50 protein-coding genes and 1 pseudogene (1 of these 51 only partly in view) are annotated in these 56,859 nt (G+C 72.1%); 20 read left to right on the forward strand and 31 right to left on the reverse strand.

Annotation, left to right across the window (positions count from 1 at the left end):
• Positions 1–181: 181 nt before the first annotated feature.
• From ABD932_RS39860 to ABD932_RS39875, 4 genes are all read right to left on the reverse strand, one after another.
• Entirely contained in the window at positions 182–1,642 is a 1,461-nt protein-coding gene (locus ABD932_RS39860; RefSeq protein WP_345020857.1) for a cytochrome P450, read from the reverse strand.
• 115 nt (positions 1,643–1,757) lie between these two features.
• Positions 1,758–3,155: an FAD-binding oxidoreductase gene (locus ABD932_RS39865; RefSeq protein ID WP_345020859.1), complete on the reverse strand. Its 1,398-nt coding sequence runs from the start codon at positions 3,153–3,155 to the stop codon at positions 1,758–1,760.
• A 260-nt stretch (positions 3,156–3,415) separates the two neighbouring features.
• Positions 3,416–4,141 carry an ankyrin repeat domain-containing protein gene (locus ABD932_RS39870; RefSeq protein WP_345020861.1) on the reverse strand — a complete coding sequence of 242 codons (726 nt, stop codon included), beginning with the start codon at positions 4,139–4,141 and terminating at the stop codon, positions 3,416–3,418.
• A gap of 39 nt (positions 4,142–4,180) precedes the next feature.
• Positions 4,181–4,657: a YfbM family protein gene (locus ABD932_RS39875; RefSeq protein WP_345020863.1), complete on the reverse strand. Its 477-nt coding sequence runs from the start codon at positions 4,655–4,657 to the stop codon at positions 4,181–4,183.
• Positions 4,658–4,954: 297 nt separating this feature from the next.
• Here ABD932_RS39875 and ABD932_RS39880 point away from each other — a divergent pair, with 297 nt between their 5' ends.
• From ABD932_RS39880 to ABD932_RS39890, 3 genes are read left to right on the forward strand one after another with little or no spacing between them, the layout of a single operon-like run.
• Positions 4,955–6,079 carry a FecCD family ABC transporter permease gene (locus ABD932_RS39880; protein ID WP_425587583.1) on the forward strand — a complete coding sequence of 375 codons (1,125 nt, stop codon included), beginning with the start codon at positions 4,955–4,957 and terminating at the stop codon, positions 6,077–6,079.
• A gap of 2 nt (positions 6,080–6,081) precedes the next feature.
• Positions 6,082–6,864: an ABC transporter ATP-binding protein gene (locus tag ABD932_RS39885; protein WP_345020864.1), complete on the forward strand. Its 783-nt coding sequence runs from the start codon at positions 6,082–6,084 to the stop codon at positions 6,862–6,864.
• Positions 6,849–7,853, forward strand: coding sequence for an ABC transporter substrate-binding protein (locus tag ABD932_RS39890; protein WP_345020867.1), 1,005 nt, complete (start codon positions 6,849–6,851; stop codon positions 7,851–7,853). The genes ABD932_RS39885 and ABD932_RS39890 overlap by 16 nt, the downstream gene beginning before the upstream one ends.
• Here ABD932_RS39890 and ABD932_RS39895 read toward each other — a convergent pair.
• From ABD932_RS39895 to ABD932_RS39965, 15 genes are all read right to left on the reverse strand, one after another.
• Positions 7,823–8,800, reverse strand: a complete 978-nt coding sequence (locus tag ABD932_RS39895) for an L-tyrosine/L-tryptophan isonitrile synthase family protein (RefSeq protein ID WP_345020869.1) — start codon at positions 8,798–8,800, stop codon at positions 7,823–7,825. The two genes, ABD932_RS39890 and ABD932_RS39895, sit on opposite strands and share 31 nt — an antisense overlap.
• 136 nt (positions 8,801–8,936) lie before the next feature.
• Complete coding sequence (locus tag ABD932_RS39900; protein ID WP_345020871.1) at positions 8,937–10,196, reverse strand: cytochrome P450 family protein; 1,260 nt, start codon at positions 10,194–10,196, stop codon at positions 8,937–8,939.
• A gap of 12 nt (positions 10,197–10,208) precedes the next feature.
• On the reverse strand, positions 10,209–12,035 hold the full coding sequence (gene asnB / locus ABD932_RS39905; protein WP_345020873.1) for an asparagine synthase (glutamine-hydrolyzing): 1,827 nt from the start codon (positions 12,033–12,035) through the stop codon (positions 10,209–10,211).
• A gap of 13 nt (positions 12,036–12,048) precedes the next feature.
• Positions 12,049–13,401: an MFS transporter gene (locus tag ABD932_RS39910; protein ID WP_345020874.1), complete on the reverse strand. Its 1,353-nt coding sequence runs from the start codon at positions 13,399–13,401 to the stop codon at positions 12,049–12,051.
• 194 nt (positions 13,402–13,595) lie between these two features.
• Positions 13,596–13,847 carry a hypothetical protein gene (locus ABD932_RS39915; RefSeq protein WP_345020875.1) on the reverse strand — a complete coding sequence of 84 codons (252 nt, stop codon included), beginning with the start codon at positions 13,845–13,847 and terminating at the stop codon, positions 13,596–13,598.
• Between the two features lie 28 nt (positions 13,848–13,875).
• Positions 13,876–14,727 carry an ABC transporter ATP-binding protein gene (locus ABD932_RS39920; protein ID WP_345020876.1) on the reverse strand — a complete coding sequence of 284 codons (852 nt, stop codon included), beginning with the start codon at positions 14,725–14,727 and terminating at the stop codon, positions 13,876–13,878.
• A 16-nt stretch (positions 14,728–14,743) separates the two neighbouring features.
• On the reverse strand, positions 14,744–15,844 hold the full coding sequence (locus tag ABD932_RS39925) for a FecCD family ABC transporter permease (protein ID WP_345020878.1): 1,101 nt from the start codon (positions 15,842–15,844) through the stop codon (positions 14,744–14,746).
• A 2-nt stretch (positions 15,845–15,846) separates the two neighbouring features.
• On the reverse strand, positions 15,847–16,908 hold the full coding sequence (locus ABD932_RS39930) for an ABC transporter substrate-binding protein (protein ID WP_345020880.1): 1,062 nt from the start codon (positions 16,906–16,908) through the stop codon (positions 15,847–15,849).
• A 112-nt stretch (positions 16,909–17,020) separates the two neighbouring features.
• A complete protein-coding gene (locus ABD932_RS39935; protein WP_345020881.1) occupies positions 17,021–17,674 on the reverse strand; it encodes a sigma-70 family RNA polymerase sigma factor in 654 nt (217 codons plus the stop codon).
• Between the two features lie 267 nt (positions 17,675–17,941).
• On the reverse strand, positions 17,942–18,676 hold the full coding sequence (locus ABD932_RS39940) for a hypothetical protein (protein ID WP_345020883.1): 735 nt from the start codon (positions 18,674–18,676) through the stop codon (positions 17,942–17,944).
• A 184-nt stretch (positions 18,677–18,860) separates the two neighbouring features.
• On the reverse strand, positions 18,861–19,460 hold the full coding sequence (locus ABD932_RS39945; protein WP_345020884.1) for a copper chaperone PCu(A)C: 600 nt from the start codon (positions 19,458–19,460) through the stop codon (positions 18,861–18,863).
• A complete protein-coding gene (locus tag ABD932_RS39950) occupies positions 19,457–21,796 on the reverse strand; it encodes a heavy metal translocating P-type ATPase (protein WP_345020886.1) in 2,340 nt (779 codons plus the stop codon). The genes ABD932_RS39945 and ABD932_RS39950 overlap by 4 nt, the downstream gene beginning before the upstream one ends.
• Positions 21,796–22,005, reverse strand: a complete 210-nt coding sequence (locus tag ABD932_RS39955; RefSeq protein WP_345020888.1) for a hypothetical protein — start codon at positions 22,003–22,005, stop codon at positions 21,796–21,798. The genes ABD932_RS39950 and ABD932_RS39955 overlap by 1 nt, the downstream gene beginning before the upstream one ends.
• A gap of 97 nt (positions 22,006–22,102) precedes the next feature.
• Positions 22,103–22,840 carry a DUF1775 domain-containing protein gene (locus ABD932_RS39960; protein ID WP_345020890.1) on the reverse strand — a complete coding sequence of 246 codons (738 nt, stop codon included), beginning with the start codon at positions 22,838–22,840 and terminating at the stop codon, positions 22,103–22,105.
• A gap of 87 nt (positions 22,841–22,927) precedes the next feature.
• Positions 22,928–23,530, reverse strand: coding sequence for a DUF998 domain-containing protein (locus ABD932_RS39965; RefSeq protein ID WP_345020892.1), 603 nt, complete (start codon positions 23,528–23,530; stop codon positions 22,928–22,930).
• A 72-nt stretch (positions 23,531–23,602) separates the two neighbouring features.
• Here ABD932_RS39965 and ABD932_RS39970 point away from each other — a divergent pair, with 72 nt between their 5' ends.
• From ABD932_RS39970 to ABD932_RS39980, 3 genes are all read left to right on the forward strand, one after another.
• Positions 23,603–23,758 (forward strand): hypothetical protein, encoded by a 156-nt coding sequence (locus ABD932_RS39970; protein ID WP_345020894.1) that lies wholly within the window; start codon positions 23,603–23,605, stop codon positions 23,756–23,758.
• Position 23,759: 1 nt separating this feature from the next.
• Entirely contained in the window at positions 23,760–24,305 is a 546-nt protein-coding gene (locus ABD932_RS39975; protein WP_345020961.1) for an AAA family ATPase, read from the forward strand.
• Between the two features lie 416 nt (positions 24,306–24,721).
• Positions 24,722–25,189 (forward strand): bifunctional DNA primase/polymerase, encoded by a 468-nt coding sequence (locus tag ABD932_RS39980; protein WP_345020896.1) that lies wholly within the window; start codon positions 24,722–24,724, stop codon positions 25,187–25,189.
• Here the strand turns inward: ABD932_RS39980 and ABD932_RS39985 are convergent.
• Both ABD932_RS39985 and ABD932_RS39990 read right to left on the reverse strand, forming a co-directional pair.
• Positions 25,176–25,580: a hypothetical protein gene (locus tag ABD932_RS39985; RefSeq protein WP_345020897.1), complete on the reverse strand. Its 405-nt coding sequence runs from the start codon at positions 25,578–25,580 to the stop codon at positions 25,176–25,178. The two genes, ABD932_RS39980 and ABD932_RS39985, sit on opposite strands and share 14 nt — an antisense overlap.
• A 344-nt stretch (positions 25,581–25,924) precedes the next feature.
• Positions 25,925–27,145, reverse strand: coding sequence for a PP2C family protein-serine/threonine phosphatase (locus ABD932_RS39990; RefSeq protein WP_345020899.1), 1,221 nt, complete (start codon positions 27,143–27,145; stop codon positions 25,925–25,927).
• A 264-nt stretch (positions 27,146–27,409) separates the two neighbouring features.
• On the opposite strand from ABD932_RS39990, the gene ABD932_RS39995 reads away from it, so the two are divergent.
• Positions 27,410–27,961: a hypothetical protein gene (locus tag ABD932_RS39995; RefSeq protein ID WP_345020901.1), complete on the forward strand. Its 552-nt coding sequence runs from the start codon at positions 27,410–27,412 to the stop codon at positions 27,959–27,961.
• A gap of 460 nt (positions 27,962–28,421) precedes the next feature.
• Positions 28,422–29,519, forward strand: coding sequence for a baeRF2 domain-containing protein (locus tag ABD932_RS40000; RefSeq protein ID WP_345020902.1), 1,098 nt, complete (start codon positions 28,422–28,424; stop codon positions 29,517–29,519).
• Between the two features lie 484 nt (positions 29,520–30,003).
• On the opposite strand, the gene ABD932_RS40005 is transcribed toward ABD932_RS40000, so the two are convergent.
• From ABD932_RS40005 to ABD932_RS40025, 5 genes are all read right to left on the reverse strand, one after another.
• Positions 30,004–30,819, reverse strand: coding sequence for an AfsR/SARP family transcriptional regulator (locus ABD932_RS40005; protein ID WP_345020904.1), 816 nt, complete (start codon positions 30,817–30,819; stop codon positions 30,004–30,006).
• Positions 30,820–31,149: 330 nt separating this feature from the next.
• A complete protein-coding gene (locus tag ABD932_RS40010) occupies positions 31,150–32,364 on the reverse strand; it encodes an alpha/beta hydrolase family protein (protein ID WP_345020906.1) in 1,215 nt (404 codons plus the stop codon).
• Positions 32,361–33,047 (reverse strand): TetR/AcrR family transcriptional regulator, encoded by a 687-nt coding sequence (locus ABD932_RS40015; protein WP_345020908.1) that lies wholly within the window; start codon positions 33,045–33,047, stop codon positions 32,361–32,363. The genes ABD932_RS40010 and ABD932_RS40015 overlap by 4 nt, the downstream gene beginning before the upstream one ends.
• Before the next feature lie 5 nt (positions 33,048–33,052).
• On the reverse strand, positions 33,053–34,660 hold the full coding sequence (locus tag ABD932_RS40020) for a DHA2 family efflux MFS transporter permease subunit (RefSeq protein WP_345020909.1): 1,608 nt from the start codon (positions 34,658–34,660) through the stop codon (positions 33,053–33,055).
• 293 nt (positions 34,661–34,953) lie between these two features.
• Positions 34,954–35,547: a 4'-phosphopantetheinyl transferase family protein gene (locus tag ABD932_RS40025; protein ID WP_345020911.1), complete on the reverse strand. Its 594-nt coding sequence runs from the start codon at positions 35,545–35,547 to the stop codon at positions 34,954–34,956.
• Positions 35,548–36,003: 456 nt separating this feature from the next.
• Here ABD932_RS40025 and ABD932_RS40030 point away from each other — a divergent pair, with 456 nt between their 5' ends.
• The 9 genes from ABD932_RS40030 to ABD932_RS40070 are packed head-to-tail and all read left to right on the forward strand — an operon-like array spanning position 36,004 to position 46,591.
• The gene (locus tag ABD932_RS40030) at positions 36,004–37,824 is read left to right on the forward strand and encodes a fatty acyl-AMP ligase (RefSeq protein WP_345020913.1); all 1,821 of its coding nucleotides are present in this window, start codon (positions 36,004–36,006) and stop codon (positions 37,822–37,824) included.
• Between the two features lie 35 nt (positions 37,825–37,859).
• On the forward strand, positions 37,860–38,192 hold the full coding sequence (locus ABD932_RS40035) for an acyl carrier protein (RefSeq protein ID WP_345020914.1): 333 nt from the start codon (positions 37,860–37,862) through the stop codon (positions 38,190–38,192).
• A complete protein-coding gene (locus ABD932_RS40040; protein WP_345020915.1) occupies positions 38,189–41,245 on the forward strand; it encodes a type I polyketide synthase in 3,057 nt (1,018 codons plus the stop codon). Before ABD932_RS40035 ends, ABD932_RS40040 begins: the two co-directional genes overlap by 4 nt.
• A complete protein-coding gene (locus ABD932_RS40045; protein WP_345020917.1) occupies positions 41,245–42,267 on the forward strand; it encodes a 3-oxoacyl-ACP synthase III family protein in 1,023 nt (340 codons plus the stop codon). Before ABD932_RS40040 ends, ABD932_RS40045 begins: the two co-directional genes overlap by 1 nt.
• Positions 42,264–44,198 (forward strand): HAD-IIIC family phosphatase, encoded by a 1,935-nt coding sequence (locus ABD932_RS40050; protein ID WP_345020919.1) that lies wholly within the window; start codon positions 42,264–42,266, stop codon positions 44,196–44,198. The genes ABD932_RS40045 and ABD932_RS40050 overlap by 4 nt, the downstream gene beginning before the upstream one ends.
• Complete coding sequence (locus ABD932_RS40055; RefSeq protein WP_250081147.1) at positions 44,195–44,434, forward strand: phosphopantetheine-binding protein; 240 nt, start codon at positions 44,195–44,197, stop codon at positions 44,432–44,434. Before ABD932_RS40050 ends, ABD932_RS40055 begins: the two co-directional genes overlap by 4 nt.
• The gene (locus tag ABD932_RS40060) at positions 44,431–44,682 is read left to right on the forward strand and encodes a hypothetical protein (RefSeq protein WP_328883286.1); all 252 of its coding nucleotides are present in this window, start codon (positions 44,431–44,433) and stop codon (positions 44,680–44,682) included. The genes ABD932_RS40055 and ABD932_RS40060 overlap by 4 nt, the downstream gene beginning before the upstream one ends.
• Positions 44,679–45,788 (forward strand): alpha/beta fold hydrolase, encoded by a 1,110-nt coding sequence (locus ABD932_RS40065; RefSeq protein WP_345020929.1) that lies wholly within the window; start codon positions 44,679–44,681, stop codon positions 45,786–45,788. Before ABD932_RS40060 ends, ABD932_RS40065 begins: the two co-directional genes overlap by 4 nt.
• Positions 45,785–46,591, forward strand: a complete 807-nt coding sequence (locus tag ABD932_RS40070; RefSeq protein WP_345020931.1) for a thioesterase II family protein — start codon at positions 45,785–45,787, stop codon at positions 46,589–46,591. Before ABD932_RS40065 ends, ABD932_RS40070 begins: the two co-directional genes overlap by 4 nt.
• Here ABD932_RS40070 and ABD932_RS40075 read toward each other — a convergent pair.
• Genes ABD932_RS40075 through ABD932_RS40095 form a run of 5 tightly spaced genes read right to left on the reverse strand, consistent with a single transcriptional unit; the run spans position 46,530 to position 53,282 of the window.
• Positions 46,530–47,408, reverse strand: coding sequence for an MBL fold metallo-hydrolase (locus tag ABD932_RS40075; RefSeq protein ID WP_345020933.1), 879 nt, complete (start codon positions 47,406–47,408; stop codon positions 46,530–46,532). The genes ABD932_RS40070 and ABD932_RS40075 overlap by 62 nt on opposite strands.
• Before the next feature lie 35 nt (positions 47,409–47,443).
• On the reverse strand, positions 47,444–49,492 hold the full coding sequence (locus ABD932_RS40080; protein WP_345020934.1) for an AMP-binding protein: 2,049 nt from the start codon (positions 49,490–49,492) through the stop codon (positions 47,444–47,446).
• On the reverse strand, positions 49,489–50,664 hold the full coding sequence (locus tag ABD932_RS40085; RefSeq protein WP_345020936.1) for a thiolase family protein: 1,176 nt from the start codon (positions 50,662–50,664) through the stop codon (positions 49,489–49,491). The genes ABD932_RS40080 and ABD932_RS40085 overlap by 4 nt, the downstream gene beginning before the upstream one ends.
• 6 nt (positions 50,665–50,670) lie before the next feature.
• Positions 50,671–52,083 carry an MFS transporter gene (locus ABD932_RS40090; protein WP_345020937.1) on the reverse strand — a complete coding sequence of 471 codons (1,413 nt, stop codon included), beginning with the start codon at positions 52,081–52,083 and terminating at the stop codon, positions 50,671–50,673.
• Positions 52,080–53,282 (reverse strand): alpha/beta fold hydrolase, encoded by a 1,203-nt coding sequence (locus tag ABD932_RS40095; protein ID WP_345020939.1) that lies wholly within the window; start codon positions 53,280–53,282, stop codon positions 52,080–52,082. Before ABD932_RS40095 ends, ABD932_RS40090 begins: the two co-directional genes overlap by 4 nt.
• A gap of 108 nt (positions 53,283–53,390) precedes the next feature.
• Between ABD932_RS40095 and ABD932_RS40100 the strand changes: the two genes are divergently transcribed.
• From ABD932_RS40100 to ABD932_RS40110, 3 genes and pseudogenes are all read left to right on the forward strand, one after another.
• Positions 53,391–54,008: a TetR/AcrR family transcriptional regulator gene (locus ABD932_RS40100; RefSeq protein WP_345020941.1), complete on the forward strand. Its 618-nt coding sequence runs from the start codon at positions 53,391–53,393 to the stop codon at positions 54,006–54,008.
• A 347-nt stretch (positions 54,009–54,355) separates the two neighbouring features.
• Positions 54,356–54,610: pseudogene (locus ABD932_RS40105) on the forward strand (peptidoglycan recognition protein family protein); the annotation flags it as partial.
• A gap of 176 nt (positions 54,611–54,786) precedes the next feature.
• A protein-coding gene (locus ABD932_RS40110; RefSeq protein WP_345020942.1) for a SpoIIE family protein phosphatase crosses the window boundary here: on the forward strand, positions 54,787–56,859 show its 5' portion. Its footprint extends 468 nt past the window's final position; only the first 2,073 of its 2,541 coding nucleotides appear in the window; its start codon is at positions 54,787–54,789; its stop codon lies off the right edge, out of view.

A 56,859-nucleotide genomic window follows, 5' to 3' on the forward strand; every position in this document is an offset into this window, starting at 1 on the left:
CGGCCATCACCTCGCTCCGTCTCCTGCGTGGTGGTCCGTGCTTCAGGGGTCGGCTCCGGATTGCTCATGGCATCGCGCCAGTGCGGCGGGTGGTCGGTGCTGGTTCCCGCACACCATTCGACCGTACGCCGCAACCGGACGGCCCTCCAGTCGATCACCGGGCCGGCTGCGGCGCCCCTGGTCAGCGTCCGGCGCGGATCAGTCCGGTGAGATAGCGCCACAGTGACGAGCGCTGCCGGGTGGCCTGGTCCGGCAGCACCGGCTCGGGCGGCTCCGGTGCCGACAGGGCCGCGGTGTCCGCGGCTGTCAGCTGTGCCGACGCCCGCTGCGGGGCCGGTGACCGCTCGGCCGCCATGGGCCGCCCCGGCATGGGAGCGAGTTCGTAGCGGACGGGCAGTGAGCGCAGGCCGCGCATGAACGGCGAGGAGCGCCAGGGCAGTTGGTCGGCCGGGAGCGCGAGGTCGAGATGGGAGAACCGCTCGAAGAGCCGGCCCACGCCGACCGCCGCGACCGTGGACGCGAGCTCGCGCGCCGGGCACTGGCGGGGGCCCGCGCCCCAGGACAGGTGGGCCCGGGTGCTGATCGTGCTGCTCGGCGCCACGTGATCGGCGAAGAGCGGGTCGGCGTGCGCGGCGGCGGAGGAGACCCACACCGGGTCGCCGGCCCGGATCGTGTAGTTGCCGAGCGGAGTGTCCTCGGCGGCGAATCGCGGGACGAAGTTCACCAGCGGCGGCTTGCGCATGACCACCCGGTTCATGGTCTCCCGGATCATCCCGGCGGACAGGCTGGCGCGTACGCCGCCGTCGCCGGAGATGACCTCGACCACGGTGTTGGACATCAGGATGCCGACGTGGTCGGACGTCATGCCGAGCAGCATGAACAGCTCACGGGCCAGTTCGTCGAGGGAGAGATCGGGATGCGCGGCCAGCAGGTAGGAGGGGAAGTCGTCCCCCGGCTCCTTCAGCTTCACGGCCGCCAGTTCCGCGAGCGTGGCCAGCAGCCGCTCCAGGGCGGGCTCGGCGTCGGGACCGGCGTCCAGGACCCGCCACATGTCCATCAGCGCGTCGTCGCCCTGGGAACCGGGGAAACCGAGCAGGTGGCTGGCCACCATCAGCGGCAGCGGGCGGGAGAACTGCGCGGACAGGTCGGCCACGCCGGTGCCGCCGCCCTGCCCGACGAGGGTGATCAGTTCGTCGGAGTAGGCGGTGACGGCGGTCTTCAGCCGCCTCGCCTGGGGGTGCGCGGGATCCTGGAACGGCTTGAGCGCCGCGTCCCACGCCGTCCGCAGCGGCTTGTATCCGGGACCGCCCTGGATCAGCACGTGGTTGACCTCCAGGGACGGCCCGAGCGGCCAGTCGTCGGGTACTTCGCCGGCCGAGCGGGCCCGCCAGTTCTCCAGCCCCTTCGGCCAGCCGTCTTCGTCCTGGAGTACCTGCAGCGCCTCCCGGTAGCCGAGCACCAGCCAGGCGGGCACGCCCAGCAGGTCGACGGGGGCGACGGGTCCGTGCTGCTGCCTCAGGCGCTCGTACACGAGCGAGGGGCGTGTCTCGTAGTCGCGGGTCAGCAACGGCTGGGGAGTCAACTCCTCCAGCCTGGTGCCGTCGACGCCCACGGATCCGCTCCCGCCCACCTGGGACTCCATCTGTCTGCCGCCCCCTTCGACACTCCCCGCACCGGCTCACTACCAGTCAGTAGCCGACAACGCCCGCGACCCTACCCCAGGGGGTCCTCGGGGTGAACGACAGGTACGGCGAAGGTCAGCCTGCCGTCGGCGGGATGTTCTGGTTGGCGTGGAAGAAGTTGTCCGGGTCGTATGTGTGCTTCGTCGCGGCCAGCCGGTCGTAGTGGCCGCGGTAGGTGGCGCGGACGCGGTCCGGGCTCTCCCCTTCGCCGATGAAGTTGATGTAGGAGCCGCCCATGGAGTACGGATGCAGGTCGCTCCAGTAGTCGACGCACCACTGCCGGATCAGCCCGGCGTTGGCGGGGTCCGGGTCGACGCCGGCGATCACTCCGGAATACACGGCGTCCCGGTACGCCCAGGCGGTGTCCTCGGAGCGGACCTCGTGGGCCTGCGCGTCCACGGGATACAGGTGCATCAGGGAAAGCTGGGTGGGGAGGTTGTCGCCGTACTTGTGGTGCACCTCGATCGCGGCGTCGGAGATCGTGTCGAAGAAGTCGCCGCGCCAGTACCACTGGTAGCCCTTCGGGATCAGCTCGTCGAACATGCCCTGCAGGGCGGGGTAGGGCATGGGCGTGGTGAAGTGGAAGGCGGGCGGGGCCGGTTCGTTCACCAGGGCCAGCGCCTGTTCCAGGCGGTCGCCGTCCAGGTCACCGGTGTAGCACCAGACGACGCCACACATCTTCTGCCCGTGGATCGGCTCGGGGAACGGCGGTCCGGGTGGGATGGTGAAGAGGGTGAAGAAGCCGTTGAGGTCCTGCGGCGCGGCGGGCAGGAACTCCCGGTACCAGCGCAGCACTTCCGGAGTGCGGTCGACCGGCCACACCGTCACCGCGACGCCGACCGTGCCCACCGGGTGCAGCCGGAAGGTGAACGAGGTGACCACGCCGAAGTTCCCGCCGCCGCCCCGCAGCGCCCAGAACAGATCGGGGTGCTCCTCCTCGGACGCGGTGACGAAGGTGCCGTCGGCGAGGACGACATCGGCGGACAGCAGGCTGTCGACGGTCAGGCCGTACTTGCGGGTCAGGTGGCCGTGGCCGCCGCCGAGGGTGAGGCCGCCCACGCCCGTCATCGAGATGATGCCGGTCGGCACGCCCAGGCCGAACGTGTGGGCCGCGTGGTCGAGGTCGCCCAGCTGCGCGCCGCCGGCCACCTGCGCGATCCTCGCGCCCGGGTCCACCCGCACCCCGCGCATCGTCGACAGGTCGAGGACGAGCGCGTCGTCGACCAGGCACAGACCCGGTCCGCTGTGGCCCCCGCCGCGCACCGCGAGCTCCGCTCCGGTGTCCCTGGCGAAGGCGAGCACGGCCCGCACGTCCGCCGCGTCCACGCACTGCGCGATGGCGGCCGGACGCCGGTCGATCATGGCGTTGTAGATGCTGCGGGCCTCGTCGTAGCCCGGGTCCCGCGGAGAGATGACAGGCCCCCGCAGTCCCTCGCGCAAGACCTCCAGTGCCGTTCCGTTGATGCCGCCCATGGCCGGACCCCTCTTATTGAAGACGTCTGTGTGCAGACGGTGAACCGCGGACGGATGACGGCGCCTGACGTCCGGGCGGGCAGCGGGGGCGTGGTGCGCGGATCCGTTCGCACCTCATGTCGATGTCGGCAGGGCGCAGCGGCCCGGCCGTGTCCCAGTCTTCACCTCTCCCTGGACGGCCGCACGTCGGCGGTGGGCGTGGCCCGGGGCCGTGGCCCGGAGCTACGTCGGAGGCACGGCCCCTGGCCGCCCGCCCGCCGTCAGGCCAACTCCTCGGCGGACTTCGCCCCCTGCTCGCGCAGCCATGTGACCAGCGTGTCGTGGCCGGAGCGGTGTGCGGCGTCGAGGGCGGTCAGGCCGTCGTACCCGATCCAGTTGCTGTCACCGCCCCGTCGCAGCAGGTAGTCGGCCGTCTCCCGCTGCCCGCCGTGGCAGGCGCACCAGAGCGCCTCGGTGAGCTCCTGCTCGGTGGGCGGGGCGGACTCGGACGTGCAGCGGGCGGCGACGCGGTCGGCCTCGCCGAGGGCCGCGGCCTGCCACAAGGTGGTGCGCGCGCCGCGCTCCACCAGTCGCCGGGCGCAGTTCCACTGCCCGAAGGCCACCGCGTCCGCGAGCGGCGTGCCGTTGCCGATGACCGCGCCGTCGGCCTCGATGTCGGCGCCCAGGTCGAGCAGCGCGTCCAGGACGGGCACGTCGTCGCAACTGGCCGCCCAGTGCAGCGGGGTCTCGCGGTGCGCGCCGGTGAACCGGGCGGCCACGTCCGCGCCCGCGGCGACCAGCGCGGCCACCGTCCGGGGGCCGTTCGGCAGGTGGCCGGGCCAGTCGGTGGCGACGTGAAGCAGGGTCCGGGCGGTCTTCATGTTGCCCAGCCGTGCCGTGGCCAGCCCTCGATGTGCGGTCAGCAGGTCCTGCAACGCGTTCACGTCACCGGTCCGGATCGCCTCGACGGCGGCGCGGCCCAGTGGAGCAGTCGTGTCGATCAGCATGGGACGACCTCCCGGGTTCCCTGAAAGCTGCCGGATTCCTCAGAAGCTGAAGGTCATGAACGCCCCGAGGCCGCGATCGGCCGCCTCGCCGAAGAACTCGACCAGTTCGTCGTAGGCGTCTTCGAGCCAGTCCCCGCCGTCGTCGTCCCAGATCCGGGGGTACACATCCTCCTTGGTCATCTCTTCCGCGTCGTAATGTGCCGCCACCTGCTCCCACGGGGTGGCCCTCAGTTGCCGTGCCACGGTCTTGACCTCTTCCGCGGAGTACCCGAACAGCGTGCCGTCCTCCAATATCGGGAACCCGTCCATCATGAACTCGAGTTCCACGTCGGTCTCGTCGAGCAGGAACTGGAGGCCGGCCCACTTCTTGTCCAGGCCGACGTCGGGACGGCCCGGCAGCGGGTCGTCCTCGTTGTCGTAGAGCTCGTAGACGAACTCATCGGCCCAACTCGGGTCCTTCTCCGCCCTGTCGAGCTCCTCCGTGGTGGCGCCGACGAACGAAATGTACATGCCCATAACAGGCAATCCCCCTTGGCGAATCTGTCGTTCGACCCCTTGATCGAACCGACGACGGCGAGTGTTCCACAGGGCACTGACAACCGGGCTGACCTCCCTCTGTTACGCTCCCCGGGCCTCCCGCGGGGGAAGTCCGGTGAGAGTCCGGCGCTGACCCGCAACGGTGTGCGCGGGGACCTGGTCGTCCGTCGCGCGAGCCCGATCGCCCGTGGGTGGTGTGACCCGTTGACTGCTCGCCGTGGACTGCGAGAGGGGACCGCGCGGCCGGCACGGTCGTTCGGGCCGTCTCCCTGCTCGATGTTCACAGGCGGCCCCAGGCGAAGGACCGCCCTGCCCGTGCACCGAAGTCCGACCCGGATACCGACATCGACACCGAGTCCCGGTGCGTCCCGCGTGGCGGTGCTGCCGCTCGCCCTGGGACTGGGGCTGCTTCTGCTCGTCTCCCTCGTGTGCGGCGTCGGGCTCGGAGCCGCCGGCATCGGGTGGGGAGATGTCTTCCGGCTGCTCGGGGCGGGGCTGACCGGCGGGACCATCAACGGCCAGGACGTCGCCGCGTACACCATCGTGTGGGAGATCCGGCTGCCGCGCGTCGTGCTCGGCGCGGTCGTCGGGGCCGGGCTCGCCGCCGTCGGGGTGGCCGTGCAGGCGATGGTGCGCAACGCGCTAGCCGATCCGTTCGTGCTGGGCATCTCCTCGGGCGCCGCGGTGGGCGCCAACGCCGTGATCCTGCTGGGGGCGTTCGCGGGGCTGGGGGTCTGGGCGCTGTCCCTGTCGGCGTTCGTCTCCGCGCTCGCGGCGATGGCGCTGGTGTACGCCGTGGCGCGCTCGCCGCACGGCCTGACCCCGCTGCGGCTGATCCTGACCGGGACGGCACTGGCGTACGGCTTCGAGGCCGTCACCACCGTCATGGTGTTCGGCGCGGCCCGGGGCGAGGCCGCCCGGTCCGCGATCATGTGGCTGCTGGGCAGCCTGGGCGGCGCGACCTGGGCGCAGGTGCCGCTCGCCGCGGTGACCGTGGCGGCCGGGTGGGCGTGGCTGCGGTGGCGGGCGGAGGCGTTGAACGCGCTCGCCATGGGGGACGAGACGTCGGCTGCGCTCGGCGTCCGACCGGCGCTGCTGCGGCGGGAGTTGTTCCTGGTCACCGCGGCCGTGACCGGGACCGTGGTGGCGGTCAGCGGGGCCATCGGGTTCGTCGGGCTGATGGTGCCGCACGTCGTACGGATGCTGGTCGGCGCCGATCACCGGCGGGTGCTGACCGTGGCGCCGCTCGCCGGGGCGGTGTTGCTGGTGTGGGCCGACCTGCTGTCGCGGCTCCTCGTCGCCCCCGCCGAGCTGCCGGTCGGGGTGATCACGGCCGTCGTCGGGGTGCCCGCGTTCCTGCTGCTGATGCGGCGCGGCGGCTATGCGTTCGGGGGGCGGTGAGCATGCGGCTCGACATCGAGGGCATCACGGTCGAGGCCGCCGGAGCGCGGCTGGTCGACGACATCCGACTCGCCGTGGACAGCGGGGCGTTCGTCGGGCTCGTCGGCCCGAACGGCAGCGGCAAGTCCACGCTGCTGCGGTGCGTGTACCGGGCGCTGCGTCCGGCCGACGGTGTGGTGCGGCTGGACGGCGACGACGTGCACGCCATGCCGCCCCGGGCCGCCGCCCGGGTGCTGGCCGCGCTGCCGCAGGAGTCGTCGGCCGAGTTCGACTTCACCGTCGCCGAGGTCGTGGCCATGGGGCGGCTGCCGCACCGGGACCGTACGGCCGCCTCCGACCGGGAGATCTGCGCCGCGGCCATGGACCGCACCGGCGTCGCCCATCTCGCCGACCGCGGGTTCCTCGCCCTGTCCGGCGGCGAGAAGCAGCGCGTGCTCATCGCCCGCGCGCTCGCCCAGCAACCGCGCGTGCTCGTCCTGGACGAGCCCACCAACCACCTCGACATCGCCCACCAGTTGGACGTGCTGTCCCTGGTGCGCACCAGCGGCCTGACCGTGCTGGCCGCCCTGCACGACCTCAACCTGGCCGCCGCGCACTGCGACGTCCTGTACGTCATCGCCGGCGGCCGTGTCGTCGCCTCGGGTACGCCACTCGACGTACTCCAACCCGACCTGCTCGCCGAGGTGTTCGGGGTCCGTGCCCATCCGGTACGGCACCCGGAGACCGGCGCGGTCCAGCTCCTGTTCGACCTCCTCCCCCAAGGACCCACATGCGCAAGCTCCTAGCCACCGCCCTCTGCCTCGCCGCGACGGTCACCGCGACCGGCTGCGGCGCCACGGTGGAGAAGTCGGCGGACGCCAAGTCGGCCGCGGTCACGCTCACCAACTGCGGCCGCAAGGTCACCTACGACCCGGTCCCCGAGCGCGTGGTCACCAACGACGTCGGCATCACCGAGCTGATGTTCGCCCTCGGCCTGGAGGACCGCATGGCCGGGTTCGCCATGCCGGACGACAAGGGCGACCTGACCGACGTCCCGTGGAAGGACGGCTACGACAAGGTCAAGTGGCTCTCCAAGGACCAGCTCACCAAGGAGAACGTCCTCGACGCCCGCGCCGACCTCGTCTTCGCCGGCTGGAACTACGGCTTCCGCGAGGACGGCGGCTTCACCCCCGACGCCCTGAAGAAGCTCGGCATCCCCTCGTACCTCCTCACCGAGTCCTGCCGCAACGGCCGTACGGAGACCTCGCGCGGCATCATGCCGCCGCTGGACGCCCTGTACGCCGACCTCACCAACCTCGGGAAGCTGTTCGGCGTGGAGCAGCGGGCCGCCACGCTGATCGCCGACTTCAAGAAGCAGGTCGCGCAGGTGAAGGCGAAGGCCCCCACGGGTGCCGACCGGCCCAAGGTGTTCCTGTACGACAGCGGCCAGGACCAGCCGTTCACCTCCGGCCGTTACGCCGCCCCGGAGCAGATCATCAGCGAGGCCGGCGGGATCAACGTCATGCACGACGTCGAGGACTCCTGGACCACCGTCGGCTGGGAGAGCGTCGTGCAGCGGGACCCGGACGTCATCGTGATCTGCGACTACGGCGATGTGAGCGCCGAGCAGAAGAAGAAGTTCCTGCTCTCCTACCCGCCCCTGCGGAACGTCTCCGCCGTCAAGCACAAACGGATCTTCGTCCTCGACTACGTCGACCTGGTCGAGAGCCCCCGCAACCCGTCGGCGATCGCCCGCCTGGGCGCCTATCTGCGGGCGGTGGCCGCCGAGCGCTGACCGCCGGAGCCCGACCGCTCGAAGTGGCTCGGCCTGCCGTCGCGATGGACGAGGCGGCCGAGACGCTGCGCCCTGGCGCGCGGCATGAGGGTCCAGGTGCCGTCGGGCTCGTGCAGGGCGGCGGAGTGCCAGGGGGTGGTCCAGGCGTCGGGGGCGTCCAGGAGCCGGATGCCGAACTTGGCGGCGCCGGCCGGCTGGGGATGGATCGAGAGGCGTACGGCGTACGGGTGGTGGTCGGCGATGAGGGCTCCCCAGGCGCGACTGCGCTGGATGACGCCGTACGCCCGTCTGCGGCACTCGCGTTGGAGGGCCGAGCGGGTGCCGTGGAAGTCTGCGGTGTCCTCGACGAGGAAGCGGGTGATGCCCCGGTACAGCGCCAGGGTGGGGGCGTCGGTGCGGACCTCGGCACGCAGGGCGTCCAGGGTGGGGGCGTAGCGGTCGTGGACGTGGGCGCGTTTGGTGTCGTGGGGGAGGTCGCCTAGGACGTCGCGCAGGTCGAAGACGGAGAGGTGGTGCAGGCCCGATTCCCGTATGAGTGCGCGCAGTTCGTCGGCGTAGGCGTCTATGTGGTCGTCGGGGACGCGGATCAGGTCGCCGAAGACATGGCCGTCGGAGCAGATGACGACGTGGGCGCCGGGCGGGTGGATCCGCCCGATCTCCGTGCACAGCGCGTCCAGGAAGGCGAGGGAGAGGCGTTCGCCCATGTCGGGAAGGTGGCCCAGGGTCTTGGCCGGGTTGGGCGACTTGCAGGGGAAGCCGGGCAGGGTGAAGACGATGGGGGCGCCTTCGCGGACGAAGTCGGTGATCCGGCGCAGTTGACCGGGGAACGCCTCGGCCGAGGCCCGGGCCCGGTCGGTCGTGCGGTGGTGCGGCAGGAGCAGGTTCAGGATCTGCGCGGCGGTGGTTGTGGGCAGGGGCGGGGTGTCCGGTGCCGTCGTCAGGAGCATGTCGTTCCTCCAGGGGGTGTGCGGGCAGGCCGGCATGGCGCCTTGGCGGGCAAGGCGCTGTCGTCAGGCCGGTGGGATCAGCCGGTCACGGTCAGGCGGGGGAATCAGCCGGTCGTCGGTCTCGCAGCCGTCGGCCTCACAACCGTCGGTCGTAGCCGACGGGCAGGTGGTTCGTGCCGCGGCCGAGGACTGCCGGGATCCACTCGATGTCCTCGTCCCTGATGGCGAGGTGCAGGCCGGGCAGACGCGTGAGCAGGGTGCCCAGGGCGATCTGGAGTTCGGCGCGGGCGAGGGCGGCGCCGGGGCAGAAGTGGATGCCGTGGCCGAAGGCGAGGTGCGGGTTGGGGCTGCGGTCGAGGTCGAGGGTGTCGGGGGCGGGGAAGCGGCGCGGGTCCCGGTTGGCTGCGCAGAGGGAGACGATCACGGAGTCGCCGGCCGGGACCTCGGTGCCGTGCAGGTCGCCGTCCTGGCCGAAGAAGCGCCAGGTGGTCAGCTCGAAGGCGCTGTCGTAGCGCAGGAGTTCCTCGACCGCGCGGGGCAGGAGGCCGGGGTCGTCGCGCAGGCGGGCGAGCTGGTCGGGGTGGCGGAACAGGGCGATCAGGGCGGTCGTGATCTGGTTCGTGACCGGTTCCTGGCCCGCCACCAGCAGCTGGAAGATCATCGAGTCCACTTCCGCCCGGGACAGCTCGCCCCGGTCGCGGGCCACGACGAGGCGGCTCAGCAGATCGTCGTCCCCGTGCTCGCGTTTGTGGGCGACGACCTCGGCGATGTAGCTCTCCAGACCGTGCAGCCGGGCTTCGTACAGCGGCCTGCCGGGATCCGTCGGCCCGACCGGCTGCACGACCTTGCCCCAGTCGCGGTCGAAACGCGCCGCCAACTCCCCCGGCAGGCCGATGACTTCGGCGAGCACCTGGAAGGGAAAGCGGGCGGCGAAGCCGGTGACCAGGTCGGCGGGTCCGGCCGCCGGAAGGGCGTCGACCAGCGAGTCGGCCAACTCCTGGAAACGGGGCCGCAGTTGTTCGACGCGACGCGGCGTGAAGGCGTCCGTCACCCAGCGCCGCATGCTGGTGTGCTTCGGCGGGTCCTGGTGGAGGAGATGGACCTGGAGCCGGGAGTGCTGCGGCTCGGGCATGATCGAGGCGCGGGCGCGCCAGCGGTCGTTGCCCCGGTCGTGGTTCTTGCCGAGGCGGTCGTCGTTGAGGGCGGCGTGGGCGGCGTCGTACCCGGTGACGAGCCACGCCCGGACGCCGCTGGGGAAGAGGACCGGGTGGACCGGCCCGGCCTCGCGCATCCGCTCGTAGAGGGGGTAGGGGTTGCTCTTGTACGGGCAGCCCATCAGCGGCACCGGGTCCGGAAGGGTGGCTTCGTCCGTCGTCTCGGGTTCCTGGACGGTCATGAACGGGACTCCTCAGAGGGCGAGTTCGGGCTTGTGGTGGTCCAGCCACAGGGCGAGGTCGACGACGCGTTCGAGGTGCAGGCGGTGGCCCCACTCCAGTCGCTCGGGCGGGGTGTCGAGGCAGGGCTTGACGCGGGTCTCGTCGGCCAGCGCCCGGACCTGCTCGACGGACAGCGCGTCGCGGGCCATGTCCTGCAGGCCGCGGTTGTAGTCGGGGTGGTGGGTGGCCGGGTAGTGGTTCTTGGGCCGGTGCAGAACCGAGTCGGGGGCCAGCCCCGTTCCGGCGGCGCGCAGCAGGCTCTTCTCGCGGCCGTCGAAGCTCTTCAGCGCCCAGGGCGCGTCGAAGGCGTACTGGACGAGCCGGTGATCGCAGTACGGAACGCGCACCTCAAGACCCTGGGCCATGCTCAACCGGTCCTTGCGGTGCAGGAGTTGGCGCAGCCAGCGGGTCAGGGACAGGTGTTGCATCTCGCGTTGCCGGTGCTCGGCGGGGGTCTCGCCGTCGAGGTGGGGCACGGCGGCCAGGGCGCTGCGGTAGGTGTCGTCGCGGAACTCACCGATGCGCAGGTCGAGTTCGGGGTTGAGCGGCATGGCGGCCTCGTCGCCGGTGACCAGCAGCCAGGGGAAGGTGTCTGCCGCGAGCACCTTGGGGTTGTGGAACCAGGGGTAGCCGCCGAAGACCTCGTCGGCGGCCTCGCCGGACAGGGCGACGGTGGAGTGCCACCGTATCTCCCCGAACAGCAGATACAGCGAGGTGTCCATGTCGCCGACGCCGATCGGCGAGTCGCGGGCGGCGACGACGGCCTTGCGGTGTTCGGGGTCGAGCAGGGCACGCGGGTCCAGTACGACCGTGCTGTGGTCGGTGCCGATGAAGGTGCCCGCCTCTGTGGCGTACGGGGTGTCGTGGCCGGTGCGCAGGACGTCGCCGGTGAAGTGCTCGGCCTGGCCGCTGTAGTCGACGGCGTAGGAGCGGATCCGGGCGTCCGGGCCCTGGCGCAGGCGGAGTTCGTCGGCGAGCAGGGCGGTCAGGACGGTGGAGTCGATGCCGCCGGACAGCAGGCTGCACAGCGGGACGTCGGCCTCCAACTGGCCGCGGGCGGCCCGACCGACCAGGGTCGCGACCCGGTCCACGGTGGCGTCCCGGTCGTCCTCGTGGACGCCTGCCTCCAGCTGCCAGTAGCGGCGCTCGCGGATACCGTCCCGGTCCAGGACGAGCAGGCCGCCCGGCTCGACCTCGCGTATGCCGGACCACACGGTCGGCCCGGTGTTGAACAGCAGGCTGTACGCCTCCCGCAGCCCGTCCGCGTCCACCCGGGGCCGTATCTCCGGGTGCCGGAAGAGCGCCTTGGGCTCGGACGCGAAGGCGAGGCCTCCGTCGACGGCCGCCCAGAACAGCGGTTTGACGCCGAGCCGGTCGCGCACCAGCAGCAGCCGCTCGGCACGCTCGTCCCAGACGGCGAACGCGAACATGCCGTCCAGATGGTCGGCGACCGCCTCGCCCCACTCGACATAGGCCCGCAGGACGACCTCGGTGTCGCTGCGGGTGCGGAACACATGCCCGCGACCCCGGAGTTCGGCTCGCAGCTCGTGATGGTTGTAGACCTCGCCGCTGCAGGTCAGGACCACGGTCGGCGCTTCGGGCCGGTCGGTCATCGGCTGGCCGCCGCCCGCGAGGTCGATGACGGCCAGGCGGCGGTGCCCGATCGCCGCACGCTCGCCGAGCCACACGCCGCCCGCGTCGGGGCCACGCGGGGCGAGGGTCGCGGTCATGGCCTCGATGACCGGGGCCTGGATGCGGGCGTCGTGGTGAAAGGACGCCCAGCCGGTGATTCCGCACATGGGAACTCCTGGATCAGGTCGAAACGGTGTCGGTGGTCCGCCCCGGCACGACGGCGGCCCGTCGGCCGGGCAGCGCGAGCAGGGGTACGGCGAGACAGGCCGCCGCGGCGGCGAGGGCCAGCCCCGCTCGCACTCCGTTGCCGGTCCCGGCCAGGGGCCACACGACCGTGGCCAGGGCCGGGCCGAGGGTGAAGCCGAGGCCGCGGGCGACCTGCACCGTCGAGCCGACCGTCGCGGTGCGACCCGGTGGGGCGGCGCCCATGAGCAGGGCCTGCGTCGGGCCTCCGTTGAGGCCCATGCCGACGCCGGCCAGCGCCAGCCGCCAGGCCACGTCGGGCGGGAACCAGGCATCACCCAGCGGGACCAGCAGAAGGAGGCCGGCCGCGGTGAGGACGGCGCCGGTGACCGCGACCCGCCGGAACCCGTACCGGTCGGCGAGCCTGCCGCCGAAGGGCCCGGCAAGCCCCATGCCGAGCGGGAAGGCGAGCACGGTCAGCCCGGTCGCGGTGGCGCTGACGCCGTCGTCCCGCTGGAGGTGCAGGGCGACGACGTAGTGCATGGCGGCGAAACCGGCCGCGAGCGCCAGAACCGCTCCGTGCGCGCGAAAAAGCCTCGCTGCTCGCAGAACTCCGGTCACCGGACGGCCGCCCGGCCCGCGCAGCCACCACCACAACGGCGGTACGGCACCGGCTGCGAGCAGCAGCCACGTCGGTTCCTCGGATCCCAGGGTCAGGGCGAGCAGCAGCGCGGACAGGCCGGCTGTCACCGCGAGCGCGTCACCCAGTGCCCGCTTGCCGGGTCCGCGCAGCGCACCGTCCCTGGGCATCGCCCGCCAGGCCACGGCCAACGCCAGCAGACAGAACGGGATCTTCACCAGGAACACCCAGCGCCAGCCAAGGTGGTCGAGGAGCAGCCCGCCCACCGCCGGACCGGTCACCGCACCCAGCGGGCCGAGCGTCGCCGGCACACTCATCGCCCGGCCACGCGCTTCGGGCCGAACGGCGCGGATGGCCAGCACCGGCATCAGCACGAACAGCACCGCCGCGCACGCGCCCTGCCCTACTCGAGCCGCGATCAGCCAGGCGGCCCAGGGAGAGAGGGCGGCCAGGGCACTGCACAGCGCGAAACCGGCGGTGGCCGCCAGCAGCGCGGGCCGCGTGCCCGTGCCGTCCAGCCATCGGCCGACCGGCAACAGCAGGGCGACGACCGGGAGTTGGTACCCCAACGCCGCCCACTGTGCCGTCGCGGCCGAGACGTGCAGGCCCGCGGCGATGTCGGCCAGCGCCACGTTGACGATGTTCATGTCCAGCATCGCCACGAACGACAACAAGCCCGCCACAGCCACGAGAACCCAGCGGTCCGTCACCCTCGCGCCCCCTCCCCCTCAAGACCGGCTGCCGGTCAGCAGCCTCGTTCCAGAGGTCGGGGACGCCGGGGGCCCAGTTCCCGGTCATGGCCGGAAATATGATGAAACGCGGAGTTGGATTTCGTACGGCCTGTACGGCCCTACTACCGGCCTGTACGGCCCTTCTACGGCCCGTACCGGTCCTTCTACGGCGGTCAGGCCGACACGATGCCGTCCAGCTTCCCGGACTTGGCCTCCGCGACCAGCGACGAGAACTGGTCCGCGCTCATCTGCACCCGCTGCCCGAAGTCGTCCGTGAGGACGACGCGGCGCTCGGCCGGGGCGGCGGGGTCGACGAAGAGTTGCGGACAGCCGCAGTCGCAGTTGCCGCAGAAGGTCGCCACCGGGTCCAGGCCGTTCATGCCGTCCACGCAGTGCTTGCCGTCCATGCCTTGGATGTCGCTCATAGTTCACAACCTTCGCGATCGTGGGCGCTCACCGGTGTGACCGCCCGGGACCAGCACCCGAGACGCCGCTCGGGGCCGACATGGGGATACCCGCGCCGTCCGGTCCGTCCACCGGAGACCGATGATCGAAGGCGATCAGCGGGTCGCCGGTCAGCGGATGCTCCGCCACGGCCGCCCGCACACCGAACACCGCGGCCAGCAGGGCGGGTTGGAGCACCTCACGGGGTGGGCCCGAGGCGACCACCCGGCCGTCGTGCAGGACGTGCAGCCGGTCGCAGACGGAGGCGGCGGCGTTGAGGTCGTGCAGCGACACCAGGGTCGTGCGGCGCCGGGCCCGCAGCAGGGCGAGCAGTTCGACCTGGTGGCGGACGTCGAGGTGGTTGGTGGGTTCGTCCAGGACCAGGACGTCCGGTTGCTGGGCGAAGGCGCGGGCCAGCAGCACGCGTTGGCGTTCGCCGCCGGACAGTTCCGTGAAGCGGCGCCCGGTGTGCCGGGCCATGCCGACGTCCGCGAGGGCGCGGGCGACGACGTCCCGGTCGGTGGCGTCCTCCCCGGCGAAGGCCCGCTTGTAGGGCGTACGGCCCATGGCGACGACCTCGCGGACGGTCAGCTCGAAGTCGCCGCCGCGCTCCTGTGGGAGGGCGGCGACATGGCGGGCCGACCGGGCCGGGGGAATCTCCCCGATGTCGGCCCCGTCGAGCAGCACCCGTCCGACGGTCGGCTTCAAGTGCCGGTACACGGTACGCAGAAGCGTGGATTTGCCGCTGCCGTTGGGACCGACGAGGCCGGTGATCTCCCCCTCGGCCGCGATCAGATGGGCGCCGGCGACGACCGTACGGCCGGCGTACGCGACGTGCAGGTCCTCGATGTCGATCCTCAACGTCCGCTCCCCCAGATCATCGACTTCCGCTCCCCAGACGCCGGTCGAGCAGATACAGCAGTGCCGGAGCCCCGATGAGCGAGGTGACCACGCCGACCGGCAGCTCCTGGGTGTCCATCGCCGTACGGCAGACGATGTCGACGACCACCATCAGCAGCGCCCCGAACAGCGCGGAGACCGGCAGCAGACGCCGGTGGTCGCCGCCGACGACCAGACGGCAGACGTGCGGCACCATCAGCGCGACGAAGGCGATCGCCCCCGAGACGGCCACCAGGACGCCGGTCAGCACGCTGGTCACCGTGAACAGTTCCCGCCGCAGCCGGGTGACGTCGACCCCGAGCCCGGCCGCGGTCTCGTCGCCCATCAGCAGGGCGTTCAGGCCCCGGGCGCGCCCTTGGAGGCACAGCCACCCGGCCGGTACCGCGACCGCGGGGACGGCCAGCAGCTCCCAGTTCGCCCCGCTGAGGCTGCCCATGAGCCAGAACAGCACGCTGTGGGTCTGCTGCTCGTCCCCGGCCCGCAACACCAGGTAGCTGGTGAACCCGGACAGGAACTGCCCGATCGCCACCCCGGCCAGCACCAGCCGCAGCGGCGCGAATCCGCCGCCCCGCCGGGCCACGGCCCACACGAGGGCGAACGTGGCCAGTGCTCCGACGAAGGCAGCCCCGGAGAGCCCGAGCGCCAGGGTCCCGCCGGCCCCGAGGCCGAGGACGATCGCGGCGACCGCGCCCAGGGAGGCGCCGTTGGAGATGCCCAGGAGGTAGGGGTCGGCCAGCGGGTTGCGCACCAGTGCCTGCACCGCCGTACCGACGAGTCCTAGCCCGGCACCGACCAGGGCCGCCAACAGGGCACGTGGGACGCGGAGTTGCCAGACGATCAGGTCGTCGGTGCCGGGGCGTGCGGCCTCGCCGGACAGGCGGCGCCCGACCACGCTCCACACCTCACCGGCCGGGATGGACGTCGAGCCCCAGGACACCGCCGCGGTGAGGGCGGCGAGCAGCGCCAGGGCGAGGGTCAGTGCCAGCGGTCCGGCAGGGACGGAACGGGTGCGCTCCTGCCGGTCCTGCCGGTCCAACCGGTCCCGCGTCTCCTTCCGGCGTGCCAGGGTGCCGATCATGGTCAGCCGACCTTGCCGGGGTACAGGGTCTTCGCGATCTCCTCGACCGTGTCAGCGTTGGTGACACCGGCGATGGTGGTCCGCTCGGAGCCGATGCGCAGGAAGCGGCCCTCCTCCGCGGCCTTCAGGCCCTTGGTGGCGAGGTTCGACTCCAGCCACCGCTGCGCCTCGTCGAACGCCTTCTCGTTCGCGGCCGCGCTGCCCCGGTCGCGCACACCGAGCTGGATCCAGTCCGGGTTCGTGGCGATCACGTCCTCCCAGCCGACCTGCTTGAAGTCGCCGTCGCAGTCGGCGAAGACGTTGCGGGCCCCGGCGAGGGTGATGACCGCGTTGGCGACCTGGCGGTTGCACACGGCCATGGGCTGCTTGGTGCCGGCGTCGTAGTCGAAGAAGAAGTACGTGGGCCGCTCGTCCTCCGGTGTTCCGCCCACCGCCTTCCGGACGGCGTCGACCTTCTTCTGCATCCCGTCGACGAGTTCCTTCGCCTTCGCGCTCGTCCCCGTGACCGCGCCGAGCGAGGTGATGTCGGCCTGGACGGCGGCGAGGTCGGTGACCGGGCCCTTGCTCGTCGCGGCGCAGGCCGTCGACTTCAGGAAGGTGTGCTTGATGCCGGCCGCCTCGAACTCCTCCTCGGTCGGGGCATCCCCCATTCCGCCGCCCATGTTCATCGAGGCGAAGGTGTCGATGTAGAGGTCGGCGCCGGAGCCGAGGAGCTTCTCCTTGGGGATGACGGTGTCGCTGAGCACCTTCACCCGCTGTGCCTGCGCGTCGAGTTCGCCGGGCAGCGTGCCCTTGCCGGGCGGGAAGCCGGTGCCGATCACCTTGTCCCCGGCGCCCAGCCGGAGCAGCAGTTCCAGGCCGGCGGCGTTGCTGGTGACGATGTTCTTCGGGGCGTCGGTGAAGGTGGTCCTGGCGCCGGCGCAGTCGGTGACGGTGACCGGGTACCCCGCGGAGTCGCCCTTGTCGCCCTTGCCGGCGGCAGGGTCCGCCTGGTCGCCGCAGCCCGCCGCCAGCAGGCCGCCGAGCACCGCGGCCGTCGTAGCCCGCCTCACACGAGAACGCATCAAAACTCCCCGAATTCACTGGATGCACGGGCGGATCTCCGCCGCCCGATCCAGTAGTCGGGGCGAACCCGGTGTCAGTTCCCGCCAGGGGGAACCGACACCGGGTTCCCGGTCAGGCGGCCACGGCAACCGGTTCGGCCACGGTCGCCGGGTCCGCCTCGGCCTCGGCTTCGGCTTCGGCCAGCAGTTCGACGAGGGTCGCCCGGGCGCGGGCCACGCGCGAGCGGACCGTCCCGACGGGGCAGTCGCTCATCTCGGCCGCCTCCGCGTAGGGCAGGCCCACCAGCTGGGTCAGGACGAACGCCTCGCGCCGCTCGTCGGGCAGCGCGTCCAGCAGGTCGAGCAGGGCGATGCCGTCGTCGAAGCCGGGCAGGCCGGTCGGCTGGGCGCGTTCCGCCAGCACCGTCCAGTCGTCGGTGTCGGACAGCCGTGGCCGGGCGGCCGCGTAGCGGTGGCTGTCGATCACCGCGCGGCGCGCGATGGACAGCAGCCACGCCCGCGCCGACGAACGGCCCTCGAACCGGTGCAGGCTGCCGAGCGCCCGCAGGAACGTGTCCTGTGCGAGGTCGTCGGCGGCCTGCGGGTCGGCGGACAGATGGGCCACATAGCGCACGACGTCGCGGTGCAGCGACCGGACGAACCGGTCGGTCGCGTCCAGGTCGCCGCCGCGGGCGGCGAGCGCCCAGGCGGTCGTGGACTCGTCGCAGGAGGCCGTTCTGGAGGGCGTGGACGGGTTGGAGGTGTTGTCCGCCTTCGTGTGCCTCACGCGAACCGCGCGTGAGGAGGGCAGGGCAGGAGTGATCACCTGAGTCCTTCTCGAGTAGTCCGGGCTCCGGTACGGCGAAGGGCGCAGCGGCGGGCACGACGGCGTCACCGCGGGGCACCAGGGCACGTGAGAGGCACGGGCACGCCGTACCGGAGGAGTCCGGGGTTGCGGGAAACGGCCGTACGGCAGGTACGGCCGAGGCCCGAGGCACGGTCGGCGTCGACGACGCGACAGCCGTATCCGTACGGCCTCGGGGAACCGGCTGTCTCAGACGACAGCGATCCCCGTGGGAGGCCCCCGAGAGGTGATCGTGTGGACGAGCGGCAGCAGCCGCGGCGCCCGGTCGGAACGAGCGCGCCGCGGACGCAGACGCGGGCGGTACGGCGGTGCGGGCAGGGTGAGCGACAGCCGCAGCGGGGCGGCCAGCCATCCGGCGACGGCCCGCAGGATGCGGAACGCCGCACGCTCGCCGTGGCCCAGCCACAGGCCGCACAGCAGCGCGGCGAGCGTGTGGGCGGCGAGCATGCCGAAGGAGGACATGCCGGCCATGTCGTGGCCCATGTCCATGGGGCCTACGGACATATGGCCCGCAAACATGTGGCTCGTAGACATGTGGTCTGCGGACATGTTGCTCATGCCCGTGTTGCCCATGTCCATGGAGCCCATGTGCATCGAGCCCATGGTGCCGGCGCCCATGTGCGGGGACGTGGAACCCATGTCGTGCCCGGTGACCGGACCCCCGGGGGCCAGGGACTGGGCGTACTCGAACGCAGCGTGCAGCCCACCCTGGGCGACGACCACGACGGACACGACCAGCGCAAGCCCGCGCTCCCGGCCGGCCAGGCACCAGCCCGCGCCGCCCGTGAGGAGGGCACCGGCCGCCAGCGTCCACCACGGGACCGCGGCGCCCGACATCAGGACGTGGCCGAGGGCAGCGAGCAGCACACAGACGGCCGCGAACATCGCGGCCCGTACCGTGCGCACACCCCACCCAGCAGTCATGACGGCCCTCATCCTCGCATCCTGGGCCCGCTCGTCACGGGTGGGTACGCACAACACCCCCATCCCGCACTCAAGCCCAGAAGAGTGATACAGGACACACAGCCACGAGGGAACCGCGCACGCACGCCGACCGACAAGTAAGGGTGAGGGGTCGACTGATCGTGCGGGGCCGGCTTACGAGTCCTCAGTCCTCGCCGGGGCGGACCACCACCGCCGACACCTCGACCCGCCCGCCGTGCTCGAAGTGCAGCGTGAAGGGGACGAGGTCACCCGCCCGCCACCCCGGCTTCGCCCGCAGCGTCACGTCCAGCCCGAACGGGGACATGGCGAGGCTGCCGCCGGCCGGGACCCGGGCCGAGTGGACCGTCTCCGCGTACGCCATGCGGCCGCTGGTCATGCGATGCCTGCTGAGCGTCCCCTCGCCGCCCACAGCGGACGACGTCACCTTCAGGAGCCGGTCGTCCGCGCCCCCGGTGTTGGTGATCCGGAAGAACGCGGCGGATTCACGGACGTCCCCGTACGGCAGGAAGACCCGTCCCTCGGTGACCGCGATCCGCGGTGGACTGCCTGCCGCCCCGGAGTTCACCCAGGTGGTCAGGCCGCCCAGAGCGACACTGCACGCGGCGATGGGGGCGAGTGCCGCGAGCAGGCCATCGCGGATGCGGCGGCGGGACGGGCGCCAGGGGCGGGACTCGGGCGTGTGATCGGACGTGTGCTCGGACGCGTACTCAGACGTGTACTCAGACGTGTGCTCAGACGTGTGCTCGGCCATGGGTATGTTCATCGGTCACGGCCCTCGGTGCCGGCGGGCTTCCGGTCCCGGCCCGCCCCATGCCCACGGCCCGCTCCATGCTCACGGCCCCGGGCAGGCGCCGGCTGCCACGCCCGCAGCCGCAGGCTGTTGCCCACCACGAGCAGCGAGCTCACCGACATGGCCACGGCGGCCACCATCGGGTTGAGCAGGCCGACCATGGCGAGCGGCACGGTCACCGCGTTGTAGCCGAAGGCCCACAGCAGGTTGGCCCGGATCGTGCCCAGGGTGCGCCGGGCGAGTCGTACCGCGTCGCCGAGCGCCTCGATGTCGCCGCGTACCAGGGTCACGTCGGCGGCCCCGATGGCCACGTCCGTGCCGGTGCCCATGGCGATGCCGAGGTCGGCTCCGGCGAGCGCGGCCGCGTCGTTGACACCGTCGCCGACGACCGCGACCCGGCGGCCTTGCTCCCTCAGCTCCCGTACGAGGTCGGCCTTGTCCTCGGGGGTGCAGCGCGCGTGCACCTCCTCGATGCCGAGCGCGGAGGCGACCGCCCGGGCCGGTGCCTCGCGGTCGCCGGTGGCGAGCACCGGGTGCACGCCGAGGCGCCGCAGCCGGTCCACGGCCCGGTAGCTGCCCGGACGTACGACGTCGCCGATCTCGACCAGCGCCTCCGTCGCCCCGTCGACCCGCACGAGCACCGGCGTGTGCGCGGCGGCCTCCGCCACCGGCAACGCGTCCGCCAGCGCCGCGGGCAACTCGTCGTCCGGCGCGAGGACTTCGACCAGTCGCCCCTCGACCCGGCCGCGCACGCCCCGGCCCGCCTCCGCGCGGAAGTCGCGCACCTCGGGCAACGGCTCTCGCAGGGTCCTGCGGGCGTACGCGACGACCGCGCGGCCCAGCGGATGCTCGGAGCCCTGCTCCACCGCCCCGGCCAGCCGCAGCACGGCCTCCTTGCCGAGCCCGCCGGGCACGGCCGTGACGCGGGCGACGCTCATGTGCCCGGAGGTGAGGGTGCCGGTCTTGTCGAGGACGACGGTGTCGATGTGCTGGAGCCCCTCCAGGGCCTGCGGGCCCCGGACCAGGACGCCGAGTTGGGCACCGCGTCCGGTGGCGGCCATCAGCGCGGTCGGGGTCGCCAGGCCCAGTGCACAGGGGCAGGCCACGACCAGGACGGCCACGCACGCGGTGATCGCCGCCTGCGGATCCGCCCCGGCGCCGAGCCAGAACCCGAGCACGGTGACGGCCAGCGCCAGCACCACGGGCACGAACACCCCGGCCACGGCATCGGCCAGGCGCTGCGCCCGCGCCTTTCCTGCCTGAGCCTCCGTCACCAGCCTTGTGATCCGCGCGAGTTGCGTGTCGGCGCCCACGGCCGTGGCCCGTACGAGCAGCAGCCCACCCGCGTTGACGGCACCGCCCACGACGGCCGAGCCGGGCCCGACCTCGACCGGTTCGCTCTCGCCGGTGACGAGCGACAGGTCCACGGCGGAGTTGCCCTCCACCACCGTTCCGTCAGTGGCCACCCGCTCACCGGGCCGTACGACGAAGACCTGCCCCGTCGCCAACTCCTCGATCGGGACGAGGCGTTCGGCTCCGTGCTCGTCGCGTACCGACACTTCCTTGGCGGCCAGGTGGGCCAGTGAGCGCAGTGCCGCACCGGTGCCGTGCCGGGCCCTTGCCTCCAGGAAGCGGCCGGCCAGCACGAACAGCGGGACGCCGACGGCCGCTTCGAGGTACAGGTGCGCGACGCCGTCCGCAGCCGACGTCAGCAGACTGAACGGCATCCGCATCCCGGGCGCGCCCGCACCGCCCAGGAACAGGGCGTAGGCCGACCAGGCGAAGGACGCCACGACTCCCAGGGAGACCAGCGTGTCCATGGTCGCCGTCGAGTGCCGCAGCCCGCGCAGCGCCCGCACATGGAACGGCCAGGCACTCCACACGGCGACCGGCGCGGCCAGTACGAAGCACAGCCACTGCCAGTTGCGGAACTGCCAGGCGGGCACCATCGACAGCACGAGCACCGGCACCGCGAGCAGCGCGGTGACCAGCAGCCGGGTGCGCTCCTGCCGGACCTCCTCGGACCCCGGCCCGCCCTCGGAGTCCTGCTCGTCCCGGTGCACCCGTTTCTTGGGCGGCTCCGGCAACGCGGCCGTGTATCCGGCCTGTTCGACCGTCGCCACCAGTTCCGCGGGGCGGACGTCCGGCGGATGGCTCACCCGGGCGCGGCCGGTGGCCAGATTGACCGTCGCGGTCACGCCCGCCAGCTTCGCGAGCTTCTTCTCCACCCGCCGCACACAGGCCGCGCAGGTCATTCCGCCCACGGTCAGATCCGTGACGGTCATCGGGGGTGCGGGTTCGGTCGCCATCAGCCGCCGCTCCCGTGCCGCATGTCCATGTCCCCCATCTCCCCGGTGTTCATGCCGCCTCCGCCCCCGTCACCGCTCGTTCCGGAGCGGTGCATGCCGGGCGCGACGGGACCGGCGGCGGTCCCGACGGCGTACGACACCGTGAAGATGAGGGCGAGCAGCAGCAGAAACCCGCAGAGGGCGGGCGGCACAAGTGGGCGTTGTTTCATCGACGGCCTCCTGACGCACGTACCGCTTCAGGAGTCGGGCGCGACGGGCGGGGAGTTCCCGGCCCCGCCGTCTCAGCGGGAGATCCCGGCCGTCGTCCTACGAAGCCGCGCCGCGACGGCTCCTGAACCACCAGACCCCGACACCGAGCACGACGACGGCCGCGCCGATGCCGATCGGCAGCGCCACCGGCATGCCGTCGTCGTCGCCGTCCGTGGCGTCCGCCGCGGTCTCCGAGGCCTCCGCCGAGGGAGTCGACGGCGCGCTGGTCGAGGGCTCCGCCGTCGTCGGTTCCTCGGTGCGAGTAGGGCTCACGGCCTTCGCGCCGGGGGCGGCGGCCTTCAGTTCGAGCTGCGGCGCGGGGTGGCCGTGCCCGTGGCCGTCGCCGGCGCTCTCCTCTTCCAGTTCGATCCAGCGGTCCACCTGGCCGTCGCTGTACGTCTGCAGGGTCTTGAAGACGAGCGTCTTGGTGTCGGGCAACTGCCGTACGGTGACGACGTACACGGCGTCCTCCCCGACCGCGAGCTTCGGCCCCGACACGGTGTAGCCGCGCTCGGTGGGGTCGAACTTCCAGCCCTTGGGGCCTTCCTTGTAGGTGATGTCGGACGGGGTGATGCCCTCGGGCAGGATCACCTCCAGCTTGCTGATCCCGGCGGTACCGGACTCCGACTCCGCGGTGAAGGTCAGCGCGACATCCTGGTCGAGCGCCCGGGCGCCCTCCGCCTCGACCTCGGCGTGCGCCGCGGCGGGTCCCGCGAAGGCGACGGCGGCCGCGAACGCGAACGCGGTGAGGGCGCCGGTGCGGCGCAGGCTGCGGGACAGGGTGGGGCGGGGCACGTGTGACTCCCTCGTACCGGTGATGTGGTCGCTGCATTCAAGCGCAGGGGAGTCCGCAAGGCGAGGGGCTCCCGTGGACACGAAGGCTCATCGCGAGGGCTCCTCGGCTTCGCGCGGGCGGCGCAGGCAGGAGGCGACCACCACGAACGGCCAGAAGGACTGAAGGGCCGTCACCAGGCGTTCGGCGGCTCCGTCGGCACCGTCGTAGTGCATCTCGATCATGAACCAGGCCGCGCTGACGAACATCAGGGCGGTCGCGGTGAAAGAAGGCATGGGCCGCAGTCCCCAGGGTGCCGCGCCACGGCGATCGGCGGCCAGCACCGGCCACACCGCCAGCAGCGTGAAGCCGACCGCGACCGCCGAACCATGGCGCAGGGAGCCACCACTGCTCGGCGGCGGGAGCAGGGCGACCACGAACGCGGCCGCTCCTCCCGCGCCCAGCGCCACCCGGCCGGGGAGCGCGGCCGGGCGCAGACCCAGGGCGGTGATCATGTGGCAGACGCCCAGGGCGGCCAGCGCCGCGGTCATCACCCAGAATCCCGCGGAGCCGGAGGCCGCCAGGGCACTGATCGGCTGTGTGGCGGGGTCGTAGGCGGGCCCTTCGAGCAGCGCGGCGATCGTCCAGCCGGCGACCAGCACGGCAGGTGCACATCCCGACGACAGCAAGGCCCATCTTGGGACAGATTGCATCAAGACACCGTAAAGCGCCCTCTCGGTCCCTCCCGCCCCGCACACGCCGCGTACACGGCGAGCAAGTGCGCGTTGCGAGGACTGTCCAAGGACGAGGTGGCGCCGCTGGTCGACCGTCTCCTGTCCGACGAGGCGTCGTACGTCAGCGGTGCGGAGATCACCCTCGACGGCGGCTGCTCCGCACACGGCGGGGTGAAGGCGATCACGAACGCGATCGACGGCCAGTAGCCTGCCTCGGGTGAAGGTGGGCACCTCGGAGACCCGGCTCGTCGTCCTGCGGGGGAACTCCGCGTCCGGGAAGTCGTCCGTCGCGGCCCGGATCCGCGAACGCTTCGGCCGTGGCCTGGCTCTGGTCGGCCAGGACAACCTGCGCAGGATCGTGCTGCGCGAGCGCGACCGGCCGGACGGGGCGAACATCGGCCTCATCGACACCGTCGCCCGCTATTCCCTCGACGCCGGCTATCACGTCGTCGTCGAGGGGATTCTGTACGCCTCGCACTACGGCGAGATGCTCCGTCGGCTGACCGCCGACCATCGTGGGCCGACCCACTGTTACTACCTGGACGTGCCGTTCGAGGAGACGCTGCTGCGGCACGCGACCAAGCCCGACATGCCCGGCGTCGGCGAGAGGGAGCTGCGGGAGTGGTATCGGCAGCTCGATCTGCTGCCCGGTGGTGTCGAGACCGTCGTGGGCGCGGAGAGTGGGCTGAACGACACGGTGGACCGGATCATGCGCGAGACCGGGTTGGCCGTGCTGCCTGCCCGGGAACGCTGAGAGGCCGGGGCGCGCGGCCCTCGGGCGCATTGGAGTCGGTGACCAGGAGCGGGCACGCGATGCCGACGGCCAGGCCGAGGACGAGCGGCGGCACAAACGCCCGGCGGAAGTCGGCGACCGTGGCGAGAACTCCGGAGGTGAGCGGGCCGCCGGCCGAGGCAAGGGAGATGCTCAGGGCCCAGGCCGAGACGACCTGGGCGCGGTTCTTCGCGTCGGGGGTGGCCGCCGCCGATCACCGCGAGGGAGCTGGCATGGCCGGTACACGGCAGAGGAGAACGGCCGTGCGGGCATCGAACGCGTCGGCCTGAATCGCCAGGTTGCGCCAGAGTGCGCCACCCCTTCCGGCACATAGAAATATCCACCAGCATGAAGGGCCCTGCACGGGACGGCAGGGCAGAGAGTGCTGGGGGTTGGACATGCAGCGCACCATGGGGAAGGCCGTCGAGTGGCTCGCCGCGGCCGCTACGGATCCTCGCTCGTGCAAGCGGCAATGGGACCAGGGCGCGGACGCGGTCCTGCTGGAGGCCGGACGGCTGTGGGACGTGCTCTCCGTTCCCGAACACCTCGGCCTGAGCGCCCTGGATCTCCTCAGACGTTCCCGACTACGCGCCCCAGGTCCCGTGCTGGTGAACTGCGGGGCGCGCAGAGTCGGCTTCTTCCTCCCGCCCGACCCGGTCACCGAGTGGGTGGGGCCCGGCGTACGTCATGTCGGCAGGGGGTCGTGGGTCGCCGTTCCGCCGCCCGACCGGTCCGCCGGATGGCGCCTGGAGTGGCTGTTGCCGCCCGACGGCACCGGCGCCCTGTACCACCCCGACCTCGTGGAGCTGGCGCTGCGCGAGGCCGGCGGCACCGCTGCCGTCCCGGCGCGCGTCAGTCGGTCGTAGGCGGGGCGGAGACACTGACGCGCCCGCTGCTGCCGCGCCACTCCCACAGTTCCATCGGCCCGGGAAGGCCCCGGGGGACGACGACGGCCGGTACGCGCTCGGTCTCCTCGCCGTGCCCCTCGCCCGCCGGTGCGGCCTCGAGAGCGCCGGCCAGGCCCGTCCATCGGCCGACCGCCCAGGAGGTGACGGCCCGGCCGGGGCCGTCGGCCACGGCAACGGAATCCCACCAGGTGTCGCGGCGCCGGGGCACGGCACGGCCGTTGGCCTGCCACTCGGCGACCAGCGCCGCGTAGATCGACGGCTGGGCCCGGACACCGGTGACCGGTACGACGTACGTCACGGGTGCGGCACCGCCTCCGAGGAGACGCCGCGCCGACTCAGTGCTGTCCATGCCCGGGCAACGCCGAGGTGTGCGCCGGTGGTACGCGGACCGGCCTCGCTACCACCCAGTCGGGTGAGACGGTCCCCCGGATGGCGCCGTGATCTGTTCGACCCATTCGTCCACCCACGATCGAGACAGGAGCCGCTTCCATCGACGGACGACAGCACGTTCCCACCTTCGCCGACATCCGCGACGACGCCACCGACGCCGACGACGCCACCGACTGCCCGTGGTGCGCGGCCCTGCACGAGGCGAGCCTGCCATCGCCCGGCCGGTCGGCCAGCCCGTCGGGACGACGGCATGACCCGTATGTCTCCGGAGCACAGTACGACGACTGGTGAGGGCCGGGACGCTCACCGCCGCCCATCGAGGTCCTGCTGTGTGCGTGCGTGCAGCTGGGCGGCGAGCACGGCGACGTCGTCCTCGGCATGCCGGGCGTCGAGTCGGGCCAGCACCGTGTCGATGACGTCCTCGACCCCGGCGGTGGCCTCGAACGAGACGCCGGCCAGCCGGTCGAGGGAGTGGTCGATGTCCTCGCCGCGGTGCTCGACGAGCCCGTCCGTGAACAGCACCAGCGTCTGGCCCGGGTCCAGCTCGTAGGTGGCCGGCTCGTAGCCGCCTAGGCCCGTGCCCAGGGGTGGGCCCACCGGCACCGCCAGCAGTGAGGTGCGCCCCTGCGCGTCGATCACCGCCGGGGGCAGGTGCCCGGCGCTGGCGAAGGTCACCTGGCCGCGGTTGGGGTCGACCCGGGCGATCAGACAGGTGGCCGGCCGGCGCTCGGGCTCCGCGGAGGCGCTGTCGTCGAGCCGGCGCAGCACGCGGTGCGGCGGCAGGTCGGCGGAGGCGATGGAGCGCAGCGAGGAGCGGTACGCGGTCATGTCCACGGCGGCCTCCAGGCCGTGCCCCATGACGTCGCCCACGACGAGCAGCGTCCGGCCGAAGTGCAGCCGGACGGTCTCGCACCAGTCGCCGCCGACCAGTGCGCTCTGCCCGACGGGCAGGTAGCGGATGGCAACGTCCAGGTTCGGGTGCGGGCGCCCCGGTTCGGCGAGCAGGGCCCGCTGGAGCTTGCCGACGATGCCCCTGACCCGCTCGTGCTCCTGGGCGTGCCGGATATGGGAGGCGGCGCGTTCGGCGAGGAGGGCGAGGAGCCCGGTCTCCTCGGGCGTGAACGGCGCTCGGTCGCGGGCGCAGACCAGCCCGCCGTACCGGTGCCGGCCGGTGGCCAGCGGCACGCACAGCGCCGGTCGGGCGCCGCCGGACGCGAGGACGGGGACCGGGTCCGCGGCCGCGCCCGGGGCGCTCGTCTCCTGCGCCGCGGCCATGGCCCACCGGACGTCGGGCAGCAGCGCCGGGTCGCCGTTTACGGCCTCGTACTCCCCGGCCTCGCTCCCGGCCCGCAGCACCGCCGCCGTGCCGCCCACCTGCCGGACGGCCTCCCGGGTGAGCTCCGCGCACGTGGCGTTCTCGTCCAGCGTGGTGCCGATCCTGGCCGCCGAGGCACGCAGCGCGGTCAGCCGGGACCGCACGCCGGGGTCCTCCTCGGGACCGCCGCCGGACGCGAGGGGGTCCACCGTCGCGGGCCTGCGAAACGACTGAAACCAGCGCACCACAAGAAACACCCTAGAACGGGGACAAATGAAGGTCTGGCCCGGCGCGCTCCGCCGACGCGGGGGCGCACGCCCTGCTCTCTGCCTGTTTGGTGCGCGGGCGCTCGCCCCATACGGGGAATTGGGCTCCCGACGTATGGCCGCGGCACCGGGCACCCGGTGCACTAAGGGCCCACCGGTCATCGCACCGAGGCTCCACCGGTCATCGGGAGGCTTTTCTTGGCACTCATGGAGTGGACGAAGTCAATGGAGTGGCTGGCCGCGGCGTCGGAGGACCCCGGCGCCTGCAAGGAGGAGTGGCAGAACGGCACCACCGGGGTCGCGCTGCTCGCGGCCGGGCGGTTCTGGGACGTGCTGATCGTGCCGGAACAGCTCGGGCTGCGCGTCACCGACCTCCTGGAGGAGCTGCCGCTGCTCGAGCCGGGGCCCTGCCTGCTGGACGCCCGCCGCCGAACCGTGGGCTTCTTACTGCCCCCGGAACCGCAGTCGGTATGGATCGGCACCGGTATGCGGCTGCTCGGCGCGGGGACGTGGATCACCGCTCCCGCCCCGCACTGCCGCTGGGGCGCGCTGCGCTGGCTCGTCCCGCCGGACGGCAGCGGGACCCTGACCATGCCCGACGTCCTGGAGGTGGCCCTGCAGCGCTGCGCGGGCGAACTGTCCCGCCTCCAGGGCAACCCCGCGCCCGCCGGGCACAGTCGGACGGCCCCGGAGGACGGGCAGGCCGACGGCGCGCAGATGGTGCGCCAGTGCGCGGCACGGGGTTACACGCAGCCCTGACCGACGCGGCTCCCGTCGACGATCGACTCCGGCCTTCGTGGACGTCTACGGCCTTCGTGGACGTCTCCGGCCCTCCTAGACATCTCCCGCCCTCCTAGACGTCTCCGGGCCCTCGTACACGTCACTCAGCCCAGGAAGCTCAGCCGCACCTGCCGGTTCGGGTTGTCCCGGTTGGTGTCCGCCAACCTCCGCTAGGACAAGCCGGACCCTACCGATACGCCTCCCGGGGCTGCCTCAACCGAGGTCTTGCAGGAGCCGACGGCTGCAAGCTCACGAATGCGCCGCTCGGTCTGTCGAATACGGCTCAGAAGCCGGTATTCACGTGGGGCAAGGCGGCCCCCGCCACGATCTGGTGCTCCCGCGCAGACTGATCCTTCATCCGGCTACGGAGCCCGGCTGCTCAGCGGCCTGCCGGGGCGCGCATCATCGAAGGAGGGGGAACCATCGACGAGGAGTTGCCATGAGGTTGTCGTTCCTTGACCCCCTCTACGCGGAGCCGGGCCCGTTCGCCTCCGTATATCTGGACACCTCCCGAAACGTCGCGCATCCCGAGCGGGCGATCGCGCTGCGCTGGCGGCGACTGCGCGAGAGTCTGTCCCGTCAGGGCTCGGACCGGGCGCTGCTGAACGTACTGGAGGAGGTGGTCGGCGCCGACACAGAGGTGCCGGGGGTGCACGGTCAGGCCGTCTTCGCCACCCACGGCACGGTCGTCCTGGACGGGGAGCTGCCCAGGCCGCCCGAGCACGACTCCGCGCGCTACAGCACCCTGCCGCACGCGATACCCCTGGTCACCCAGCACCTTCCGGAGATCCCCTACATGGCCGTAGTCGTCCACTACGGCGGCCTTCCGACCGCCGAGACCCACGGCTGGGTAACTCTGGAGGCGGAAACCGGCACCTGGCCCGCGTCCACCGTCACCCCGGGTGAGCGGCTGCACCGCAGGGTCGCGGTGGCGACCTGGCACCGCACCTCCGTCCGGCTCGGCCACCGGCTGGACGAACGGGCGCGGCGCGCCCATGCCGACGCCGTCGTCGTGGGCGGGGACGAGTGGGCGTGCAACGTACTGATCCGCCGCTTGCCGCACACCCTGCGGGACAAGGTCGTACGCGTGGGCGGCCGGACCCCCACCGACACCGGACGCGCCCTGTTGGAGCAGCAGCTCGATGGCGTCTTCCGCGGCCGCATGGCCGCGCACGACCGGGAACTGGTGGACATCTTCATCGGCCGGCGTGCCCTGGCCGGACCCATGACGGAGGGGCTGGCCGCCACCGTCGCCGCCCTCCAGCGTGGCCAGGTCGCGGCACTGCTGCTGAACCGGCCGCCAGGGTCTTCGCTGCAGCTCTGGGCGGGCTCCCAGCCCACTCAGCTCGCCCTGACCGAGGCGGAGCTGATGTCCTTCGGCGTGCGGGCCCCGCGCGAGGAAAGCGCCGACGAGGCCCTCGTCCGGGCCCTCGTCGGCACCGGTGCCGAGCTGGTCGTCGTACCGGAGAGCGAGCTGAGGCTGTACGAGGGCGTGGGCGCCCTGCTGCGATACACCGACCCGGGGACCCCGTCCTGACGCCGACGCTGCGCCACGACGAGCATCGGCACACGCCGGCCGAGTCCGTACGGTCCGGCCGTGCGGCTCGCACCGCCCTGGTAGAGGTCCGGGCCGACATCAACCGTGGACTTGCCGGTTGGCGGGCCAGCCGCATCCGAGGTGAAGAACTTCCGAAGAGCCACAGCACCGGGCCGTCCTCCAGCAGCACCGCGGAGCCGGCGTCGGCGCGGTGGGTGGCGAGAAACGCGTTCGGGTGAGGGCGTGACGTGATCAAGGGCGAGAACGGGGGGCAATGGCGGACTGCACGGAGTGGGTTCGACGGACTTCCGAGACCAGCACCAGGGCCACGGTCACGGCACCGTGGCCGGTGCCGGCTCGTACACGGCCGAGCACGGCATCCCAGCTCCCCCCGCTGGTGCGGGGGTCAACTGCACGCTATCCGTGGGCAGTTAAGCGACTGCAAATGACGTCTAAAGCACGCACGGGTGCGCGGCCACGCGTTTCAGCGGATGGCGGGGATGACGCCGGCGGCCTCCAAGCGTGCCGGATCCGCCCGGAGTATGGCCTCGTGGGCGAGGCGCAGGGTGGGTCCCGGCTCGACGCCGAGCTCTTCTCTGATCATCCGGCGGGCGCTGCGGTACGTCCCCAGCGCGTCCCCCTGACGGCCCGCCCGGTACAGGGCGACCATCAACTGGCGGTAGAAGGGCTCCCGCAGCGGATGCCTGACGAGGAGGCCCTTCAGGTCCTCGATCACCTCGTGATGGCAACCGAGTGCCAGCGTGGAGTCGATGCTCAGCTCGATGCAATTCAGCCGCTTTTCCTCGTGCACGGCCGCGAACGATTCGATGTCCAACGACCCTTGAATTCCCTCCAGAATAGGCCCCCGCCACAGCGACGACGCCCTGCGGAGAAGTTCGGAGGCATGCAGAAAATCGGCCGCGCCGTAGCGTTCTCGGCCACGAGTGTAGAGCACTTCGAATTCTTGGAAATCTGTTGTGGCGCCGCTCACATCGAGGATGTATCCCGGCGATGTCGTGGCGATCGGAGACGTTCCTGTCGGTCCGTTCAGGATTTTCCGCAACTGTGAGACGTACACGCGCAGACTCGCGAAGGCGCAGCGCGGCGGACCCTGCTCCCAGAGTTCCGTCACGAGCTTCTCCCCCGGTACGGTCTTGCCCGCCCTGATCAGCAGCAGGGCGAGCAGTTTGGTGAGCTTGGGCTGCTCGGGCGTCAGGTCGACTCCGCCACGGGTGACCCGCAGCCGCCCCAGCAGCTCGTAGCGGAGCGCAAGGTCGGCCTGTAAACAGGGCACGGACACGACAACCCCCCGAATGCGCAAAACGCATTCAATTAAGATTCCGGTTCCCCCGGTCGACCCCAGGCATGGGGCCCCATATGGATAGCAGTTTCCTGCTATGCCGTGCAGCATATGCGAGCTCGTTGCATGTTGCCAGTGCGTTCCGTTACACAGCCATTAAGGAGAATGAAAATCTGAAGGCCCGGATACGGGCGGCCGGAGAAATATCCACCGCCACCTACCGGGTGGCCGAACGACATTCAGCCAAGAGCCCGGCCCGCCGGTGAGCGGGCCGGGCTGTCCGGGCCGAGAGCATGCTCGCGTCTGCGCCGCCGGTCGGGCGGCCGCCGGTCAGGCCGCCGCCGGCCGGTCCGCCCCGAGTGTCTCCAGCAGCCAGGAGAAGAGCCGCTCGTGGAACAGCCGCATCGCACCCGAGTGGCAGTGCGCCCCACCCCCCTCGTCGGCCGTGAACACATGCAACGTCTTGGGCGAGTTGAGCCCTGTGTACACCTTCTTCGCGTGCTCCAGACCGGCGAAGAACAAGTCCTCCTCCGCATCGAGGACGAGCACGGGGCTGCGCACTTGGCCGATCACCTCCGACAGACCGAACGCGGTCAGCCTGCGCAGCAGTTGGGACGGGGTGTCGGCGCCGAAGGTCCACAGCGTCTGCCGCAGCAGCCAGCGGGTGAAGGTCTGCCGGGCGGCGATCCCCCACATCACCGGGTCGGCGAAGTCGTCGCATCCCTGCTCGACCCACTCCAGGACAAACGGCGGCAGCCCCACGACGTCGCCCAGCTGCCAGACCGCGTCATGGGCGACGCAGCCGGCCAGCCGGTGCTCGAACGCCGCGGCCCGCACCGCGAGCAGGCCGCCGAGGCTGGTGCCCATCAGCGTCAGACGGTCGGGGTCCACGCCGGGCAGGGACAGTGCGTGGTCCACGACCGGCGTGACCACCTTCTCCCAGTCGGGGCGGAAGACCAGCCCCTGCTCGCGCAGGACCGACCCCTGCCCGGGCCCCTCGAAGCACAGACAGTGGTATCCGCGGGCGAGGGCCGCCGCCGCCACGAAGAAGTAGCCCTCCTCGACGGTGGAGTCGAGGCCGCCGTGGTGGATGATGGTCGGCCTGGGCTCGCCCGAGTCGTCCGCCCGGTAGAAGTAGGCGGGCAGTGAGGTGTCCTCGTAGGGGATGCGGACGAACTCGGGCGGCCGGTCCATGAGTTCGGCCGCGTTGGCGAAGGTCTCCCGGGACAGCAGCATCAGTCGCAGGGCCTCCGGGTCCCGTGGTTGTTCGCGCTGGAAGAACTCGGCGGTCCGGTAGTAGTTGTGCGCCCGCAGCAGGGCGGAGCGGGCGTCGACGGTGCGGCCCTCGTCGCGGGCTGCGGTGCCCAGCCGGTGGACGCGTTCGGCGAGAGTGGCCCACGCGTGCCGCCAGGCTTCGGTGTCGCCGTCGGGGATGTGTGCGGCGACTGCGACGACCTCGCCGAGCTGCGCACCGCCGTAATCGGCGTAACCGGCGGTGCGCAGCGCCTGGTAGTCGAAGGCGGGGTCGTCGAAGAGGAACTTCATGACAGCGGCTCCTGTGGTGGTGGGAGGTGATCCGGTGCCGTGCCGGGGCCTGTACCGGCACGGGTGGTGCGGGTTCCGTTCAGAAACGTGTCGACGATCGACTCGGCGAACGCCACTGATTCCACGGGGCGTTGACGAAGGATCAGCCGAGCGGCCATCGGACCGGTGAGCAGTTCGACCGCGTCGTTCAGGTCGAGGTCGGCGCGCAGCTCACCGCTCGCGACGCCGTCCCGCAGCGCCCGCAGCATGGCTTCGCGTCGTGCGGCGACGACGGTGTCCTCGAACCTCTCGACCAGCTGCGGGCGGCGCACCGCCTCACCGAGCAGGCTGCCGATCAGGCGGTGCAGGTTGGTGTCCTGGCCGCGGTGGCGCAGCTGGTCCACCAGGGCCACCAGCTGGTCCCGCAGGCCGAGTCCTTCCAGCGGCGGCACGGGGAGATCGAGGGTGCTCAGCGCGGCCAGCACCAGCTCCTCCTTGTTGCGCCAGCGGCGGTAGATGGTGGCCCGGGCGACGCCGGCGCGTTGGGCGACCAGGTCCATGGACAGGTCGCCGAAGCTGCATCCCTCGCTGAGCAGGCCGAGCGTGCTGTCCAGGATCGCCCGGTCGGCGGCGGGGTCGCGCTGGCGGCCGCCCCGGGGAGTGTGTCCCGGGGCAGCCGCCGGACGTTCGACGTGTGGCGGCATGCGGTTCAGACCTCCGTGGTGTGGACCTCTTTGTTGGCGGTCGGCTCTTCGGCGCCGGGCGTCCCGGCTGCCGTACGGGAAGGCAGGAGCAGCAGGCAGACGAGGGCGCCGAGGAAGGTGACGCCGGCGGCGACGAGGGCCGTGAGGTGCATCGCGGACACGAACGCGTCGACGGCGCGGGCCGCGAGCGCGGAGCCGGGCGCCCCCAGCTTCTCCGCGACGGTGAGGGTGGCCGCGACGGACTCCCGCGCCGTGTCGCGGACGGGGGCGGGCAGCGGCGTCAGGTGGTCCTCGACCCGGGAGCGGTAGGCAACGGAGAGCACCGAGCCGAGGACCGCGACGCCGAGGGCTCCGCCCACTTGTCGGAAGGTGGTGCTGACCGCCGCTCCGGTACCCGCGCGGTCCCGGGCTACGGCGGACATCGCGGCGGATGTCGCGGGGGGCATGACGCAGGCGATGCCGATGCCCATGACGAAGAGGACGGACTCGATGATCCAGACCTCGGTGTGTTCGTCCATGGTGGCCACGGCGAGGAAGGCGAGCGAGGCGAGCAGCATGCCGCCGGCACACACCGGCCGGACCCCCACGCGCTTGGCGGCGAGCGTGGCCGGCGGCGAGAACGCCAACTGGGCCACAGCCAGGGGCAGCAGCAGGCAGCCGGCCTCCAGCGGGGTCCAACCACGGACGCTCTGCAGGTAGAAGACCAGGAAGAAGGTGGCGCCGAGCAGGGCGAAGAAGACCAGGCCGATCACGGTCACGGCGGCGGAGAAGCGGCGGTTGCGGAAGAGGGCGAGGTCCAGCGCGGGGCGCGCGCTGCGGCGTTCCCAGAGAGTGAAGAGAGCCAGGACGGCGAGGCCGCCGAGCATCGGCCCCCAGACCGTGGCGTCCGCCCAGTCGTTCGACTCGCCGCCCTTGATCACGCCGTACACCAGGACGGTCAGGCCGGCCACGGAGAGGACGACGCCGAGGGGGTCGAAGCCGGTGCGCTCGGGATCGCGGGACTCGGGTACGACGAACAGGGTGGCGACGGCGCCGATCACGACGATGGGCAGGTTGATCAGGAACACCGAGCCCCACCAGAACCGTTCGAGCAGGGCACCGCCGGTGATGGGCCCCAGCGCGACGGCGAGTCCGGCGGCGCCCGCCCAGACGCCGATGGCCTTGGCGCGTTCGGCGGGCGGGAAGACGGCCATGATGATCGCGAGGGTGGCGGGCAGTACGAGGGCGCCGCCGACGCCCAGCCCGGCCCGGGCGATGATCAGTTCGTCGGCGCTGTGGGCGTAGGCGGACCACAGGGAACAGCCGCCGAAGACGACGAGTCCGGCGAGCAGTGTGCGTTTGCGGCCGCAGCGGTCGGCGAGGACGCCAGTGGTGAAGAGCAGGGCGGCGAAGACGAGGGTGTAGGAGTCGATCGACCACTGCAGCTCGCTCTGCCTGGCCCCGAGGCCGACGGGTGCCGGCTCGGCGAGTGTCTTCAGGGCCACGTTCAGGATCGACGTGTCCAGGACGACGAGGAGGAGGCTCACCAGCAGGACCGCGAGGACGCGCCACCGGTGCGGGTGCGCGGCCTGCGGGGTGTGCTCGGCGAGCTTGAGGCGGGGCTGAGATGTCACGGATTCCGCTCCTCGAAAGGAAGAGGGGTGCGTGAGCCGAGTGCCGTTCTACTGCCGTGTGTTGTCGACGCTAGACCTGGCGGGCAATCGAGTCAACGGTGTATCGAAACATCGTTGACTCGATTGCCTGCTCCCCCGCTGGGGCGCACTTCCACGAGCCGTCACGGGCCGTCCGGGGCCGGTGCGCGGCCGAACAACCGCCGTGTGGACCGGGCGCCCTGACAGTCGGCCACCGCCTTTTCGATCCCGGACCGTTGTCGAAAGACCGTCGTACGGTGAGGCGCGCAGTCGGCCTACCCGTCTTCCGGGCCCAGTGCGCTGGCGACCACAAAGCGGCCCGCGACTTGTTCGCAGCGCAGGTGCCAGCCTCCTGCCGTTCGGTCCAACCGCCAGCCGCCGTCCCGCGGTTCGGGCCGGGGGCGCAGGCGGGAGAAGTCGTGCGCCAGGCCTACGCCGAGTGCCTTCGTGTAGGCCTCCTTCAGCGTCCACAGGCGTACCAGCCTCAGGTTCCGCTCGGCCGGCGGCAGCCCGCACAGTTCCGCCAGTTCTTCCGCGTGGCAGAACTTCTCGGCGAGTCCGGGTGCCAGCAGGGGGCGGTCCGAGGCCTCGACGTCCACTCCGATCCGGCGGCCGCGGGCGACCCCGACCACCAGCATCCCGGCCGTGTGGCTGATGCTCACATCCAGTCCGGCGGGCCGGTGCAGGACCGGGCGCCCGTGGCCGTCACGGCCCACGACCACTCGGTCCGGTGCGATGTCCGCCACGACGGCCACCGCGTGGCGCAGCAGCAACCGGGAGCCCAGAAGCCTTGCCCGTACGAGGGGTTCGCGCGCCGTGCGGTAGCGCGGCCAGTCCGGGCCGAGCACCTCACGCACGGCCGGCGCCATCTCCCCTCCGCTTCCCCAGTCGTCCGGCCGACCGTGGCAGACCACGTATCCGTGCCGCAGCACCGCCTCATGGACCGCGCGCCAGCCCACCGCGGGCAAAGGGCCAACAGGGAGCGGTCTCCCGTCAGTTGGGGAACCTCCGGGAAGCGGCCCCCCATCAGGTGACGAGCCCCCGGGGGCCGCCCCCTCGAATGCCGCGTCCGAATCCACCATCGCCGCCCCCTTCACCGTCTCGGTAGGCACTGCGTGCCAGCACTGACTGTGCCAGTTCGCGCACCCACCGCGGCATCCGCTCGGACAACGACCGCCCCGAGGACCCCAAACCCGTGACGTGCCCACCAATTTTCGCTTTACGTCTCCTTTTCACGGCACCTCAAGGCTGATGTCACCGGGTGGCACGCGGTGCCTCCCCAAGGTTCCACACCGCACCAGTACCAACCGCGGAAAGGACAGCCTGTGCCTCACCAGCCTGACCCCCGAACGTTGACGGACGCCGTACGAGCCGGCGTGGAACGCCATCCCGACCGTGCCGCCTTCGTGTACCTGCACGAGGACGGCCTGGGGATGAGGCCCGAGGAGCTCAGTTACGCCGAACTGGACCGGCGGGCCCGCGTCGTGGCCGCCCGGCTGCGCCAAGCGTCCAAGGGCGACCCTTCTCGCCCGGTCCTGCTGCTCTACCCGCCGACCCTGGACTTCGTCACAGCCTTCCTGGGCTGCTTCTACGCCGGCCGTACGGCCATTCCGGCCCCGCTGCCCGACGAGCCCGGCGAACGGCTGGCCCGGGTCAGCGGCATCCTGCGGGACGCCAAGGTGGGAGCGGTCCTGACACTCCCCCAGTACCGGCAGGCCATCAGCGCCTGGCTGGCCGCCTCGGGGGAGCAGGACGTGGTGTGCCTGTCAACCGGCGCCGACGAGGACGACGGCACCGATCCCGACCTGTGGACCCCGCCCCAGGTACGCGGCACCGACGTGGCTTTCCTCCAGTACAGCTCCGGCTCCACCAGCGAGCCCAAGGGCGTGATGGTCACGCACACCAATCTCGCCGCCAACCAGGAAGCCATCCGTTCCGCCATGAAGACGCCGCAGGGTGTCGTGGCGGGCAGCTGGCTGCCGCTCTACCACGACATGGGGCTCATCGGCATGACGCTGCAGCCGCTGTGGGTGGGAGGCACCAGTGTGCAGATGTCACCGATCTCGTTCATCAAACAGCCGGGGCGCTGGCTACGCATGATCCACGACTACCGGGTGGAGGGCACCGCCTCGCCCAACTTCGGCTACGAGCTCTGCGTCCGGCGCGTCTCCGAGGAGCAGTCGGCGGGGCTGGACCTGTCCAGCCTGCGGGTGGCGCTCAACGGGGCCGAGCCCGTGCGCGCCGACACCCTGCGCGCCTTCGTCCGGCGCTTCGCCGGCAACGGACTGCGCGCCGAGGCCGTACTGCCCTGCTACGGCCTGGCCGAGAACACGCTGCTGGTCTCCGGCAACGACCCCGAGTCGCCGCACCTGGAACTCGCCGTCGACGCCCAGGCCCTGGAGCAGAACGAGCTGCGTCCCGCCCGCACCGACCGCCTGAGCCGCACCCTGGTCAGCTGCGGCCGCCCGAAGGACACCGAAGTGCTGATCGTGGACCCGATGACCCTGCGGGTGCTGCCCGGCGGGCAGGTCGGCGAGATCTGGCTGCGCGGACCGTCGGTGGCCGCCGGCTACTGGAACCGGAGCGAGCTCACCGCCGACACCTTCCGGGCGGTGACGGCGGACGGCCGGGCCGGCTGCTTGCGCACCGGCGACCTCGGGGCGTTGCGCGACGGGGAGCTCTATGTCACCGGGCGGATCAAGGAGATGCTCATCCAGCACGGCCGCAACCTCTACCCGCAGGACATCGAGCAGGCCGTTCAGGAGTCCGGGGACGCGTTCCGGCGTGGCGGCGGCGCGGTGTTCAGCGTCACCGACGAGGCGTCCGAACGCGCCCACGTGGTCGTGGTGCAGGAGCTCAGGGCCTGGGCGACCAGCGACGAGGAGGCCCTGGCCCGCCTCGCCGCCTCCGTGCAGGCGCTGCTCAGCCGCCAGTTCCAGCTGCCCGCGGTGAGCGTGGTGCTCGTACGGCCCGGGGTGATCCGCAAGACCACCAGTGGCAAGACGCAGCGCACGCTCATGCGGCGGCTCTTCCTCGACGGCGGCCTGCCCGTGCTGCACCAGCGCCTGGCACCCGCGGTCGTCGCCCTGCTGCCCGCCACGGACGCGGCACCCGCGCCCACCGCCGCCGTGTCTCCCCGCCCCTGAGATCCGCGTCCGAGATCCCGAGAAAGAAGTACGCCATGAGCATCGCCCCCGACACGCGTACCGCCACCCCCCAACCCCTGGACCGTCCCTTGCCGCAGGGGAACGCCTCCGACCTCGAGCTGTGGCTGACCGAACGGGTGGCCTTCCACCTGCACCGGGCGTGCGACGAGATCGACCCCGACACCCCGCTCGCCGACTACGGCATCGACTCGGTCGCGGCCATCAGCATCTGCGGCGAGATCGAACAGCATTACCGTCTCGCGGTCGCCCCCACCATCGCGTACGACTTCCCGACCGTCCACGCGATCACCGGTCACCTCGTCGAGCGCCTGGCCGACAAGGCGAAGCACGACGAGGAGCCCTCATGACCGAACGCGAACCCATCGCGGTCGTCGGCCTCGACTGCCGCTTCCCCGGCGCCCGCAACGCCCAGGAGTACTGGTCGCTCCTCATGGACGGACGCGACGGCACGGACCGCGTGCCCGAACAGCGCTGGGACGCCGACCGCTACTACGCCGCTCCGTCGGCCGCCCCGCAGAGCGCCCGCGAGGCCCGGCCGCGGGGCCGCAGCAACTCGGTGCGCGGCGGCTTCATCGCCGACCCCGATGCCTTCGACCCCGGCTTCTTCGGGATCGCCCCGCGCGAGGCCACCGCCATGGACCCGCAGCAACGGCTGCTGCTCCAGTGCTCGTGGCGGGCCATCGAGGACGCCGCGCTCGCTCCGCAGGACCTGGCCGGCACCGAGACCGGCGTGTTCGTCGGCGTGATGGCCAACGAGTGGGCGTTCCTGCAACTCGCCGATTACGACCGGATCACCGCTCGTTACGGCTCGGGCAACGGCTACTTCATGGGCGCGAACCGCGTCTCGTACCACCTCGACCTCAAGGGCCCCAGCCTGGCGGTGGACACGGCCTGCTCCTCCTCGCTCGTCGCCGTCCACCTCGCGGTGAACGCGCTGCGCGCCAAAGAGTGCGACCACGCCCTCGCGGCCGGCACCAACCTGATCATGACGCCGGTCATCAACATCTTCTACGCCCAGGCCGGCCTCTCGGCACCGGACGGCCGCTGCAAGCCGTTCAGCGCCTCCGCCGACGGGATCGGACGGGCCGAGGGCGTGGCGGTGCTGGTACTGCGCAGACTGAGCGACGCCCTGGCGGACCGTCAGCCGGTGTACGCCGTGCTGAAGGAGACCGGGATCAACCAGGACGGGCGCAGCAACGGCATCACGGCGCCCAACCGCTGGGCGCAACAGCGGCTGATCGAGTCCGTGTGGCGGCGGGCCGGTGTCACCGCCGATGACATCCGCTTCGTGGAGGCGCACGGCACCGGGACGCTGCTGGGCGACTTCATCGAGGCCCAGGCGCTCGGCGAGCTGACCAGTGGCCGCGGCGGCGGAAGCGTCGCGCTGGGCTCGGTCAAGAGCAATTTCGGGCACGCGGAGGGCGCGGCCGGGATCGCCGGGCTCATCAAGGCCGTCCTCGCACTGCACCACCGCACGGTGCCGCCGAGTCGGTTCGCCGACGACGAGAACCCGAAACTGGATCTGTCCGGGCGCCGGCTGTCCCTGCTGAGGTCGCCGCTCAAGCTGCCGTCCGGCACCGTGCACGCCGCGGTGAGCAGTTTCGGCATGGGCGGCAGCAACGCGCACGCGGTGCTGGGCTCCGCGCCCCGCGCGGTCCACCACAGCCGGCACGCGGCACCGGGCGTGTTCACCCTCTCCGCCCGCACCCCGGAGCGGCTGCGCGCGAATCTGCTGGCGCAGGCCGACGCCCTGTCCCGCCGTCCCGGGAGCCAGCTGGCGCAGCTGTGCTGGACCAGCAACCGCGTCAAGTCCCGGCTGCCGCACCGCGCGGCCGTGGCAGCGGGCGATCTGCCCACGCTGGTCGCCGGGTTGCGGAAGGCCGCGGAGCGCGCCGAGGGGACCGCGCGGGTGGACGGCGGGCGGCGCGGGGTGCCGTCGGTGGCGTTCGCCTTCACGGGGCAGGGCGCCCAGCACCCTCGTATGACCGCGTCCTGGTACCGGTCGTGCCCCGCCTACGCGCGCCACCTCGATGAGATCGACACGCTGCTCGCCCCGCACACCGGAGTGTCCGTGCGCGACCAGGTGCTCGACGGAGACGCGGAGGTCCAGAGCGCGCGGCTGGCCCAGCCCGCGCTGTTCGCCGTGGGGTACGCGATGGCCGCCACCCTGACCGAGGCCGGGATCAGGCCGTCGTACGTGATCGGGCACAGCATCGGCGAGTTCGCCGCCGCGTGCGCGGCCGGGGCGCTGGACGTGGCGGACGCGGCGCGGCTGGTCGCCCGGCGCGGGGCGCTGATGGAGAAGCTGCCCAAGGACGGCGGGATGCTCTCGGTGAGCCTGGGCGCCACGGAGGTGGAACCGCTGCTGGTGGGGTGGGCGCGGCTGGGCGTGGCCGCGGTCAACGGCCGGCGCAGCACCGTGATCGCCGGGGACCTCGACGAACTGGCCGCGGTGGAGAGGGAGTTGGCCGAGCGCAAGGTGCCCGTCCGGCGGCTCACCGTCTCGCATGCCTTCCACTCGCCGCTGATGCGGCCCGTGGTCGAGGAGTTCCGCCGGGAGTGTGCGGACGTGTCCGACCGGCGGCCTGCGCTCCCGGTGTTCTCGACGGTGTACGGCCGTGAGTTGAGCGGCGAGGAGACCATGGACGCCGCGTACTGGGCGCGGCAGATCACCGAGCCGGTCCGGTTCGCCGAGGCCGCGGGCGCGCTCCTCGCCACCGGCGTCACCCATGTGGTGGAGATCGGCCCGCGCGCGGTGCTCACCCCGCTGCTGTCGACGTTGCGGGCGGACGGGGACCATGCCGTGAGCCTGCACGGCGCGCACCCGGGAGAGCACGCTCCCGGACACCGCCCCCAGCAGCTGTTCGGGGAGCTGTGGTGCGCCGGTCTCACGCCGGACTGGGACCTGCTGTACGACGCGGCGGACCGGGTGCCGCGCCGACTGCCGCCGTACCTGTTCGACGAGTCGTTCCGGTCCTGGCGCTCCGGTGCCGCCCCCGGACGTCCGGAACCGTCCACGCCATCCGTCCCCCCTGGCGCGGACACCGCCGTGGCATCGAGTGGCGCGGACCGCGGGGAATCGTGCCCGCCGGCCCCGGCGGGGGACCTGCCCGACTCCCTCGCCGTGCTGACACGCCGTCTGGTGTGCCGGGTCGGCGGGCACGACCCGCAGCACGTGCACGACCACGACCGGCTCCACGAGGACCTGGGCTTCGACTCGATCCGGGTGATGGAGCTGAAGACCCGAATCGAGGACGCACTGCCGCAACTCGGGTCGCTCCCGATCGAGGACCTGCTCGCCAGCCTGCGCACGGTGGCCGACCTGGTCGCGTACCTGCGCAGCCAACTCCCCCACGGCTCCGCCACCCCCCTTCCCATGACTATGGAAGGAACACGTTGATGGCACCTCCCACCGCGTACCTGGCCTCGGTCGGCACCTGCCTGCCCGGGGACCCGGTGGACAACGCGACCCTGGCCAAACTCGTCGGCGTCGACGAGACATGGGCCGAGATGTTCACCGGCAACATCAGCCGGTACTTCGCCGTCGACCTGGCGACCGGCCAGATACGGCACCGCCTGGCCGACATCGCGACGACCGCGGCCGACCGGGCGCTGGCGGAGGCCGGCCTGGAGCCGGGTGACGTCGACTGCGTCGTACTGGGCACGGCCACCCCGGACCATCTGATGCCCGCCACGGTGAACCTGGTCGCGGACCGGCTCGGCGTCGACAACGTCCCCACGTACCAGCTCCAGTCCGGTTGCGCCGGTGCCGTACAGGCCCTGGACGTGGCCCGCACCCTGCTGCTGGCCGGACGCTGCACCACCGCGCTGGTGATCGGCGGTGACGTGTGTGCCAAGCATCTTCAGACGGACTTCGACCCTGGCAGCCGTACCTCCGCCGAACTCGTCAACTACGTGCTCTTCGGCGACGGGGCCGGCGCGGCCGTGCTCAGCACCGAGGCCAGGGGCCAGGGCATCGAGATCCGGCAGGTGCTCAACCGGCTGGTGGGCCTGGGCCGGGAGCCCGGCCAGGTCATCGACTGGTTCGGGCTCGGCGACCGGCACAGCGACCGCACGGCTGTCTTCGAGGACTACAAGGCGATCGAGGAGGCGGTGCCGGTCATGGCCGGGCAGATGTTCTGGGAGCTCCTGGAGGACCTCGGCTGGAGCGCCGACGCAGTGGACTTCCTGCTGCCCCCACAGCTCTCCGGCCGGATGAGCGACCGCATCTCCGCGGGCATGCCCGCCCCGGAAGCCCGGCGTATCAACGTGGTGCGCACCGTCGGGAACAACGGCAACGCCCTGCCGTTCCTCCAGCTCGCCGAGCTGCTGCGGCAGTGGGACGGCCCCGGGCGCGCGGTCGCGGTCGCCATCGAGTCCAGCAAGTGGATCAAGTCGGGTATCGCCCTGGAGCGTTCATGACCGAGACCGGGAACCGCACCCTCGGCGCCTCCGGCACCTGGCACGACCCCCAGGCTCTCGGCACCCTGCGCGCCCTGCATCGGGCGGGCACGCTCGCCACGGAGTACGGACGGGTACGGGCCCTGCTGGCCCGCATGCCCGCGACCGACCTGCCGGCCGCGGGCCAGCTGCTGGCCCGGCTCGACGCGAAGGAGGTATGCCGCCACGCCGACGTGCCGGTGGTCACGGTCGCCGTCACGGGCCACTCCACGGTAGCCCCCCTTGTGGCCCCCCTCACCGCCGAACTGGCCCGGCACGGGATGCTGTTGGAGGCGAAAGTCGCGCCGTACGGTTCTTATTTGCAGGACCTGATGCGGCCCGCGACGGCCGGAGAGGAGCAGCCGCAACTCACGCTGTGTCTGCTCGACGCGCACACGGTCTTCGACGACGTCACCGTGCCCTGGCGGGTCGAGGACGTCGAGGCAGCGGCACGGGCCCGGCTCTCGCTCGTCGCCGGCGCCGTGCGCACCCACCAGAAGGCCGGGCGTGGCCTGCTCGTCCTCAACACCGTGCCACTGCACCGCCGTTACACCCACCAGCTGGTCGACCTGCGCTCCCGCGCCCGGCTCGGCGCGGTGTGGCGGGACTTCAACCTCGGTCTGCTGTCCCTCGCCGAGCAGCACCCCGGGGTGGTCATCGTGGACCTCGATCCGCTGGTGGCCGAGGGCGTTCCCGCGTGCGATCCACGCACCGCGCAGTACGCCCGCGCCCGGCTGTCCGACGCGCTGCTCGCCGCCTACGCCCGGGAGGCCGCCCACGTCGTCCGCGCGCGGCTGGGCCGCACCCGCAAGTGCCTGGTGCTGGACCTGGACGGCACGCTGTGGGGAGGGGTGCTCGGCGAGGACGGGCCCGGCGGCGTCGACCTCGGCTCCGGCCTGCGGGGCGAGGCCTTCCAGGAGTTCCAGCGGGTGCTCGGGCAACTCGGAGCGCAGGGCGTGCTGCTGGCGGTCAGCAGCAAGAACGACACCGACGCGGTGCGCGAGACACTGCGCACCCATCCGGCCATGGTGCTGCGCGAGGACGACTTCGTCCGCGTCAACGCCAACTGGAAGGCGAAGCACGACAATCTCCGCGACATCGCCGACCGGCTCGGGCTCGGCCTGGACAGCTTCGTCTTCGTCGACGACAGCCTCTTCGAGTGCGGGCTGGTCGCCGAGCAGCTGCCCGAGGTCGCCGTCGTCCGGGTCGACGAGGAGCCCGCCCTGCACCCCTCGGCGCTGCTGGCCGACGGCTGGTTCGACCTGTTCGAGCTCACCGAGGCCGACCTGGAACGGGCCGGCCGCTACCGCACCGAGGCCCTGCGGCAGGAATTCCGCGAGGACTTCGGTTCCTACCAGGACTATCTCGAAGGACTCGGGCTGGAGGTCCTCCTGCGGCCGCCGGAGGAGTCGGAGATCGCCCGGGTCTCCCAGCTCACGCTGCGCACCAACCAGTTCCACCTGGCCACCGAACGCCTGCAGGTCCCGCAGGTGTCGGCGCGGATGGAGCGCCCGGGGCTGCACGTGATCGCGGTGCGGGCGCGCGATCGGTTCGGCGACCACGGCCTGGTCGGCGCCCTGTTCCTGCGGCGCGACGCAGAGGTGCTGCGCATCGACAACTTCGTCCTCAGCTGCCGGGTGTTCTCCCGGGGCATCGAGAGCGCCTGCGTGACGGCGGTGCTGGAGTTCGCCCGTGACACCGGCGCGGGCGCCGTGACGGGCCGCTATCGGCCCACGCCCCGCAACTCCGCGTTCGCCTCCTTCTACGCCGAGCACGGCTTCGCCGTCACCGGCACCGATCCGGACCACCCCGACGCCGTCACCCTGCGGCACGACCTCGGCGACATCACCCCTGCCCCCGCCCATCTGCGGCTGCAAGCCGTGTTCGGGCCGTTCGACGGAGACGCCGCATGACCACTGCCCTCGCCGACACCGAAGAGTTCCGCACTCTCCTGGAGGAGGAACTCGGCCTGCAGGTCCGGGCCGAGGACCTCGACCGCCCCCTGGACGACTTCCCCGACTGGGACTCGGTGCTGCTGCTGCGGCTGGTGACCGTCGTGGAGAACCTCGTCGGCCGACGCATCCCAGTGGTCGACATGCTGGAGACGAGGACCTTCCGGCAGATGTACGAAGTGGTGGCGGGCCGGTGACCACGCCCCAGGTCGATCCCGCACTCGTATCCGCCGAACCCGAGGCCTGCCTGCACTTCCGCGCCCTGTTCCTCGACACCCAGCTGGACCTCGTCCTGTCCCCCGGCTTCGGCAGGCGGATGCGGGCCGGCCTCGCCCGCCTCGTCACCGGCGGTGGGAACGGGCCGGGGACCGGCGGCGCGTCCGAGGTCCCGGCGCGTGTCCCGGAAGAGGCACGTGTCCCCGAAGAGAAGGGAACGGCCCGGTGATCCCAATAGCCGAGTTGCGTAGGTTCGCCCTTCCCCACGCGTACGCCCAGGGCATCCCCGGAGATGTCGTCCACCGGGTGATGCGGAACTTCGATGAGGACGCCAAGGGCGAAGGCCCCGGCGTCTGGACCCACGAGTGGTCGTCGCTCGCGAAGGCGGCCGAGGCACGCGGCCGCGATCTGGACGCGGTTCGCTACTACACGATGGCCCGCTTCCCGTACGTCGATGGGCCGAGCCGGCAGGCGGCACAGAGCGCCGGTGTGGAGGCCTTCGACCGCTGGCGCAAACGCGTCCGCGGCATCTCCCGGCTCGATCTGCCCTTCGACGGGGCGGGCTTCGCCTGCTGGGCCGCCGGGCTGTCCCAGCGCAGCAGTCTCCCGCTCATCCTCGTTCTGGGCGGCGTCACCAGTACGAAGGAGCAGTGGGCCCCGGTGCTGGCCGGAGCCGACCGGCTCGGCGCGGCCGTCGTGGTCACGGAACTGCCCGGCGTCGGCGAGAACACCCTCACCTACGGATCGGACAGCACGCGCATGCTCACGTATCTCCTCGACCTGCTCGGCCGTGCCGCCGACGCCTCCCGTACCTGTGTCGTGGGCCTGAGCTTCGGCGGGCATCTCGCCCTGCGACACGCGCTGGAGGACGATCGCATCCGGGGACTGGTGACCGCCGGGGCCCCGGTGCGCGACTTCTTCACCCGCGCCGCGCACCGCACGCCGCTTCCCCGCCTGATGACGCTGACCCTGTCCCATGTGATGCGGACGCCGGTGGACCGGCTCCCGGCCGCCCTCGCCGACTGGGGCGTCGACGAGGAGCGGCTGACCCGACTGCGCACCCCGGTCGCGTACGCGGCGAGCCACGACGACGAGGTCGCGCCGCCGTCCGACGTCCGGTTGCTGGAGCAGACCGTGCCGCACCTGCGCCTGGTCGAGAACGACACCCTCGGCGGCCGGCCCGACCAGGCTGCCGAGACCCGGCTGTGGCTGCTGTCGCAGGCGCTGCGCATGGCCGGCACGGCGAGCAGCGTCCGCCGGGCCGCCTCGGCCCGGGCCCGGGTCCTGCGCGCGCGCCGCCGCCTCGCCCGTACATTGCCCGGAGCCCCTGCATGACCACTACGGCTCCGGCGTCCTGCCTCGGCCGGGCGCCCCGCGAGGGCGCCCGGCTCAGGCTGTTCTGCTTCCACCACGCGGGCGGCGGCGCCTCGTTCTTCAGCTCGTGGCCCGGTCGCCTTCCGTTCGACGTCGACGTCCTGCCGGTGCAGTTGCCGGGCCGCGAGGCGCGCTATCGCGAGCCCCGCTTCCAGGACGCGGGCGACGTCGTCGAGGCCCTCGGGCGCGATCTCGCGCCTCGGCTCGACGAGGGGCCCTGGGCCGCCTACGGCCACAGCATGGGCGCGATGGTGGCCTTCGCGCTGACGGCAGCCCGGCTGCGCGAGGGCGGCCGCCCTCCCGAGGCCCTGTTCCTCGGGGCGTACGCGGCGCCGTATGTGTCGCCGTCGCTGCCGCCGCCCGACCGGTACGACGACCACGAACTGGCCCGTCTCCTGGTGGACCTCGGCGGGCTGAGTCCGCGGTTCCTCGGACGGGACGATTGGCTGCGGGTGCTGCTGCCCATCCTCCGCGACGACCTGCGGGTCTGCGCGACCCACCACCGGGCGGGACTGCCGGACCCGGACGACGAACGGGCCCGGCTGCCGCTGCACGTCGAGGCTTTCGCGGGCGTCGACGACCCGCTCGTCACCCCGGGCGCGGTGCGGGCCTGGGGGAGGTACGTGAACAGCTTCCGCATGACCACCGTCCCTGGCGGTCACTTCTTTCCGCGCCAGGCACCCGATCCGTTCTTCGACCGGCTCAGCCCTTCTCTGGCCCGGCTTCTCGCGGAACTGGGCGCACCACCTTCGGCACCCGGTTGATGCGTCGTTGGATGTCGTCGGCGTTCTTCTCGTACAGCTTGGACTGCTCCTTGACGCCCGGCATGACCCACAGCGGGCGTGACGAGGCGTCGGCGAAGCGGAGTCCAAGGGTGTCGGGCCGCAGTCCGGTCAGGGTGAGCGCGAAGGGTTCCAGGTAGTCGATGCCGGCATCCGACGTGAGCCGGAACGGCCGGTCGTGGCCCGGGTAGACCACGTCGGACACAGTAAGGACCCGTTCGATGCTGCGGGCTGCCTGGTCGGCGTCCCAGAAGACCAGGGGGTTGCGTTTGGTGAGGGCGACGTACGCGAAGTGCAGGGCGTCGCCGGTGATGGTGGCGCGCCCCCGCTCGGTCTGCACGACCACGCCGATGCTGCCGGGCGAGTGGCCGGGCAGGCCGATGACGTCCACGCCCGGGATGATCTCCTCCCCGTCCGTGACCTCGCGGACGGGGAGTTGTTCGAGGAGCAGCCCCGTCCAGGCGGGCGTGGCCCAGTCGTTGGCGTGCGGGGTGTGCGCGTACCGGCGCTCGTCGGGGTGGAGGACGAGGGTGGCCTGCGGGAACAGGTCGATGTTCTGGACGTGGTCCCAGTGGGCGTGGGTGAGGACGACGGTGTCGATGTCCTCGGCGTCGAGGCCGTGTGCGGCGAGCGCGTTCCACAGGAAGGGGCGGCGGCCGACGTGGGCGGCGTCGACGAGGATGTTCCGGTGCCGTCCGGCGGCGTCCGGGCCGCGTACCAGGAACACCCCGCAGAAGGCGGGATAGCCCTGGTCGGTGTCGATGGCGAAGCCGGGCAGGAGGATGTCGATCGTCGGCATGGAACCCCCATGGTCGGTGGGCGGGTTGCCCGCTTTCACTGGTCCTGCAGGGCGGTACGGATCGCGTCGAGGCCGGCCGGGTTGACGAGGGTGGACAGGTCACCGAGCGCCTCGCCGGTGACGAGGCTGCGGATGAGCCGCCGCATCACCTTGCCGTTGCGGGTCCTGGGCAGCTCCGGTACGGCGACCACCCGGCTGGGCCGGAACGCGGGGCCGAGCGCGTGGGCCACCCGTCCGCGGATCCGCTCGGCTTCCGGTGCGCCGAGAGGCCGCCCGGCCGCCGGGACCGCGAAGCACCACAGGGCCTCGCCCTTGACGGGGTGCGGTATCCCGACTGCGGCCGCCTCGGCGACGGCCGGGTCGCCGACGACGGCGTCCTCGACCTCGGCGGGCCCGAGGCGTTTGCCGGCCACCTTGATGATGTCGTCGAGGCGGCCGTGGACGAACCACTCGTCACCGGTCCGGGAGACGAGGTCGCCGTGGGACCAGCGGCCCGGCCTCCGGCCGAAGTAGGTGTCGGCGAAGCGTTCCCGCGCTCGCCACAGTCCCCGCGTCATGCCGGGCCAGGAGTGCCGCACGACCAGTTCACCGACGTGTCCTTCGGGCGGCTCGGTGTCCTGGTCGTCCTCGATCGCCGCGTCGATGCCCAGGCAGGGCCCCGAGAAACTGCACGGCGACTGGGGCAGGGTGGGCGCGGAGGCAAGCAGGGATCCGCCGACCTCGGTGCCGCCGCAGATGTTGATCACCGGGCAGCGTTTGCCGCCGAAGTCGGCGAAGTACCAGCGCCACGCCTCCTCGGTCCACGGCTCGCCGGTGGAGCCGAGGACGCGCAACCGGGACGGCGCCGGATGCTTCGGGTCGCGGCCCATCAGCATGCGGGCCAGGCTGGGCGAGCTGCCGAAGACGGTGACCCCGTGGTCGTCGAGCAGCCGCCACAGGCGGGTGACGTCCGGATGGTCGATCGTGCCCTGGTACGCCAGGACGCAGGCGCCGGCGAGGGTGGCGCCCACGGCGACGAGCGGGAACATGATCCAGCCGGGGTCGGTGACCCAGAAGGCCACGTCGTCCGGCCGCAGGTCGAGGTTGTACCGGGTCTCGCTGCCGACCTGGACCGGGAAGCCGCCGTGGGTGTGCATCGCGCCCTTGGGGCGCCCGGTGGTGCCCGACGTGTGCAGCAGGAGGAAGGGGGTGCCGGTGGGGAGCGAGACGGTCTCGGCGGGCTCGGCGCCGGAGAGGCTGTGCCAGGTCGTCGTCGCGGGCCCCGGCGAGGCGGTCGGCTCGTCCTGCGACACGTCGCCCGCCCAGGAGGGCCTCGACTCACGGGGCGTTGCGCCCGACCCTACGGGTGCGGACGGCACGTTCCGGCGGCTCTGCCCGGAGGGATCCGGCGGGGCGCCCGGCTCTTCTGGAACGACGACGAGATGACGTACGCACGTGGCCTTTTCCAGTGCTGTACGGGCCACCGTCTCCATGTCGTACCGGCGGCCGTGCCGGGTGGCGGCCGTCGCGGTGACCAGGACCCTCGCCCCGGCGTCGACAAGCCGTACGGCGATCGCCTCGGTGCCGAAGCCGGAGAACAGCGGCACCAGCACGGCGCCGATGCGCGCGCAGGCGAAGAGCAGGACGAAGGCCTCGGGACCGGTCGGCAGATACCCGGCCACCCGGTCGCCCTCCACGACCCCGAGGGCGCGCAGTCCGCCTGCCACCCGGGCGCTGCGGGCGGCGACCTCGTCGTACGTGAGAACCCCCTTCGTGCCGTCCTCCCGCTCCCAGCGCAGTGCGGGAGCCCGCCCGCGCCCCTGCCGTAGATGGCGGTGGAGACAGGAGTCCACGAGGTTGGTGCGTCCGCCCGGGAACCAGCGGGTGAAGGCGATGCCTCCGGTGTCGTCGCACACGCGCGTCGGCGGCGTGTGCCAGACGATGCCGATGTCCGCCGCGGCCCGTTCCCAGAACCACTGGGGGTGGGTGACGGACCTGGTCTGCAGTTCGCGGTAGCCGCCGTCGATGCCGTGCTTGCGGCAGAAGGCCGCGATGTTGCCGTGTTCGGTGAACTCAGGCGTGGGATGCCAGACGTACTCGCTCATCGGGTCCCGTCCGGGTTCTCGATCAGTGCGGCGATTCCCTGGCCGCCGCCGATGCATAAGGCGATCACGGCCAACCGGCCGCCCGTGCGGCGCAGTTCGTGAGCCGCCTTGAGCAACAGGACGGTTCCCGTGGCGCCGATGGGATGGCCGAGGGCGATCGCCCCGCCGTTCGGGTTGACGCGGTCCGGATCGAGCTTGAGTCCGTCCATGACGGCCAGGACCTGGGCGGCGAACGCCTCGTTGAGTTCGATCACGTCGATCGCGTCCAGGGTGAGGCCGTTGCGATGCAGCAGGCTGCGGATCGCCTCGGCCGGGGCGACGCCCATGATCTCCGGCTCCAGCGCGGTGACGACCGCGTCGCGCAGCCGGCACAGCGGTGCGGCGCCGGGGGTGAGATCGGCCGAGCGCATCAGCAGCACGGCGGCAGCGCCGTCGTTGATGCCGGCGGAGTTCCCGGCGGTGATCGTGCCGTTCTGCGAGAACACGGGAGCCAGGCCGGCGAGCTTGTCCACCGTCGTGCCGGGCCGGGGATGTTCGTCCCGCTCCACGACGCGGCCCGGGGTGGCCACGGGCACGATCTGCTCGTCGAAACGTCCCTCGCGGACGGCGACGGCGGCCCGGCGCTGACTCTCGGCGGCCCACTCGTCCTGGCGCTGCCGCGAGATGTCGTACCGGTCCGCCACCACCTCGCCCGTCATGCCCATCGGGTAACGCCCGAAGGGGTCGGTGACCAGGGAAACGGTGCCGTCCACGGTCGGCTCTCCCGGCACCTCGTCGGGGGCCCGTTCGCTGTAGTCGAGCAGCGGCTGACGGGTCATCGACTCGTTGCCGCCCGCCACGACGACGTCCGCCTCGCCGAGGGTGAGGCTCTGCGCGGCCGACCAGACGGCCTGCAGTCCGGACCCGCACAGCCTGTTGACGTTGTACGCAGGGGTCGTCACGGGTAGCCCGGCGGCCAGGGACGCACGCCGGGCGTTGAACGCGTCGGGGCCCACCTGGCCCACGCAGCCCAGGACGACCTCGCTCACGGCGCCGAGGTCCAGCCCACCGCCGACGACCGCCTCGCGGATCACGAGGGCGCCCAGCCGGTGCGCGGGAGTCGAGCTCAGTGCGCCCTTGTATCGACCGATCGGGGTACGCGCCCCGTGGACGACGGCGATGTCTACGGGCATCGGGGGTCACTCCTTCGCTGTGGGCTCCGCGTCCGCACTGGACTCGGCGGACACGCTGGAGGCGGCGGACGCGCTGGACGTCGCCGGGTGTGCGGCGAGCAAGGTGAGGGCGTCCCGGTCGGGTCGGATCAGGAGCGCCGAGACCACGGCACCGGCGATCAGCAGACAGGCGGCCAGGTCGAAGGCCCACCCGTAGCCGGCGGCCTCGGTGGGCGCCGCGTCGATGATCCGCCCGGTGACATAGGGGGCGAGCAGGCTCGAGAGGGCGGCGAGGGCGTACGACAGGCCCAGGGCGGCGCTGCGCCGGCCGGCCGGGCAGATGTCCGCGATCGCCGCGTTGGTCAGGGGGGTCTGTCCGTTGCCCGCGGAGAACGCCAGGACCAGCAACGGCAGCAGGAGGGGGGCGGGACCGGCCCGGGTCGCGAGTAGCAGACACATGCCGGCGAGAAGCGGCAGCAGCGCGCCGACCAGTCCCTGCGCGACCCGGGCGGTCACCCCTCTCCGCAGCAGCCGGTGCGCGACGGCTCCCGCGGTGAGGACCAGGACGGCCATGGACAGGGCCGGCAGCCCGACGATCCCGCTGATCTCCGCGTCGCTGAAGCCCACCTGGTCCTCCAGGAAGAGCGGCAGCCAGGCGAAACCCAGGGAGAGCGTCCACATGACCCCGAAGGTGGAGAAGGTGGCCCCGAGCCAGGTGCCCGTTGTGACGACGCGCCGGAAGGGGACCGTGGGGCGCGTCCCGTCGGCGGAGACCGTCGGGACGTCCCCCGCCGACGGTTCGTCGTCTGCCGGTCCGGGGCCCAGGTGTGCGGCGTACGGCCCGCCGCCGCCGACCCGCAGCCAGACCAGGGTCCACACCACCCCGGCGGCCCCGAGCAGGCCGAACGCGGCACGCCAGCCGAGGGTGTTGGTGACCAGGACGACCAGCGGGGCGGCCAGGACGGTGCCCCCCGCGCCGCCCGCGACCACGACGGCCGAGGGCAGCGCGCGCCGCTTCTCCGGAAACCAGGTGAACGCCGTGTAGTTGGCCAGCGGGAAGCCCGGCCCCTCACCCGCACCGAGCACGACCCGGGTGGCGACGAGGACTCCGAATCCTGTGGCGGGGAGGAGGATCGGCAGTTGCGCCGCCGCCCAGACGAGGGCGAGCACGGCGAGCAGGGGCCGGGGGCGGATGCGGTCGCCCAGGAAGCCGACCGAGACGGCCGAGAGGCTGAACAGGAGGTAGAAGCTGCTGGCGATGGCGCCGAACTCGGTGGCGGAGAGCCCGAGGTCGTCCTTGATGGGGCCCGCGGTCAGGCCGAGGACGGCCTTGTCAGCGGCGTTGACGACGATGAAGAGCGCCAGCAGGGCCAGGACGGTGCGGGCCCGGCGGCGGGTGCCGTCCGCCGTGGCCGACCGGGTGTCCGCCCCAACGGTCATGCGCGGGCCAGACGTTCGTCGAGCCAGTCGAAGACCCGCTGGTGAAAGCGGAGTGCCGCGCCCTCCTGACAGTGTTCGCCGGCCCCTTCGGCGACGGTGAACAGCATCAGCTCCTTCGCACAGCGCAGCGCCTCGTGCACCCGCTGGGCCTCGCCGTGAAAGGCCAGGTCGTTCTCCGCGTCGAGGACGAGCGTGGGGCAGGTGATGCGCGCGGCCGCGGTGTCGAGGTTGTACGGCGCGCAGGCGCGCAGCGCCTCGGGGGGCGTCTTGGCCCCGAAGACCCACATGCCGTGCCGCAGGAACCAGCGCGCCTGGGTGCTCTGGGCCATGCTGACGGCCAGCGCGGGCCCGGCCACGTCGTCCCGGCCGTCCGTCACCCACTCGCCAAGGTAGGGCGGAATGCCGCGAAGAGGGACCTCGTAGAAGTCGTAGACCCCGTTGTGCAGGACGCACGCGGCGAAGCGGTCCTCGAAGGCCGTGGCGCGGGCGGCCAGCAGTCCGCCGAAGCTGGTGCCGAACAGCACAAGCCTCTCAGGGTCCACCTCCGGGCGGGTCAGGGCGTGGTCCACCACGGGCGTGACCACGTGTTCCCAGTCCGGCCGGAAGACCAGTCCCTGCTCCCGCCGGACGGACTGCTGGCCGGGGCCTTCGAAGGCGAGGACGTGGTAGCCGCGGCGCAGTGCCCCGCCCGCCGCCATGAAGTACAGCTCCTCCAGGGTGGAGTCGTATCCGCCGTGGTGGATGACGGTGGGCCGGCTGCGGCCCGTGTCGTCCACGAGGAACAGGTATCCCGGGAGGGTGGTGTCCTCGTAGGGGATCCGCAGGGGCACGACCGGAGTGTCGAACAGCTGTGCCGCCTGCGCGAAGGTCTGCCGCGAGCACCGGGCGAGGCGGGCCGACTCGAGGTCGGAGTCCCGGTCCTCGACGCGGAAGAAGTCGGCGGTGCGGTAGTAGTTCGAGGCCCGCAGGAGGGACTCGCGGGCGCTGACCCGGTGGCCGCCGGCGAGTGCCTCGGCACCGACACGGTGGAGGCGTTCGGCGACGGCGGTCCACTCCCGGCACCAGGCCTCCTCGTCGCCGTCGGGGATGTTGCGGCAGGCGGCCAGGACCTCGCCGAGATCGGCGCCCGCGTAAGCGGCGTGCCCGGCCGTGCGCAGCGCCTGGAAGGAGAACGCCGCGTCGTCGAAGAGGAACTTCATCGGGACCCCTTTCGAGATGGAACGGAACGGAGCCGTTCCGTCTCGCGCCGGAACGTACACCCGGCCCGGACGGAACGCAACCGTTCCGTCCGGTGTTAATCTCCCGCAGTGGAATCGACCAGCCGTGACGACGTCGACCGCAGGCCCACGGGCTCCGCGGTCCTGCGGGAGTCCGTGACCGAGACGATCAGGCGGGCGGTGTTCGAGGAGCTCGCCCAGACCGGGTTCGCGCGGATGTCGATGGAGGCCGTGACCCGCCGGGCCCGCGTCGGCAAGGCGGCCCTCTACCGCCGCTGGCCCTCCAAGGAGGCGATGGTCGTGGAGCTGGTCTCCGAGGCCGCCGCCGAACACCTCCCCGCGACGGCCGGCTCCGGGTCACTGCGCGACGACGTCGAACGGTTCGTCCGGGACACCATGGCCGACCTCCGCCATCCACTCGTCGGCCGGATCGTCCCCGACCTGGTTGCCGAGTCGGCCCGCAACCCCTCGCTGAGCGCCGCGCTCCACGAGGCGGTCCTCGCCCCCCGGCGCGCCGCGGTGGCGACGGTGCTGCACCAGGCGATCGACCGCGGAGAGCTGCCGGCCGACATCGACATGGGCCTGGCCGTCGACCTGTTCGGCGCCCCGTTGTACCTCAGGATGCTCGCGGTCGGCGGACCCACCGACGACGCCTACGTCGCCCGCCTCACCCGCGCCGTCCTCTCGGCACTCGCCGCCAGCCGCTGAGCGAGGCCCTGAGGCTCGACGCACTCGCGCGCGTCACCGGACGCGGGCAAGGCAGGCGTGCAGCGCCGGGAGCTGTCGTGCAGGGACCATCTGCGTGAAGAGGCACCCCCCCCTGGCGTCGAACTTGTCGGCGACGGTGGCCAGGACAGTCATCCTGGAGATCTAGCTCGCCCGATGAAGATCGGTTCCGGACTGTCGGGCCGTGCGAAGGACGGCCGCCTCGCGCACAGCATCCCGGCCACGGACGAGGCGGCGCTGGCCGCCGAGGCCCTTGCGGCGGAGGCCATCGAGGCGCCCAACCCCGGTCCCAGACCACGGCAGAGGCCGAAGCCGCGGTGGAAGGAGACAATGCGAAAGGCCCCTGGGGTCCGATGAACGGCGTGATGATCCACCACACCGTGACCTCGGGCACCGACTCGTCCGTGGCCCTGTGCTACGACGGCTACGCACCCCCGCCCGGCCCCCTGTGCCACGGCGTGATCGACAAGAAGGGGCACGTCCACATGGTCGGCAATGGCCGCGCCAGCCACGCGGCGCTCGGCGACGGCGACGTCCTGCGCGCCGTCGTCAACGAAACGAAGCTGCCGCCCGACAACGAGGCCGTGGCGAGCTGCTTCTGCGACAGGTCGATCCCGGTCGGGTGGGCCCCTGCTCTGGCCGGCCAAGCGGAAACGTAGGAACTTGCCGCTCGGTCCATGGATGCTGGACGGCCTTCCCGGCCCGACACGTGCCCACGGGGAGCCATGGACCATCCTAAAATGGAACAAATTATCCATCGATGATCGAGGGCAACGTGTCGGCCAACGGTGTGGCATCGAACTTGTACCCGTTCGGCGCCGCAAGTGTCGGCGAGGCGCCCGAGCGCGACGACGCGCTGGTCAGTGCCATCGTCGGTGCCGTGGAGCTGGCCGGAGCGCATACCGGAAGCGTGTTTCTGCTCTCCGCCGACCACCGCTCGCTCGTAGTAGCCGCGTCGTGCGGGTCGCCACCCTCCCTGCTCAGCGGGTGGCGTCGGATCCCGGTGAACAGCGGTCTGCCGGTGGCGGAGGCGTACCGCTCCGGGCGCATGGTCCATCTGGCCGGCGCGGAGGAGACGATGCGGCGCTTCCCGCAGCTCTCGGTCGCCCTGCCCTACCCGTTCGGCTCTGCGTCGGTCCCCGTACGGGCGGGCGAGCGGACCTTCGGCACCATGGCCGTGGTGTGGACGGCCAGGCCGGACGGGACAGGGTTGTCGAGGGCGCAGCGCCGGAAGCTGCGCTCCGCCGCCGACCGGCTGGGCACCACCCTCGCCGGACTGCGGGCCCGCGGCGCGCTGGGTGAGTACGACGAGCGAACGGCTCCGGTAGTGGTCCCGCTGCCATCCGCTCCGGTGATCCGGGTGGGTCTGTTCGACTGGAATCTCGAGACCGGAGCCCTCACGGCCGACGACGAGCTGTGCGCGATCTTCGGAATGCCGCCCCGCGAGTTCGACGGACGGGCGGCCACCCTGGCGGCCATGATCGAGCCCGCGGATCTGCCCGGCTTCCGGTCCGCCGCCCGTGCCGCGGTCCAGGAACGCCACGTACTGGCACACTGCCTGCGCATCCGGGACGGCCGCGGAGGCCACCACACCGTCGAGCTGTGGGGCCGGGTGCCCGAGAGCCCTGACGACCTGGAGGCCTCGGCCCATCTGGTCGGCGCCGTACTCGACTCCGGGAGCCGCATGGCCGCCGTGGCGGCGATCGAGCGGCTCGCGGACGGCTTCTTCGCGCTCTCGCCCGACGGACGCCTCGCCTACGCCAACCACAGCCTGGAGAATCTGCTGCGGGTCCGCCAGGACGAACTGCTCGGCCGACGCCCTTGGGACGTCCTGCCCTGGCTGGCCGATCCCGTGTACGAGGACCGCTACCGGGCCGCCCTGGTCTCCCAGCAACCGGTCTCCTTCCTGGTCCGCCGCCCACCGGACAACTGGCTGGTCTTCTCCCTCCACCCGGGCGCTCAGGGCATGACGGGGTGGGCGGCACCGGCGCGACAGCCCGTACCGGCCGACACCGGACCCGGTGCAACCACCCTCACGGCAGGGGGGCCGCCCGCCTCCTGGTCACCTCCGCCCGCGGCCCCGCGCGTGGGTTCCCTCTACCGGGTGCTCACGCTGGGCAGCGCGCTCACCGAGGCGGTCACCGCGCACGAGGTGTTCGAGGCCGTCGCGGAGCAGCTGCTGCCCGCTTTCGGCGGTCAGAAGCTGGCGATCGCCGTGGTGGAGGAGCGGCGCCTGCGCCTGCTCGATCAGCGCGGCTACTCGAAGCGCTTTCTCGCCCGGTTCGAAGGCACCCCGCTGCATGCCCGGCTGCCCGTGACGGACGCGCTGACCTCCGGGGCCCCGCTGTTCGTCGAGTCCCGTGAGGAGCTTCTCGAGACCTACCCCGGGATCATGGTCAGTCAGTCCAACTCCTGGGCGTTCCTGCCCTTGATCGCCTCGAACCGCCCGGTCGGCGTCTGCCTGCTCGGCTTCGACGACGTCCACCGATTTCCCGACGAGGAGCGCGGAGTCCTCACCGCGCTGGGCGGCCTCATCGCCCAGGCCCTGGAACGCGCCAGGCTCTACGACGCCGAATTCGCCCTAGCCCGCGGCCTGCAGAACGCGCTGCTGCCGCACGGGCTGCCCATGCTGCCGGGCCTCGATGTCACCGGGCGCTATCTTCCGGGCACCAGAGGGATGGACATCGGCGGCGACTGGTACGACGTCATCCCCGCCGGCGACGAGGTCGCGCTGATCGTCGGGGACGTCGAGGGGCACAATGTCGCCGCCGCGGCCGCCATGGGCCAGCTGCGCAGCGCGGTGCGGGCTTTCGCCACCGCCGGCCACCGGCCG

It is taken from the genome of Streptomyces shaanxiensis (assembly GCF_039537145.1).
In the GTDB taxonomy this organism is placed as follows: domain Bacteria; phylum Actinomycetota; class Actinomycetes; order Streptomycetales; family Streptomycetaceae; genus Streptomyces; species Streptomyces shaanxiensis.

What these genes read in the sequence shown, in the direction of transcription:
- ABD932_RS39860 (WP_345020857.1), bottom strand. Translation starts at nt 1,642, where the DNA reads ATGGAGTCCCAGGTGGGCGGGAGCGGATCCGTGGGCGTCGACGGCACC.
- ABD932_RS39865 (WP_345020859.1), bottom strand. Translation starts at nt 3,155, where the DNA reads ATGGGCGGCATCAACGGAACGGCACTGGAGGTCTTGCGCGAGGGACTG.
- ABD932_RS39870 (WP_345020861.1), bottom strand. Translation starts at nt 4,141, where the DNA reads ATGCTGATCGACACGACTGCTCCACTGGGCCGCGCCGCCGTCGAGGCG.
- ABD932_RS39875 (WP_345020863.1), bottom strand. Translation starts at nt 4,657, where the DNA reads ATGGGCATGTACATTTCGTTCGTCGGCGCCACCACGGAGGAGCTCGAC.
- ABD932_RS39880 (WP_425587583.1), top strand. Translation starts at nt 4,955, where the DNA reads ATGTTCACAGGCGGCCCCAGGCGAAGGACCGCCCTGCCCGTGCACCGA.
- ABD932_RS39885 (WP_345020864.1), top strand. Translation starts at nt 6,082, where the DNA reads ATGCGGCTCGACATCGAGGGCATCACGGTCGAGGCCGCCGGAGCGCGG.
- ABD932_RS39890 (WP_345020867.1), top strand. Translation starts at nt 6,849, where the DNA reads ATGCGCAAGCTCCTAGCCACCGCCCTCTGCCTCGCCGCGACGGTCACC.
- ABD932_RS39895 (WP_345020869.1), bottom strand. Translation starts at nt 8,800, where the DNA reads ATGCTCCTGACGACGGCACCGGACACCCCGCCCCTGCCCACAACCACC.
- ABD932_RS39900 (WP_345020871.1), bottom strand. Translation starts at nt 10,196, where the DNA reads ATGACCGTCCAGGAACCCGAGACGACGGACGAAGCCACCCTTCCGGAC.
- asnB (WP_345020873.1), bottom strand. Translation starts at nt 12,035, where the DNA reads ATGTGCGGAATCACCGGCTGGGCGTCCTTTCACCACGACGCCCGCATC.
- ABD932_RS39915 (WP_345020875.1), bottom strand. Translation starts at nt 13,847, where the DNA reads ATGAGCGACATCCAAGGCATGGACGGCAAGCACTGCGTGGACGGCATG.
- ABD932_RS39925 (WP_345020878.1), bottom strand. Translation starts at nt 15,844, where the DNA reads ATGATCGGCACCCTGGCACGCCGGAAGGAGACGCGGGACCGGTTGGAC.
- ABD932_RS39930 (WP_345020880.1), bottom strand. Translation starts at nt 16,908, where the DNA reads ATGCGTTCTCGTGTGAGGCGGGCTACGACGGCCGCGGTGCTCGGCGGC.
- ABD932_RS39940 (WP_345020883.1), bottom strand. Translation starts at nt 18,676, where the DNA reads ATGACTGCTGGGTGGGGTGTGCGCACGGTACGGGCCGCGATGTTCGCG.
- ABD932_RS39945 (WP_345020884.1), bottom strand. Translation starts at nt 19,460, where the DNA reads ATGAACATACCCATGGCCGAGCACACGTCTGAGCACACGTCTGAGTAC.
- ABD932_RS39950 (WP_345020886.1), bottom strand. Translation starts at nt 21,796, where the DNA reads ATGGCGACCGAACCCGCACCCCCGATGACCGTCACGGATCTGACCGTG.
- ABD932_RS39955 (WP_345020888.1), bottom strand. Translation starts at nt 22,005, where the DNA reads ATGAAACAACGCCCACTTGTGCCGCCCGCCCTCTGCGGGTTTCTGCTG.
- ABD932_RS39965 (WP_345020892.1), bottom strand. Translation starts at nt 23,530, where the DNA reads ATGCAATCTGTCCCAAGATGGGCCTTGCTGTCGTCGGGATGTGCACCT.
- ABD932_RS39980 (WP_345020896.1), top strand. Translation starts at nt 24,722, where the DNA reads ATGCAGCGCACCATGGGGAAGGCCGTCGAGTGGCTCGCCGCGGCCGCT.
- ABD932_RS39985 (WP_345020897.1), bottom strand. Translation starts at nt 25,580, where the DNA reads ATGGACAGCACTGAGTCGGCGCGGCGTCTCCTCGGAGGCGGTGCCGCA.
- ABD932_RS39995 (WP_345020901.1), top strand. Translation starts at nt 27,410, where the DNA reads ATGGAGTGGACGAAGTCAATGGAGTGGCTGGCCGCGGCGTCGGAGGAC.
- ABD932_RS40000 (WP_345020902.1), top strand. Translation starts at nt 28,422, where the DNA reads ATGAGGTTGTCGTTCCTTGACCCCCTCTACGCGGAGCCGGGCCCGTTC.
- ABD932_RS40010 (WP_345020906.1), bottom strand. Translation starts at nt 32,364, where the DNA reads ATGAAGTTCCTCTTCGACGACCCCGCCTTCGACTACCAGGCGCTGCGC.
- ABD932_RS40015 (WP_345020908.1), bottom strand. Translation starts at nt 33,047, where the DNA reads ATGCCGCCACACGTCGAACGTCCGGCGGCTGCCCCGGGACACACTCCC.
- ABD932_RS40025 (WP_345020911.1), bottom strand. Translation starts at nt 35,547, where the DNA reads ATGGCGCCGGCCGTGCGTGAGGTGCTCGGCCCGGACTGGCCGCGCTAC.
- ABD932_RS40035 (WP_345020914.1), top strand. Translation starts at nt 37,860, where the DNA reads ATGAGCATCGCCCCCGACACGCGTACCGCCACCCCCCAACCCCTGGAC.
- ABD932_RS40040 (WP_345020915.1), top strand. Translation starts at nt 38,189, where the DNA reads ATGACCGAACGCGAACCCATCGCGGTCGTCGGCCTCGACTGCCGCTTC.
- ABD932_RS40045 (WP_345020917.1), top strand. Translation starts at nt 41,245, where the DNA reads ATGGCACCTCCCACCGCGTACCTGGCCTCGGTCGGCACCTGCCTGCCC.
- ABD932_RS40050 (WP_345020919.1), top strand. Translation starts at nt 42,264, where the DNA reads ATGACCGAGACCGGGAACCGCACCCTCGGCGCCTCCGGCACCTGGCAC.
- ABD932_RS40055 (WP_250081147.1), top strand. Translation starts at nt 44,195, where the DNA reads ATGACCACTGCCCTCGCCGACACCGAAGAGTTCCGCACTCTCCTGGAG.
- ABD932_RS40070 (WP_345020931.1), top strand. Translation starts at nt 45,785, where the DNA reads ATGACCACTACGGCTCCGGCGTCCTGCCTCGGCCGGGCGCCCCGCGAG.
- ABD932_RS40075 (WP_345020933.1), bottom strand. Translation starts at nt 47,408, where the DNA reads ATGCCGACGATCGACATCCTCCTGCCCGGCTTCGCCATCGACACCGAC.
- ABD932_RS40080 (WP_345020934.1), bottom strand. Translation starts at nt 49,492, where the DNA reads ATGAGCGAGTACGTCTGGCATCCCACGCCTGAGTTCACCGAACACGGC.
- ABD932_RS40085 (WP_345020936.1), bottom strand. Translation starts at nt 50,664, where the DNA reads ATGCCCGTAGACATCGCCGTCGTCCACGGGGCGCGTACCCCGATCGGT.
- ABD932_RS40090 (WP_345020937.1), bottom strand. Translation starts at nt 52,083, where the DNA reads ATGACCGTTGGGGCGGACACCCGGTCGGCCACGGCGGACGGCACCCGC.
- ABD932_RS40095 (WP_345020939.1), bottom strand. Translation starts at nt 53,282, where the DNA reads ATGAAGTTCCTCTTCGACGACGCGGCGTTCTCCTTCCAGGCGCTGCGC.